The following is a 55,831-nucleotide window of genomic DNA, read 5'->3' as shown; positions in this document are numbered from 1 at the left end:
CACGGCGCGAGGTTCCGCACCGCCCGCACGACGTCCGACCACGTCGGCCCGGCGATCCTGCTGGCGAAGTCGAGCCCGCCGTGGTGGTCGTAACCGAGCGGGGCGAGGGAACCGTTGTTGCCCTCGTTGGAGACCCCCACCGAGATCGCGTAGTGCGATTCGACACCGGTGACCCACGCCGACAACTCGGTGTCGGGCGCCGCGGCCATCGCGCCGGTGGAGGAGTCGTCTTTGCGCAGGGCGTCGATGCCGGTCCCCGTGGGGCCGGCCAGGGCCGCGTGCAGGACGTCGGTGACCTGTTTCGAGCTGTTCGCCGTCGTGACCCGGGTGGCCATCGCGGGCGGGGTCCACACCACCTTGCCGTCGGGCCCGAGCAACTGCCCGACCATCAGGGGATCCCGGTGGAGGCCGCCGCCGGTGAGCGTCGCGTAGACGCTCGCCATGACCAGCGGCGTCTGCTTCGTCTCTCCCAATACCAGCGGGGGTATCGGCATGAGATCCGGCTCTTTCGCCATGCCCGCGCGCATCGCGAAACCGACGAACGAATGCACGTCCATGCCGGAGGCCAGTTCCAGCTGGGCGAACGGCTCGTTGGCGCCCATCTGCGCGGCCTGCGTCAGAGTGACGTCGACGTCGGGGATCAGCGTGTTGGACGGTTCCGGCGGCCAGTTCCTGGTCTGGTTCCCGGAGAGCGCGTACGTCATGGGCTGCTTCGACCCTGGAGGGAAGTACAGCGGGTGCGTCTGGGCGTCGAGCGGTTCCTTCGACTCGGGCGTGTAGTGGCCGCCTTCAAAGGCCTGGGCCAGCAGGACGGGCTTCATCAGGTCGGCGATCGGCAGCGGCCGGTTCCAGGTTCCGGCCAGCGCCACCACCGCGCCGTCGCGGTCGTCGACGACCGCGACGCCGGCGTCGCCGGCCTCGATCTTCGCGGTGGCGGCGTTCTGGACGGCCTGATCGAACGTGGTCACCACGGTGAGCCCGGACAGGTCTCCCGGGTGGGCGGCGCGGAGCCAGGTCAGCGCGGCGTCCCGCAGCGGGCCGCTGGGGATCGGGGTGCGGCCGTCGGCGTAGAGGACGGCGGCGGGCAGGTGGGGATCGATCGTGCCCGGCTGGACAGCACCCTGATGACGGCTCGGGACCGTCGTCCACACGCCGATCCCGACGACGGCCATCGCGAACGCCACGCCGACGCTGCCGATGCGCATCCGGCGCTTGCGGCGCGCCGCGGTGATGCGGCGGCGTACCGCGGCGTAGGGCGCGGTGGTCATGGGTACCGTTTCCGAGCGTTCGGCGAACATCGCGCGGAACTCGTGTTCCAGGGCGTCGCCGTGGGGGGCGCGGTTGCTTTCCGGGTCGCGGGCTTTCATCGCGTTCTCCCCTCGGCTTGGTTGGTTCGATCGGCTTGGTTGGTTCGATCCGGTTGGTCGGCTTGAAGGTCGCCACGGAGTCTCGTCAGGCCGCGCGCGATCTGGCTCTTCACCGTGCCGACCGCGCAGCCCATCACCGAGGCGACCTCGGCTTCGGTCAGGTCCTCGAAGTAGCGCAGGACGAAGACCGAGCGCATGCGCGGCGACATCGCGCAGACGGCGCGCCACAGCTCGTCGCGCAGGGCGTACGTGTCCTGATGGTCGCCCGAGCCGCCCGAGCCGCCGGCCGGCGGCTCGGGCGGCTCGGCCATGACGTGGACGACCGCCTTGCGGCGGCGCCACGCCGAGATGTTGGCGTTGACCATGACCCGGCGGACGTAGGACTCGGGGGCCTCGTAGGCCACGATCCGGTTCCAGTGCCGGTAGGTGCGCATCAGCGCGGTCTGGACCAGGTCCTCGGCCGCGCCGTGGTCGCCGGTCAGCAGGTATGCCGTGCGGAGGAGGCGGTGCCAGGAGCCCTCCACGAACTCGCGGAACGAGTCCTCGTGCGGCGGGCTCGCCGCCGATCCCCCGCCTCGTGCCCGCAACCGCCTTTCGGCGATCGTCCCTTCCATGCCCGCCCCTCGTCGGTCGGTGGCCAGTACATCACTGGACACACCGGCCGACGGGGCTGCGGGTTACATGGCTGCCGCATCTTCACATGGTGGTGAAGCCGCCGACCCCTCAGGCCCCGTACACCGCCCCCGGCGTCGGCGCCTGCTCGATCAGTCCCGCGACCACCGCGTCCAGCTCCGCCGGGTCCCAGCGGGCGCCCTTGTCGGCGGTCGGGCCGTGCTGCCAGCCGTCGGCGACACCGATCTTGCCGCCCTCGACTTCGAAGACGCGGCCGCTGACGGCGCGGGAGCGGTCGGAGCCGAGCCAGACGACCAGCGGGGAGACGTTCTCCGGGGCCATGGCGTCGAAGCCGGTTTCGGGGGCGGCCATCATCGTGCTGAAGGGGCCCTCGGTCATGCGGGTGCGGGCGGCGGGGGCGATGGCGTTGACGGTCACGCCGTAGCGGCCCAGTTCGGCGGCGGCCTGGATGGTCAGGGCGGCGATGCCGGCCTTGGCGGCGGCGTAGTTGCCCTGGCCGACCGAGCCCAGCAGGCCCGCGCCGGAGCTGGTGTTGATGACGCGGGCGTCGTTGAGGTTGCCCATCTTGTACTGGTCGCGCCAGTGCGCGCCGGCGTGGCGGAGGGTCAGGAAGTGGCCCTTCAGGTGGACGCGGACGACGTCGTCCCAGTCCTGCTCCGAGAGGTTGACCAGCATCCGGTCGCGCAGGAAGCCGGCGTTGTTGACCAGGACGTCGAGCTGGCCGAACGCGTCCAGCGCGGTCTGCACCAGCGCGGCGGCGCCGTCCCAGGTGGCGATGTCGTGGTGGTCGGCGACCGCCTCGCCGCCGGCCTTCTGGATCTCGGCGACCACTTCCTGCGCCGGGGCCTCGCTCCCGTCCCGGCCGTCGGCGCTTACGCCGAGGTCGTTGACCACGACTTTGGCGCCCTGCCTGGCGAACTCCAGCGCGTGCGCACGCCCCAGGCCGCGACCGGCTCCGGTGACGACGGCGACGCGGCCTTCGCAGATCCCTGCCATGACTGCTCCTCACAAATGTTCGGCGTTGGCGGCGTCGAGGAACGCCGGACGCGTGCCACCGCCGTCCAGAAGTATCGCCGTGCCGTTGAGGTAGGAAGCGAACGGCGACGCCAGCAGGACACACAGATCACCGACATCGTCCGGCTCGGCCAGCCGCCCCAGGGCGATGGTGCGCGCCACGGCCGCGACGCCGTCCTCGTCGCCGTAGTGCAGATGCGCCTGCTCGGTGCGGACCGGCCCGACGGTGATCGCGTTGACCCGCACCCGCGGTGCCCACTCGACCGCGAGCGTACGCGTCAGGTTCTCCAGCCCGGCCTTGGCGGCGCCATACGCCGCCGTGCCGGGGCTGGCGCGGCGGGCACTCTCGCTGGAGATGTTGATGATGTGGCCGCCGCCGTCCTGGCGCTGCATGACGTGGTTCGCCTCCTGCGCCACGGTCAGCGGGGCCAGCAGGTTGAGGCCGACGATCGCGGCCGAGAACCGCGGGCTCGCCTCGGCGGCCAGCGCGTAGGGCGCGCCGCCGGCGTTGTTGACGACCAGGTCCAGGCGCCCGTGGTCGGCGACGACGCCCTCGACCAGGTCCCGCACCTGCTCGGCGACGCGCACGTCGGCGGTGCGGTGCTCCGCGCCGGCCGGCAGCGGCCTGTCGGGGACGGTCCGGCCGCAGCTCACGACGGTCGCGCCGGCGGCGAGCAGGCGCCGCGTGACGCCGCGCCCGACGCCCCGGCCGCCGCCGGTGACCAGGGCGACGCGGCCGGTCAGGTCGAGGGTCAGGGGCACGGTCGGAGCCTACCAAGCAAGTGTTAGGTTGGGAAGGATTCGCCGTCCCGCCCCAAGAACCGCCTGCGTGCCAGACTGGACCAGTGCCGCTGACCGTATCGATCCTGGGCCCCCTCGAGATCCGCCTCGACGGCGCGCCGGTGGCCCTCGGCGGCGCGCGTCTGCGCACCCTGATGTCCCGGCTCGCGCTGGACGCGGGGCGCGCGGTCACCGTCTCGGCGCTCATCGACGCGCTGTGGGCCGACGAGCCGCCCGAAGGCGCCGCGAACGCGCTGCAGTCGCTGATCTCGCGCGTCCGCAAGGTCCTCGGCGATCCCGCGCTGCTCGCCGCCGCGCCCGGCGGCTATCGGCTCGCGATCGCGCCCGAGTCCGTGGACGCCGTGCGCTTCGAAAACCTCTCGCGCTCGGGACGCGAGGCCCTGCGTGCCGACGATCCCTCCGCCGCCCGCGCGACGCTGCGCGAAGCCCTCGCGCTCTGGCGCGGCCCGGCCCTGGCCGACGTGGCCGACGCCGCCTTCGCCGTGGCGCCGGCCGCGCGCCTGGACGAGCTGCGCCTCGCCGCGCTCACCGACCGCCTGGACGCCGAGCTGCGCCTGGGCCAGGCCGCCGAGGCGCTGGCCGAGCTCGAGGCCCTCAGCGCCGAACACCCGCTGCGCGAGAACATCGCCGCGCTGCATGTCAGGGCCCTGTACGCGGTGGGCCGGCAGGCCGACGCGCTGGCCGTGTACGAGCACGTGCGGCGGGCGCTGGCCGATCAGCTCGGCATCGATCCGTCCAAGGAACTCGCAGAAGTCCATCTCGCGGTCCTGCGCAGCGATCCCGCCCTGGCGCCGCCCACGCTGGAGCACGCACCGCGCACGAATCTGAAGGCTCGCCTGACCAGCTTCGTCGGGCGCGACGAGGAAGTGGCCCGGATCGGCAAGATGCTGGACGCCTCGCGCCTGGTGACGCTGGTCGGCCCGGGCGGCGCCGGCAAGACCCGGCTGGCCGGCGAGTCGGCGCAGCGCGTCCTGGAACGCTTCCCCGACGGTGCCTGGCTCGCCGAGCTCGCACCGGTCACCGATCCCGGCGAGGTGCCGCAGGCGGTGCTCTCGGCGCTGGGACCGCGCGAGAGCCGGATGATGAGCAACAACGGCTCCCCCGCCGCGGCCGCCGCCCTGCTGCGCAGCGCCGAGGACCACCTGATCGAGTCGCTGGCCGAGAAGCGGATCCTGCTCATCCTCGACAACTGCGAGCACCTGGTCGGCGCCGCCGCCGACCTCGCCGAGACGCTGCTGGGCCACGCGCCGGGGCTGCGCGTGCTGGCCACCAGCCGCGAGCCGCTGACCATCGACGGCGAGAGCCTGTTCCCGGTGCCGCCGCTGGCGCTGCCGGACGCGGACGGCCTCGACGAGTTCTGTCTCCGGATCCGCGATTCGGAGATCGGAATCGGAAGCGGAAGCGGAGCCGGTAGCACGGGCAGCGGCACAGGCGGAATCGGAGGCGCAAGCGGAGGCGGAACCACAGCCGCAGAACCCCTCACCATCGCCGACGCCGTCCTCGCCTACCCCGCCGTCCGCCTCTTCGCCGACCGCGCCGCGGCCGTCGTCCCCGACTTCGCCGTGGACGCCGACACCCTCCCGGACGTCGTCCGCATCTGCCGCAGCCTGGACGGCCTCCCCCTGGCCATCGAACTGGCGGCCGCCCGCCTGCGCACCCTCCCCCTGCACCAGATCGCCGGCCGCCTCGGCGACCGCTTCCGGCTCCTCACCGGCGGCAGCCGGACGGCCATGCCGCGGCACCAGACGCTGCGCGCCGTCGTGGAGTGGAGCTGGGAGCTGCTGTCCGAGGACGAGCGCGACCTCGCCGAGCGTCTGGCCGTCTTCCCCGGCGGGGTCACCGCCGAGGCCGCCGCCGCGGTGACCCCCGGCCTGGACCCCGACCTCGCCTTCGACCAGCTCTGCGCGCTCGTTGACAAGTCGCTGCTGCAGGCGGTGCCGACCGAGCCCGGGCAGGACCCGCGCTTCCGCATGCTGGAGACGCTGCGCGAGTACGGCGCGGACCGGCTCAGCGGCGCCGGCCGACTGGCCGACACCCGGCGCGCGCACGCCGCGTTCTTCCTGGACCTGGCCGAGACCGCCGAACCGCAGCTGCGGCGCGGCTCGCAGATGGTGTGGCTCAAGCGCCTCAACGCCGAGCGGGACAACATCCTGGCCGCGCTGCGGTTCGCCGCCGCCGACGAGGACGCCGACACCGCCGTGCGCATCGCCGCAGCGATGACCTGGTACTGGACGCTCGGCGACCAGAACCGGGAAGGGCGCTCGTGGATGCGGGTGGCGCTGGACGTGCCGGGGCCCTCGCCGGTCGAGGCGCACGCGATCGTCACCGTGATGGAGCGGATCACGGCCGTGTTCGAGGACTACCTGTGGCAGGAGATCCCGCAGCTCACCCGGGACATCGCCGACACGATCGCCTCGCTGGACACCGTCGAGCATCCGCTGCTGGCCCTGGCCGCGGTCGTCGCGCCGATGCTCGCCGACGACCGGGAGCGGCTGGAAGCCGCGGTCGAGAAGTACATCGACCACCCGGACCCGTGGGTCGCCGCCATGCTCCACCTGATGCGCGGCATGGCCGCGGAGAACGCCGGCGTCCGCGAGCCCATGCAGGCCGATTTCGAGCGCGCCCGCGCGCTCTTCGAGGAGATCGGCGAGCGCTGGGGACTGTCGGCCTGCCTGAACGGCATGGCCTCGATGGCGATCACCGCGGGCGACGACGCCCAGGCCCTGGAGTTGCAGACCCAGGCGCTGGACCTGATCCGCGAGATCAACGCCTACAGCAGCGCCGCGCAGATCCAGATCGGCCAGGCCCAGCTGCTCAGCCGGCTCGGGCGGCCCGACGACGCGCGCGAACTGCTCGAACAGGTCCTGGAAGCGGCGCGGAACTCGGGATCGCAGATGAGCTGCTTCGTGGCCCTGATCGGCCTGGCCGAGCACAGCCGGCAGACCGGCGACCGCGACCTGGCCTGGCACTACCTGCGGATGGCCGAGTCCGAGTACGTCGAGAACTGGAACGGGCCGCCCCAGCTGCTGGCGTTCCGGGAGTCCGGCGCCGCGATGCTGTACCTGGACGCCGACGAGCCCGAGCCGGCGCGGCCGGCGCTGGCCCGGGCCTTCCAGTACGGCCTGATCGCCCGCGACGTGCCGATCCAGGGCCGGATGGCAGTCGGCGCCGCACGCTACGCCGACGCCGTCGGCCAGACCGAACTCGCGATGCGGCTGCTCGGCGCGTCCGAGGGCATGGTCGGCGCCCAGGACCACAGCGACAGCGAACGCGTGGCGCTGGTGAAGAGACTCAAAGAGCATCCCGACTACGAATCCTGCTACGCCGTCGGCAAGAACGCGGCGCGCGACGAGAACCAGGTTCTCATCGCGCGCACGCTGGGCCTGCCCGAGGACGTCGTGACCGATCCCAAGGCCGGGCTTCACACCTTGCGGCCGTAGGCGCGCAGCGCCAGCGGCATGAACACCGCGGTCAGGCCGACGATCCAGCCGAACGTCCAGAGCATGTGGTTGGCCACCGGGCCGCCCAGGAACAGCGAGCGCGAGACGCCGGCCAGGTGGGTGATCGGGTTGACGTTCACGAAGCCCTGCATCCAGCCGGGCAGCGTGTTGGTCTTCACGAAGGTGGTGCTGCCGAAGCTCAGCGGCAGGACCACCAGGATCATGATCCCCTGCACCGAGCCCGGAGTGCGGGCCACCATCCCGATGAACACCGACACCCAGCTCATCGCCAGTGCGAAGGCGACGGCCACGAGCAGTGCGGCCCCGGCCTCCAGCGGGTTGGTCTGGATCCGGAAGCCCATGGCGTAGCCGACGGTCAGGGTGATGACGGCGACCAGCGCGTAGCGGACGAAGTCCGCGAGCACGGCGCCGACCAGTGGCGCCGACCTGGCGATCGGCAGTGATCGGAAGCGGTCGAAGACGCCCTTGGAGATGTCGGTGTTCATGTTCACGCCGATCGCCGTGGCGCTCATGGCGATGGTCTGCGCCAGGATGCCGGGCAGCAGGTACTGCAAGTAAACCTTCTGCGAGCCGGCGATAGCGCCGCCGAAGACATAGGTGAAGAGCAGCAGGAAGATCACCGGCTGGAGCGTCACGTCCAGCAGGGCTTCCGGGGTACGCATGGTCTTGATCAGGCTGCGCTTGGCGAGTGCGGCGCTGTGCCGGATGGTCTTGAACGGCCTGGTGCTGCCGGTCGCGGCGCCCACGGGCACGACGGTGGCGGTGGTCATGGTGAGTCCCCTCGGAGAAGTATGTATGGGTTCTGATGCGATGGTGTGGCGGTGTTGTCGGGTGGTGGTCAGACCCCGACCGGCGCGGACGACTCGGCCTCCTCGCGCGCGCCGCGCGCCGGAGCCACCGGACGGTCGTCGCCGACCCGCCGCCCGACCAGCGAGAAGAACACCTCGTCCAGGCTCGGCAGGTGCAGCGACAGCTCGGTCACGCCGATCCCGGCCACCGACAGCCGGGCCACCACCTCGGTCAGCGCGGCGTCGTCCAGTACCGGGACCGACACCACGCCGGTGCGCGGCGACTCGGCCTTGTTCCCGGACACCTGCTGGAGCAGCGCCGCGGCCTCGGCCAGGCGCGCCGGGTCCAGCGGCTGCACGGTCAGGGTCTGGCCGCCGACGACGCGCTTGAGGCCCAGCGGGGTGTCGTGCGCGATCACCTGGCCCCGGTCGATCACCGTCACCTCGTCGGCCAGCGCGTCGGCCTCCTCCAGGTACTGCGTGGTGAGCAGCACCGTGGAGCCCTCGCCGACGAGCCGGCGCACCACGTCCCACATGTCCTCGCGCTTGGCGGGGTCCAGGCCGGTGGTGGGCTCGTCCAGGAAGATCACCGAGGGCCGGCCGACCAGCGAGGCGGCCAGGTCCAGGCGCCGCCGCATGCCGCCGGAATAGGTCTTCGCCGGGCGCTTGGCGGCCTCGGTGAGGTCGAACCACTCCAGCAGTTCGGCCGCGCGGGCCCGGGCGTCGCGCTTGGACAGGTCCAGCAGGCGGCCGATCAGCTCCATGTTCTCCAGGCCCGTCAGGTCCTCGTCGACCGAGGCGTACTGGCCGGTCAGGCCGATCGTGGCGCGGACCTTCTCGGCCTGCTTGGCGACGTCGTAGCCGCCGATGCGCGCGGTGCCGGCGTCGGCCTTGATCAGCGTGGCCAGGATCCGGACGCTGGTGGTCTTGCCGGCGCCGTTCGGGCCCAGGACCGCGTGCACCGTGCCGGGCTTGGCGTACAGGTCGACGCCCTTGAGCGCCTTCGTCTCGCCGAAGGACTTCTGCAGACCCTCGGCCTCGATCGCGTAGGTGGTCATCGACCTGTTCCCCTCGTGTCGTCATCGTTATCGTCATCGTTACGACTACGAGCATCGAGGAGGCCGCTGATAGCTCACGCACACGGCACTGACAGCACCTGACAGCCGCTGACGGGAGTCCGTCAGCGGCTGTCGAGGGAACGCGAACGCGCAGCTCAGAGCGCGAGGTGTCAGGTCGCGGACATGATCCGCGCGGACAGCGCGTCCAGTTGCTTGTCGCCCTGCGCGATGTTGTCGAAGGCCGCGGACTGGGCGTCCGGGTTGCCGCTGACGCCGCGCAGGGACTCGGTGGCGGCGGTGGCGAACGCGGTCGCCGCCGACGACCACGCCTGGGAGCCGGCGGCGTCCGGCATCGGCGGCACGGCGGCGATGCCCGGGTACGCCAGGCACAACGTGTTCGCCGCGCTCGCGACCGCGTCGGTGTGCCCGAGGTTGAGGGCGTTCTGCAGCGCGGCGGCGTCGGCGCGCAGCTTCGTCGCGCTCGCGGTCGCCTGCGCCGACCAGGTCCCGATCGCGGCGGCGGTGCCGGTCTGGGTGGTCACCGGCAGCGTGATGGCCGTCGCGGTCCGGCACGAGGCGATCGCCGCGGTGTACACCCCGGAGGTGGTGGCGCCGGTGGTGCCGGTGCTGAGGTCGGCCTGCACCGGGATCTCGTGCGGCGCGCCGTTGCCCTGCGCGCTGATCCCGTTGACCACCGCACCGTCCTTCTCCACGGCCGCGGTCCACGGCGCCGAACCGTCGCCGTTGTTGGACCGGTTGGCGAGGATGCGGGCGCCGTAGCTGACGAAGGCGGCGATCAGCAGCGCGCCGACCAGCGTGCCGACGAGGACGCGCTTCCCGGAGTAGTCGATGGCCGGATCGCGCTGGTAGCCGGGGTTCGGCTCGGCGCTCCAGGACTGCTCGGAGCCGGAACGCGGCGCTTCGCCCGGAGTGGCGGCGTAGCGGGGCGCGCCTTCGCCGGGGTCGTGGAACTCGCGGCGGGGGGTACTTACGGTGGCGGCGCGAGCCGACGCAGTAGCGGTGGTGGCCGCAGCAGCACCAGCCGGAGCAGCAGCATCGGCACCGGAACCAGCACCAGCACCAGCACCAGCACCAGCCGGAGCATCATCGTCGGCGCCGGCAGCCTCGGCCGCAAATGCACCACTCGCAGCAGCAGTGCCGGCCGCCGGTTCGCCGGCCCGAGCACCAGCGGCAGTAGTGTTGCCAGCCGATCCGCTGATCCCGCCGGCCGCGGTACCGCCTCCGGCGCTCTGGCCCGAGCCCGCGTCCCGGGCGGCGGCCGCGTCCCCCGGCTCCTGGTTCTGCTCGTCGCGGTTCGGCTGGTCGCGCTGGTCGTCCTGGGACATCGTGAGCGCTCCGATCGGTCGCGGTCCTGTTCCCTACAAGGGCCACTGTCGGTCACGTCCGTGTTTCCCGCCGCTCTGGTCACCCCTCCGAGCGACCGCTAGGATCCCAAGCAAATGCTAGGTTGCTCCACCGCACCCTCGGACCCGGGAGGCCGCCTTGGCCATCACCTGCACCAGCGAGCCCGGCGCGGCGCACCGCGGCGTCGTCACCGTCACGGTCGACCAGCCGCCGGTCAACGCGCTGCCGGTGGCCGGCTGGTTCGCGCTCGCCGAGGCGGTGCGCGCCGCCGGTCAGGACCCTGAGACCCGAGTAGTCATCCTGCGCGCCGAGGGCCGCGGTTTCAATGCCGGCGTGGACATCAAGGAGATGCAGAACACGCCCGGCTTCGACGCGCTGCTCGGCGCCAACGCCGGCTGCGCGGCCGCGTTCGCCGCCGTCTACGACTGCCCGGTGCCGGTGATCGCCGAGGTCGCGGGGTTCTGCGTCGGCGGCGGGATCGGTCTGGTGGGCAACGCGGACAGCATCGTGGCCAGCGACGACGCGTACTTCGGACTCCCGGAGGTGGACCGGGGCGCGCTCGGCGCGGCCACGCATCTGGGGCGGCTCGTGCCGCAGCACTACTTGCGGACCATGTATTACACGGCGCGCACCGTCTCCGCGCAGCGACTGCTGGAGTTCGGCTCGGTCTGGGACGTGGTGCCGCGCGAGAAGCTGCACGAGACCGCCCTGGAGCTGGCCGCCGAGATCGCCGCCAAGCACCCGGCGGTGATCCGGGCCGCCAAGGCCGCGCTGAACGGCATCGACCCGGTCGACGTCAAGCGCTCCTACCGCTTCGAGCAGGGCTTCACCTTCGAGATCAACCTGGCCGGGGTGGCCGACGAGGAACGCGACAAGTTCGGGGCCGAGAAGGAAGGCAAGGCGTGAGCATGCGCGACAAGCGGATGACCGTCGACGACGTGGTCGCCGAGCTGCGCGACGGCATGACGGTCGGCATCGGCGGCTGGGGCTCGCGGCGCAAACCGATGGCCCTGGTGACCGCGATCGCCAAGTCCAGCCTGAAGGACCTGACCGTCGTGTCCTACGGCGGCCCGGACGTCGGGATGCTCTGCGCGACCGGCAAGGTGCGCAAAGCGGTCTACGGCTTCGTGTCCCTGGACTCCATCGCCCTGGACCCCTACTTCCGCAAGGCCCGCCAGGAAGGCGGGATCGAGGTGTCGGAGTTCGACGAGGGTGCGCTCCAGTGGGGCCTGTACGCCGCCGCGCTCCGCCTGCCGTTCCTGCCGACCCGCGCCGGCCTCGGCACCGACGTCATGCGCAACAACCGCGACCTGCGGACCGTCGACTCGCCCTACGACGACGGCGAAAAACTCCTCGCGATGCCCGCGATCCACCTGGACGCCGCCCTGGTCCACCTGAACCGCGCCGACATGTACGGCAACACCCAGTATCTGGGTCCTGACATCTACTTCGACGACCTCTACTGTCTGGCGGCCAAGAAACGCTACGTCTCCTGCGAGCGCATCGTCGACACCGCCGAGCTGCTGGCCGCCGGGCCGCCGCAGTCGTTGAAGATCAACCGGATGATGGTGGACGGAGTGGTCGAGGCCCCCGGCGGTGCGGGCTTCACCAGCTGCGTCCCGGACTACGGCCGCGACGAGGCGGCGCAGAAGGCGTACGCGGGCGGCGACGTCTTCGTGGAGGCGAGCCGATGAGCGACGTGACACGCGCCGAGGTCAGTACCCACACAAAGATCTGCACCCGCGCCGAGATCTGCGTGGCGGCCTGCGCCGAAGCCTGGCGCGGCGACGGCGAGATCATCGCCTCCCCGATGGGCCTGATCCCGGCCCTCGGCGCCCGGCTGGCCAAGCTGACCTTCGCCCCCGGCCTGCTGCTCTCCGACGGCGACGCGAACTTCCTGACCGACCCCACGGGCACTGATTCGCACGTCGAGGCGCACATCCCCTACCGCCAGCTGTTCGACTTCGTCTGGCACGGCTCGCGCCACGTGATGATGGGCGCCAGCCAGCTGGATAAGTTCGGCAACCAGAACATCTCCGCCATCGGCACCGACTTCGCCCGGCCCAAGGCGCAGCTGATCGGCGTGCGCGGCGCGCCGGGCAACACCGTGAACCACCCGACGAGCTACTGGATCGCCAACCACTCCCCCAAGGTGTTCGTGGAGAAGGTGGACGTCGTCTCAGGGCTCGGATACGACCGGGCGCGCGGCGTGGGGCACCCGGCGCGGTTCCACGAGCTGCGCCGGGTGGTGACCAACCTGGCGGTCTTCGACTTCCAGACCCCGGACCACCGGATGCGCGTCCGCTCGATCCATCCCGGCGTCACGATCGACGAGGTGGTCGACGCGACCGGTTTCGTCCTGATCGGGACCGACAGGGGGCGGATAGAGCCCACCCCGCAGCCGGACGCCGAGGCGCTGCGGCTGATCCGCGAGGTCCTGGATCCGGAGGACACCCGCGAGCGCGAAGTCCCTTCCACGAGAACCGGAAGGCGCTGACCGCGCATGCTGGAGCAGCGGATCCGTACCCGGTGGACGGAGCTCGTGGGCGTCCGGCACCCGATCGTGCAGACCGGCATGGGCTGGGTCGCCGGTCCGCACCTGGTGACCGCGACGGCGAAGGCCGGGGCGCTGGGGATCCTGGCCTCGGCGACGATGTCCTACGACGAGCTGGCCGCGGCGATCCGCGAGGTGAAGGAGCGTACTGATGCTCCTTTCGGGGTGAATCTGAGGGCTGACGCCGCCGACGCCGGCGAGCGCGTGGATCTGCTGATCAAGGAGGGCGTACGGGTCGCGTCCTTCGCGCTGGCGCCGAAGCGGGAGCTGATCGCGAAGCTGAAGGACGCCGGGACCGTCGTGGTGCCGTCGATCGGGGCGAGGCGGCACGCCGAGAAGGTCGCGGCGTGGGGCGCGGACGCGGTGGTGGTGCAGGGCGGCGAGGGCGGCGGGCACACCGGCGGCGTCGCGACCAGTCTGCTGCTCCCGCAGATCACGGCGGCGGTGGACATCCCGGTGCTGGCGGCCGGCGGGTTCTTCGACGGCCGCGGGCTGGCGGCGGCGCTGGCGTACGGGGCCGAGGGCGTGGCGATGGGGACGCGGTTCCTGCTGACGTCGGACTCGCGGGTCCCGGAGGCGGTGAAGGCGCTGTATCTGGCGGCGGACGTGAACGGGACCGTCGCGACGCCGAAGATCGACGGCGTGCCGCACCGGGTGCTGCGCACCGGGCTGGTCGAGCAGATCGAGCGCTCGGGCCGGGTCGGCGCGCTCGTGCGGTCGGCGCGCAACGGCCTGGCGTTCAAGAAGATGACCGGCATGTCCCTGCGCGCGATGGCCAAGGACGGCCTGGCCATGCGCAGGCACCACGGCCTGCGCCTGGGGCAGGTCGTAATGGCCGCGAACACCCCGATGCTGCTGAAGGCCGGGCTGGTGCGCGGCGATCCGGCGGCCGGGGTGCTGTCCTCGGGACAGGTCGTCGGGCTGATCGAGGACCTGCCGAGCTGCGAGGAACTCATCGACCGGATCGTCGCCGAGGCGGTGGCGGCGCTGGTCGGCGCGTCGGCCTCGGTAGTGGGCTAACTTGGCGGTTATGACTTACGACACCCCCGCGAGCACGGTCCGCCTGCGTCCTTTCACTCTCGACGACTGCACGGTCATCGAGGCCAACCCGCCGACGCCGGACGACCGGTTCAGCTTCTACGGGTTCAACGTGCCCGGCCGGCTGCGGCGGCTCGTGGAATCCGGCGAAGCGCACCCGAAGTGGGGCGACCTGAGCGGCCGGCTCGCGGTCGAGGCGGAGGGTGAGTTCATCGGGGACGTGAGCTGGCACCCGGAGAGCTACGGTCCGATCCCGGCGCCGGCGGTCAACTTCGGGATCGGGCTGATCCCGTCGGCCCGGGGCAAGGGCTACGGCGCCGAGGCGCAGCGACTGCTCGTCGCATACTTGTTCGACTTCACGACGGTGAACCGGGTCGAGGCATCGACCGACGTGGAGAACATCGCCGAGCAGCGGTCCCTGGAGAAGGCCGGGCTGCTGCGCGAGGGAATCATCCGCGGCTGCCACTTCCGCGAGGGCAAGTACAACGACATGGTCTCCTACGCGATCGTCCGAGCGGAGTTCGAGGAGGCGCGCGCGGGTGCCCGCGGGACCCGGGTGACCACCGGGTTCACCGCGTAGCGCGAATCTGTCGGCGGCCGGACGGATAATCCAGCCATGCGCGCGTCTCGACTCGTCTCCCTGCTCCTGCTGCTGCAGACCCGGGGACGGATGACGGCCCAGCAACTCGCCGACGAGCTGGAGGTCTCGGTCCGCACCATCTACCGGGACGTCGAGTCGCTGCACGAGGCCGGCATCCCGCTCTACGGCGACGCCGGCCCGGCCGGCGGCTACCAGCTGCTGGCCGGCTACCGCACCCGGCTGACCGGCCTGTCGGCGGACGAGGCGCAGGCCATGTTCCTGGCCGCGCTGCCGGGGCCGGCGGCCGAGCTCGGGCTGGGCTCGGTGATGGCTGCCGCGCAGCTGAAGGTGAAGGCCGCGCTGCCGCCGGAGCTGGCCGACCGCAGCGGCCGCATCCAGGAGCGCTTCCTGCTCGACGCGCCCGGCTGGTACGACGACGGGGACACCAGCCCGTTCCTGCCGGCGGTCGCCGAGGCGGTGTGGAACCAGCGGCGGATCAGGGTCCTGTACCGGCGCTGGACCGAGCCGCCGGAGGTCGAGCGGACGCTGGCGCCGTACGGCATCGTGCTGAAGACCGGGAAGTGGTACACGGTCGCGGAGTCGGCGGGGCGGGTCAACACGTACCGGGTGAATCAGATCCTTGAGCTGACCACGCTGGAGGACGAGGACTCGCACTTCGAGCGCCCGGCCGACTTCGACCTCGGCGCCTTCTGGTCCCGGCAGGTCGCGGAGTTCCGGACCAGGCTGATCCAGGGCGAGGCGATGATCCGGCTCTCGCCGGACGGCCGGCAGCGGCTGGAGGAGGTCATGGCGGCGGACGTGGTGAACGCGGTCAACGCCAGCGCCGAGGACGACTGCGAGCGCGCGGGGTGGGTGAAGGCCACGGTGCCGATCGAGTCGCTGACGCACGCGCACGGGCAGTTCCTGGCGCTGGGGGCCGGGGTCGAGGTGCTGGCACCGACGGACCTGCGGGAGCGGATCGCGGAGACCGCCGCGGGGTTGGCTCGGATGTACGGCGGCGAGAAGTAGGGCGAGCGCGCCGCGACTGCCGTGCCGGTCTACGGCGCGCTGTCAGTACTGGTCTCAGTGTTGCCGTCGGTGCTGGTCTCAGTCCTGGTCTCAGCGCTCTGAGAATCCCAGGCGGTGGAGAAAGGTTCGGCCGGGCCGAGGGCTCCGTCGTCGAACCACCACTCGTTGTCGTCCCCGGTGTTCGGCACCGGACACGCCGGGGTGGTGACCACGGGCGCCGAGACCTGGTACGAGTCCGCGACCCGCGCCGCGACCACCGCCGCGGCCGCCCCCACCGGCGCCGCCACCACAGCCATGGCGGAGACGAGCAGGACACCCAGGGTGAAGCGGCGTCGGACTGACTTCGGGACACGCAAAAGAGACCACCCCTGGCTTCGAAAAGCTTGAGCGTTGGCATCCCTGCGCCAGCCATACCAACACGCTGCGGCGAGACGGTCAAGCGGTGGTGGTCAGGCAGCGGTGGTCAAGCGGCGGCGGTCAGCTACAAGCGGACTCGCCGACCATCTCCCGGACGAACGCCCGCACCACCGCTCCGGCCTCCGGCGCGAACTTCCGGTTCGCGTCCGGGTAGTCCACGGCCGGATCGGGGACACCCTTCACGATCTTGAACAGGTGGTCGGCGTTCGGGATGCTCACGTCCCAGGCGTCCTCGTCGTCGCGCAAGGCGTCGGCGACGCGCGCGACCTCCGCACCGGTGACCTGGACGTCCTTCGTGCCCCGCACCACCAGAACCGGGAAGTCGTCGCCGAGCGAGCGCGCCAGCTGCGCCGGGTCGTACTTGTCGGCCTGGGAGAGGAAGGTGGCGTTGACCGGGCTCAGCAGCGCCTTCAACGAGGGGTCGTCCAGGCCGGCCGGGACGCCGTGGCCGGCCCGGATCGAGGCGAAGGCGTCGCGCATCTGCTGGATGTAGTGCGCCGCCGCGGCGGCCGTGATCGCACCCGAGGCGGCAGCCTTCTGATACGCCTCGGTCAGCTGCGTCGCGAGCAGGTCCAGGTAGCGCTCGCTCAGCGGGGCCGCGAGGATGACGGCGCGCGGCGCCAGCGCCGTCCCCTTCAGCTCGTTCGCCAGCAGCAGCGCGAACAGACCGCCCTCGCTGTGTCCGACGATGACCAGGCGGTGCGGGTCGACGCCGGGCTGCGAGGCCATGGTGCGGTAGGCGTCGAGCGCTTCCTGCGCGAAGAGGGTGAAGTCGATGCCCGCACCGCCGGGGTGGTGGCCGGGTCCGCCGAGGCCGGCCGTGCCGGACCCGAGCTTGTCGTAGCGCAGCGAGGAGACGCCGGCGGACGCCAAAGCCTTGGCGAAGTTCAGATTCGTGTCCAGGTGCGGGTATTGCGGATCGTCGCCGTTGCGGTCCGTCGGGCCGCTTCCCGAGATGATCAGGGCTGCTGCGCCGTCGCGGTCGGCCGCGGGCAAGAAGGTCGCCGGGAGCGTGTCGCCGGCGCTGGTGAAGGTCAGGTCGTAGGACGCGGACGGCCGGCAGTCGGCCGCCGCCGAAGCCGAGGCGCCAGGCGCCGATGCGGCGACAAGAGCGATGGCCGCCGTGGCCGCGGCAGCACCGCGAACTCCACGAACTCCACGAACTCCACGCATGAGAGCACTCCCAACAGGTCGGGCCCGAATCAGGCTCCATAGTTCCCATTGATATAGAACTACTAGAACAATGAGCCCGTCAATCGAACCCCGGCGACCTGCGCACACGAAGAAGCCCGGGACCGGTCGGAAACCGGTCCCGGGCTCAGAAACCCCAAGCGCTGCCTCAGCCGCGCGCCGCGGCCTCGTACTTGGCCCGCAGCTTCGGCGTCAGGTTCGCCCGCAGCGCGTCGCCGTCGTAGTGGTCCAGCACCCGCTGGTCCATCACCCGGCGCCACACCGGCGGGAACAACGCCACCACGATCATCGTCGCGTACCCGCCGGGCAGCTGCGGCGCCTCGTCGAACGACCGCAGCACCTGGTACCGCCGGTTCGGGTACGCGTGGTGGTCGCTGTGCCGCTGGAGCTGGTACAGGAACACGTTCGTCGACAGCCGGTCGCTGTTCCAGCTGTGCACCGGCTCGACCTTCTCGTACCGGCCGCTCTCAGTACGCTGACGCAGCAGACCGTAGTGCTCCAGGTAGTTCACGATCTCCAGCAGCGAGAAGCCGAACACCATCTGCAGTACCAGGAACGGCAGCACCCCGACTCCGAGCCACACCGTCAGCGCCGCGAACAGCAGCACGGTCATCAGCCACGCGTTCAGCACGTCGTTCCGCAGCGTCCACGGCGACCGCTTGCGCAGCCGGTGCTTCTTCGTCTCCAACGACCACGCGGACTTCAGCGAGCCCCACACGGTCCGCGGCCAGAACCGGTAGAACGACTCCCCCAGCCGCGCCGAGGCCGGGTCCTCGGGCGTCGCGACCCGCACGTGGTGCCCGCGGTTGTGCTCGACGTAGAAGTGCCCGTAGCCGGACGGCGCCAGCGCGATCTTCGACAGCCAGCGCTCCACTTCCTCGCGCTTGTGCCCGAGTTCGTGCGCGGTGTTGATGGCGATGCCGGTCACGATGCCGACGGTGATGACGATGCCGACCTTCGACGCCGGGTTCACATGAGGCTGGCTCCAGGCCCACGCGCCGAGCACCAGCGACCCGAATTGCAGGGGCAGGTACAGGAACGTGAGCACCCGGTAGTACCAGGCCGACTGCAGCTGCGCCTCGCGCTCGACCGGCGGGTTGCCGGCGTCCTCGCCGATCAGCCAGTCGCCGACCGGCACCACGACGTACACCAGGAACGGCGTCAGGTACCAGGCCAGCGCGTTGTCGAAGCGGTGCCACAGGCCGAAGCCGACGTACGGGAGGATCGGCACCACCAGGGCCAGCGGCCACAGGTACCGTTTGCCGTCCTGCCAGGCCTGCGTCTCCGGTCGCAGGCCGGTGGAACCGAGGGTCGACGCCGACATAGCCACAGCCTCCCGCTGCTCAGCACGCTTTCGGGGGAATCCGCTATTGGATCCCTTGCACAATGAGAGTGGCACGCATCACACTGCAGAGCAAGGGTCCACCTTGACAGGAGAGCCATGAATGACAAGCCCTCGCCTCCGTGGTTCGGCGGAGTGATCCTCGGTTGCCTCGCTCTGGCCACCGTATGGATCCTCACATACACCCTCTCCCCGCTTCCCGGACAACACGCGCTCGGCGGCTGGAACTACGCGATCGTGGGCGTTTTCATCACCGGCTTCATCGGCCTGTCGATGCTGTGGCACGGCGACCCCCTGGAGAAGAAGCGGCAAGAGGTACGGGCCGCGCGGGCCCGGAAATCAGGGCTCGAACACTGACGGGCCTCCGCGCCCGATGGACGCGAAGACCCGTGTGCTGCGGCTAAGCCGAATCCGCGATCGAGGACGATGTCCGGCTTGCTATGCGGTTACCACCAAACCGGCTGACCGTCGTCGTAACCGCCGATGCAGATGCCGTATCCGGGCGCGATCTCCTGGACCTGACCGCCGGAGCTGATGCAGCCGTAAATGGAGACCCGGGGATGGACTTGGGCGACCGGGGAGCCTGCGGTGGGAGTGGCGGCCGCGCTGGCAGCGGTGGCCGGGACGAGAACGACGCCGGCCGCGAACGCGGTGCCGACAGCGAGCATGGCGAACTTCCTCATGCGAGTACTCCTTCGAATGATCGACCAGGCACAAAGGGTGCCCTAAGAAGGCTCGCACGGACGCCCGGGGGTCGGCGCACTCCGATACCTCCGCGTGGGTGATCACCCGCGACCAAAAGCCAGGTCAGACCGGATACGCCAGGTCGGACCCCGGCTACGTCACGGCAGAACCGGGCGGCTCGGACCGGACCGGACCGGATGCGATCAGCTCAGGAGTTGTCGCACTGCGACTGGCTGATGTCCTTGCTGCTGCCGAACTGCTGCTGCTCCTGGATGGAGGTCCCCAGCACCGCCGCGACCCCCTGCAACTGGTACGCGATGCGGAAGCTGCCGGCCTTGCACGGCTGCGTGATGTTGATGTCCGTGTAGTCCGGTCCGGGGATGCCGGTGAACGCGCGGGCGTCGCCGTCGTTCGTCCACGGGCTGCTGCCGTCCTTGCGGTACTGGAGCTGCAGGACCAGCGAGGTCTGCTTCGGCGGCGTGGCGCACTTGATGGCGACCGTCGACAACACTTCCTTGTTCAACGGCCGCGGGTCGTCCGCGATTTTGACGTTGCAGTCGTACTCGGTGGCGGTCACCTTGAAGTGATGCCCCGAGCTGGTCGTCGGCCGCACGATGAGAAACAGCAGCAGTACCACTGCGGCGACGGCGGCACCGGCTTTCATGTTCGTGCTCATCGCTATTCAGCGTACTGCCGGGAATCAGTGCGGTCACGAGATTCAGGAACTGATAAGCATCACAGATCGCACACGTTTCAGCGAACGTTTCCCGACCGGTACAACGGTGCAGTTCAGAGCCTTTCGATGATGGTGACGTTCGCCTGCCCGCCGCCCTCGCACATCGTCTGCAGGCCGTAGCGGCCGCCGGTGCGCTCCAGTTCGTGGAGCAGCGTGGTCATCAGACGCGCGCCGGTGGCGCCGAGCGGATGCCCCAAGGCGATCGCGCCGCCGTTGACGTTCACCTTGGAGAGGTCGGCGGCCGCCTCGTGCGCCCAGGCCAGGACCACCGGCGCGAAGGCCTCGTTGATCTCGATGAGATCGATGTCGTCCAGCTTCATACCGGCCTTGCGCAAAGCATGTTCCGTGGCCGGGATCGGCGCGGTGAGCATGAAGATCGGGTCTGCGCCACGGACGGAAAGGTGGTGGATCCGAGCGCGTGGCGTGAGGCCGTGCGTCCGCACCGCGTCCTCGGAGGCGATGAGCAGTGCGGCGGACGCATCAGAGATCTGCGACGAGACCGCGGCGGTCAGGCGGCCGCCCTCGACGAGCGTCCGCAGGCCGGCCATCGCCTCCTTGGACGTGTCCCGCCGCGGGCCCTCGTCGACCGCGAACCCTTCGTACGGCACGATCTCGCGCTCGAACCGTCCCTCGTCGATCGCCGCTAGGGCGCGCCGATGGGACTCAAGAGCGAAGTCCTCCATCGCGTCCCGGGAGATGTCCCACTTCTCGGCGATCAGCTCGGCGGCGTGGAACTGCGACACCGGTTGGTCGCCGTACCGCGCTTTCCAGCCCTTCGATCCGGAGAACGGGTCCGTGATGCCGAACTGCGTCGCGACCGTCATCGCGGCGGCGATCGGGATCTGCGACATGTTCTGCACGCCGCCGGCCACCACGAGATCGGCCGTGCCGCTCATCACCGCCTGGGCCGCGAAGTGCACGGCCTGCTGCGAGGATCCGCACTGCCGGTCCACGGTCACGCCGGGCACCTCCTCGGGCAGTCCGGCGGCCAGCCACGCGGTGCGCGCGATGTCCCCGGCCTGCGTCCCGATGGTGTCGACGCAGCCGAACACGACGTCGTCCACGGCCGCCGGGTCCACGCCGGCGGCGTCCACGACGGCCTTGATGACGTGCGCTCCCAGGTCGGCCGGATGCGCCGCGGACAACGCACCCTTCTTGCGCCCGACCGCGGTTCGCCGTGCCTCGACTATGTAGGCCTCAGCCATGCGTGCGTCACTCTCCCTGCCGGCTACTGCTGGTCCCTGCTCTGGAACCCTTCGAGGATCATCGAGAGGTACTGCGCCGAGACCGCCTCGGCGGTGAGCTTGCCGCCGGGCACGTACCAACGGACCGCGACCCACACCGTGTCGCGCACGAAGCGGTAGGCCATCGTGGCGTCCAGATCGGAGCGGAACGCGCCGGAGGCGATCCCCTTCTCCAGCGTGCCGAGCCAGATCTCGCGGAACTCGCGGTCGGTGTCGTCCAGGTAGGCGAAGCGCGGCGACTGGCGCAGCTGCTTGGCCTCGTTCTGGTAGAGCGCGATCGCCGCGTGGCTGCGGTCGATGGCCTGGAAGGAGGCGTCGACCAGTTGCTCGAAGGCGCGGCGCGGATCGCTCTCGCGCTCGATGATCGCGCGGTAGTCGCGGAACAGCTCGTCCAGGAAGGTCCGGAGGATCTCGTCCGCCATCGTCTCCTTGGAATCGAAGTGGTGGTAGAGGCTCCCGGACAGGATCCCGGCGGCGTCGGCGATGTCGCGCACCGTCGTGTTCTTGTAGCCGCGCTCGGCGAACAGGCCGGCGGCCAGGGTCAGCAGCTCGGCTCGGCGGTCGGAGGTGGTGGGTTTAGGCATGTTGGCTCGAAACGGAGAGGACTTCACCGGTCAGGTAGGAGGCATAGTCGCTTGCCAGGAACACCATGGCATTCGCGACCTCCCACGGCTCGGCGGCGCGCCCGAACGCCTCGCGGGCGGTCAGCTCGGCGAGCAGTTCGTCGGTCGTGACCTTGGCCAGGAAGGGGTGCATGGCCAGCGAGGGCGCGACGGCGTTCACCCGGACACCGTAGACGGCGGCGTCCAGGGCCGAGCAGCGGGTCAGAGCCATGACCCCGGCTTTCGCGGCGGCGTAGTGCGCCTGGCCCTCCTGGGCGCGCCAGCCGATGACCGAGGCGTTGTTCACGACGGCGCCGCCGGAGCCCTGGTCGCGCATGCGGCGCAGGGCCGCGCGGGTGCAGCGGAAGGTGCCGTTCAGGGTGACGTCCAGGACGCGCAGCCACTGCTCGTCGGTCATGTCCAGGACGGAGGCGGTGCCGCCGAGGCCCGCGTTGTTGATCAGGACGTCCAGGCGGCCGAAGCGGTCGGCGGTTCCGTCGATCAGGGCTTGGACATGCTCCTCGCGGGTGACGTCGCAGACGATGGCGTGCACCGAGTCCTCGTCGAAGTCCTTGGCCAGCGCCGCGCGGGTCTCCTCCAGGCGGCGTTCGTGGTGGTCGCTGACGACGACGCGGGCGCCCTCCTCGAGGCAGCGGCGCGCGGCGGCGGCGCCGATGCCGGTCCCGGCGGCGGCGGTGACGGCGACGTTCTTTCCGGCGAGGAGGTTGTGGCCCTCCACGTACAAAGGCACGGTCACGCGCGCGGCTCCTTCGGCAGGCCGAGGACGCGCTCGGCGATGACAGTGCGCTGGATCTCGTCGGATCCGCCGTAAATGGTGTCGGCGCGGCTGAACAGCCACAGCCGCTGCCATTCGTCGAGGTCGTAGTCCGGGCCGGTGACGGTGCCCGCCGCGCCGAGCACGTCCATCGCCAGCTCGCCGAGGTCGCGGTGCCACCGCGCCCAGACCAGCTTGGCGATCGAGGCCTCGGGGCCGGGCGTGCCGTCGGCGAGGCCGGTCATGGATCGCAGGGCATTGAGGCGCATCACGTCCAGACCGATGGCGGCGCGGGCGAGGCGGTCCTGGATGAGCGGGTCGTCGATCGCTCCGGTGCGCTTCGCGGACGCGATGACGCCGTCCAGCTCGCGCCGGAAGCCGATCTGCTGGCCGAGTGTCGACACGCCGCGCTCGAAGCCGAGCGTGGCCATCGCGACCCGCCAGCCGTCGTCGACGCCGCCGACGACGTTCGCGACGTCGGTACGGGCATCGGTGAAGTAGACCTCGTTGAACTCGGAGGTCCTGGTCAGCTGGAGGATCGGGCGGACCTCGACGCCGGGCTGCTTCATCGGGACCAGGAGGTATGACAGGCCTCGATGTTTCGGCTTGGCGGGGTCGGTGCGGGCCACCACGAAGCACCAGTCGGCCAGGTGCGCCAGCGACGTCCAGACCTTCTGGCCGTTGAGGATCCACTCGGTGCCGTCGTCGGAGAGCACGGCCGTGGTCTTGACGTTCGCCAGATCCGAGCCCGCGTCGGGTTCGGAGTAGCCCTGGCACCAGAGCTCTGTCACGCTGCGGATACCCGGCAGGAAGCGCTGTTTCTGCTCTTCGGTGCCGTGCGCGATGAGAGTGGGGCCGAGGAGTTGCTCGCCGATGTGGCTGACGCGGATCGGGGCGTCGGCGCGGGCGTACTCCTCGTGGAAGATCACCTGCTGGGCGACGCCGGCGGCCCGGCCTCCGTACTCCTCGGGCCAGTCCAGGCAGGTCCAGCCGTGCTCGGCGAGATGCCGGTCCCAGGCCAGGCGGACGTCGAAGGCCTCGTGTTCGCGCCCCGGGCCGCCCAGGCCCCTGGCGTCGGCGAACTCGCCGGTGAGGTGGTCGTGGAGCCAGTCCCGCAGCTCGGTCCGGAAAATCTCCGCACGGAACGCCTCGTCCTCGGCGCTGTCGGTGGGGTCCACACACTCTACCCTACCAATCGTTTGCTTGGTACGGTAGGCCGCGTGGACCTGAGCTTCAGCGCGGCCGAGGAGGCGTTCCGGGCGACGGCGCGCACCTGGCTGGCCGCGCACCTGCCGGCCGAGCCGCTGCCGTCGATGGACACCGCCGAGGGCTTCGAAGCGCACCGGCGCTGGGAGCGGGAGCTGTACGACGAGCGGTACTCCGTGGTCTCGTGGCCGGCCGAGTACGGCGGACGCGGCGCCTCGATCACCGAGTGGCTGGTCTTCGAGGAGGAGTACTGGGCCGCGGGCGCGCCGGGACGGGTGTCGCAGAACGGGATCAACCTGCTGGCGCCGTCGATCCTGGACCACGGGAGCGCCGCGCAGAAGGCGCGGTTCCTGCCCGCGATGGCCTCCGGCGAGCAGATCTGGGCGCAGGTCTGGTCCGAGCCGGAGGCCGGTTCAGACCTGGCCGCGCTGCGTTCGACAGCGGTGCGCGCGCCGTCGGACGACGGCTGGCTGCTGTCGGGACAGAAGACGTGGTCCTCGCGCGCGACGTTCGCGGACTGGGGCTTCGGACTGTTCCGCAGCGACCCGGCCGCCGAACGTCATCGAGGGCTGACGTACTTCCTGTTCCCGCTGACCGCGCCGGGGATCACGGTCCGACCGATCCCGCAGTTCGACGGCGAACCGGGCTTCGCAGAGCTGTTCTTCGACGCGGTGTACGTGCCGGACGCGGATGTTTTGGGCGCGGTCGGCGAGGGCTGGAAAGTCACGATGGCCACCGCGGGCAAGGAGCGCGGGCTGTATCTGCGCTCGCCGGGGCGTTTCATGGCCACGGCCGCGCGGTTGGTCGCGCTGTGGCGTGCGGCGGGGCGGCCGGCGGAGTTCCGGGACCGCGTCGCCGACGCCTGGATCGGGGCGCGGGCGTACCGGCTGGCGACGTTCGAGACGGCGGCGCGGATCGCGGACGGCGGCACGCTCGGGGCCGAGACGAGCGTGAACAAGCTGTTCTGGTCGGAGCTGGACCTGGCGATGCACGAGACGGCACTGGACCTGCTGGGGCCGGACGCGGAGCGACTGGACTCGGCGTGGATGGACGGGTACCTGTTCGCGCTGGCCGGGCCGATCTACGCCGGGACGAACGAAGTGCAGCGGAACGTGGTGGCCGAGCGGGTGCTCGGGTTGCCGAGGGGGGCGCGGTGAGAGCGGCTTCGGGCGGCGGGCACGCTGGCGGTCGGGCGCGAGCGCGGGGCAGTCAGCGCGGCGCGGCGAGCTCAGGTTCGAGCGGCAGGCGCGACGGTGGTCGGGCGCGAGCGCAGGGCAGTCGGCGCGGCACGGTGAGCTCAGGTTCAGGCGACCGGCGCGACGGCGGTCGGGCGCGGACCGAGGAGGCGGCATGGTGAGGTTCGCTCTGACCGAGGAGCAGCGCGACTTCCGCGATGCGGTCGACTCTTTGTTGCGCGATGCGAACGGCGTCGCGGCGGCACGCGCCTGGGCCGCCGGCGACACCAAGCCCGGCCTCGATATCTGGCGCGGGCTGGCCGCGATCGGCATGCACTCCCTCGCCGGCGAGTACCCCGTCGAGTTGTGCGCGGCGCTCGAGCGCGTCGGCTACCACGCGGCGCCCGGTCCGTATCCGGAATCGCTCGCGGTCGCGGCCGCGCATCCTCCAGCGCGGGAACAACTCGCCGCCGGCCTGATCGCCACCACCGCCGTTCCGCCGATCGCGCCCTACGCACCGAACGCCGATATCGCAGACAACTGTTTTCCTCCCGGCGATCCGCGACCCGTCGCCTCGCTCGACCCGACCCGCTCGCTCTTCCCGGTCACCGGCCTGCCCCCGCACGCCGACCTCGTCTTCGACACCGCCGCGCTCCTCACCGCCGCGCAGCTGCTGGGGCTCGGGCGTGCCGCGCTCGACATGACCGTCGCCTACGCCAAGCAGCGCGTGCAGTACGGCCACGCGATCGGCGAGTACCAAGCCGTCAAGCACCGCCTCGCCGACGCGCACACCGGACTGGAGTTCGCGCGTCCCCTCGTCTTCGCCGCCGCGCTCAGCGCCGACCCCGGCGACGTCTCGGCCGCGAAGGCCGCCGCGAGCGACGCCGCCTACCGCTCTGCCCGCGCCGCGCTCCAGCTCCACGGCGCCATCGGCTACACCGACGAGTACGACCTGTCCGTCTACTTCAAGAAGATCAGGGTCCTGTATTCGGCGTGGGGAAGCCCCTCCTTCCATCGCGATCGGCTGCTCCGCCATATCGGAGACCTCTGATATTCACCCCTTAGTGGTGCACTGAGGACATGTCCCTCACATTGCGAGCAAGTCTGGCCGCGGCGGCCCTGGTGGCGGCCGCCGTCGTGCCGGTCGGCGCGTCAACGGCCTCGGCGGCCGCGAGCCCCGGCCACTACGACCACGTCTTCGTCATCGTCGAGGAGAACCACGGCTTCACCGACGTGATCGGCAACCCGGCCGCCCCGAACCTGAACGCCCTGGCGCAGCAGTACGGCCTGGCCACCGACTACACCGGCGTCTCGCACCCGAGCGAGCCGAACTACGTCGGGCTGCTCGGCGGCGACACCTTCGGCGTCACCAGCGACAACGCCTACTACACCCAGAAGGTCGCCCAGCCGAGCCTGATCTCGCAGCTCGACGCGAAGAACCTGCCCTGGAAGGCGTACCTGCAAAGCCTCCCCCACGCCGGGTATCAGGGCATCTGCTTCCCCGCCGACTGCAACGGCGCGCCGGACAAGGACCCGCTCTACGTCTCCAAGCACGACGGCATCCAGAACTTCACCACCTCCGACAACCCGCGCGACTGGAACAACCAGGTCCCCGTCGACCAGCTGGACCGGGACCTGGCCTCCGACGACGTCCCGGCGTTCGGCTGGGTGATCCCGGACGAGTGCCACGACCAGCACGGCGACCCGCCGTACTGCCTGGACTCCGGCACCGTCGACGGCGGCGACCTCGCGACCGCGGACCCGCAGGACCAGCGCCTGGTCGCGACCGGCGACGCGTACCTCGGCGAGCTGGTGCAGAAGATCACCTCGGCTTCGTTCTGGGCCAAGGGCAACAACGCCGTCGCCATCACCTACGACGAGGGCGACGACAACGCCGGGGGCGGCGGTCAGGTCGCGACGGTGCTGGTGACCAGCCACGGCCCGCGCGCCGTGCGGGACGCCACGCCGTACGACCACTACTCGCTGCTGGACACCGTCGAGCAGAACTTCGCTCTGGGCTGCCTGGCGCACGCGTGCGACGCGGCGACCCGTCCGCTCACGCCGCTGCTGACGCCGACCGGCAGCGCGGCGCAGGCCTACCGCGCACTCCCGGTGCCGAGCTACGCGACGCCGACCCCGATCCCGACCGAGCCGGTCACGACCGTCGACACCCCGATCAGCCAGAACGGCTGGGCCGTCCAGCCCGCGCCGTACATCGGCACCGGGGACAACACGTTCGGTGCGGTCGCGGCCGTGTCGAAGAGCGACGTGTGGGCCGTCGGCAACTACCTGCCGGACGCCGCGACCGCGAACCAGGACGCCACGCTGACCATGGCCGCGCACTTCGACGGCACGAAGTGGACGTCCACCCCGACCCCGAACCCCGGCCCGAACTTCGGCACGCTGTTCGGCGTCGCGGCGGTGCCGGGCCAGGCGTGGGCGGTCGGCGTCGCGCTCGGCGCGGACTTCCTGCCGCACAGCGTCATCGAGGCCTGGAACGGCAGCGCGTGGCACGTGGTGCCCGCACCGAAGCTGAACGCGCAGCGCGACATCCTCTACTCGGCGACCGCGGTCAGCGACCACGACGTGTGGGCCGCCGGGATCCGGCAGAACCGCGCCGGCACGTTCGGCACGCTGATCGAGCACTTCGACGGGAGCGCGTGGTCGGTGGTGCCGTCGCCGAACCCGGGCGCCTTCGGCAACCAGCTGTACGGCATCAGCGCCGACGGCCCGGACTCGGTCTACGCGGTCGGGCAACGCGACGACGCGCACTCCGACACGCCGCTGGTCCTGCACTGGGACGGCCGGTGCTGGAGCGAGGCGCACGTCCCAGGCCTCGACGCGGCGCTGCTGCAGAGCGTGAGCGTGCGGGACGGCGAGGTGTGGGCCGTGGGCCAGACGGACGACAGCACGCACCAGGCGGTGCCGTTCGTGGAGCACTTCGCGCGTGGTGTGTGGAGCGCACAGACGGCGGCGGAGCTCGGCGCGCGCTTCAGCGACGTGACCGCGGTGACGGCGACCGGCAAGGACAGCGCCTGGCTGGCCGGCACGTACTACTCGGACGCCGCCGGCAAGCAGGTCCCCGTCCTGGCGCGCCACGACGCGACCGGCTGGCACGCGGTCGCGGCGCCGGACCCGGGCAGCGGCGACACCGTGCTCGGCGGCCTCGGCGCGGCCGGCGGGCAGGTGTGGGCGGTCGGGTTCGCGAAGACGGCGGCGGGGCGGAGTCCGCTGATTGAGCTGCATCAGGGCTGAGATCGGCTAGCTTGAGCTGGGCAGGCTTAAGCTCGGCCCGCTTGAGCTGGACTGGCTTGAGCTGGGATGTCGGCCGGGTGGGCAGCCGGAGGTTTCGGCTTCCTGCCCGGCTGCCGCCAGCCGCCCCGCCGCCGCGAACCGCCGCCCCAAGATCACCGCAGGTAGTCTTAGCCCCTGCCAAGAGTGGGGCTACCCCCATCGCCCGGACCCCCGTCCCCGAGCCACCATTTCCTCATGAGCTTCGATGCCACCCCGCCCCGCGCCCCGATCGGCGCCCTGCGGATCAGCACCATCGCGATGGCCGGCGTGATCGTGGCCGTGAGCGTGCCGGCCGTCGCCGCGGCGTTCGCGATGTCCTCGCGGGTGACCGACCAGCAGGCGCGGGTCGCCGTCGCGGCCGCCGGGCCGATCACGCGGGTCGTGGTCGCCGATTCCGAGAGTGATGTGCAGATCACCGGCAACTCCGCCGCCACCGGGGTGCAGGGGCAGGCCGTGCTGCAGTGGAAGGGCAAGGGCGGCAAGCGGCCGGTGCTGCGGCAGAGTGTCGCGGACGGCGTACTGACGCTCACCAAGGACTGCTCCGGCGGCGGCTGCGGGCCCGTCGACATCACGCTGACGGTGCCGCGCAACGTCTCGGTGCAGGCCGCCACCTCCCAGGGGCACATCGAGGTCAGCGGGGTGACCGGCGCGGTCGACCTGACCTCCGGCAACGGCAGCATCGACGCCGAGGACCTGGGTTCGGGGAACGCCTCCTTCCAGACCACGAACGGCAGCGTGAACGCCTCCTTCCGCGGCGCGCCGACCCGGATCACGGCGAGCACCACCAACGGCGGCGTGACCATCGCCACCGACGGGCAGACCGCCTACTACGACTCGGTCAGCACCACCAACGGCCTCCGGTACCTGACGAACGTGCAGGACCGCATGGCCGCCGCCGAGATCGACGTGACCACCACCAACGCCGACGTGACGATCAGTTAGAGGCCTGACATGAGCACTGAACCCACTCCGACCCGCCGCCCGATCGCGGGCATCCGGGTCAGCACGGTCGCGCTGCTCGGCGTCGTCGCCGCGATCGCCATCCCGTGCGGCGCCGCGGCCCTGGTCGTGTCCGGGTCCGTGGACGGCAAGCAGACGCAGCAGAACCTCAACCTGGCGGGCCCGGTCGCCCGGGTCGTGGTCCAGGACAGCAACAGCACCGTCCGGATCACCGGTAACGCCGCGGTGTCCGGGGTGACCGGCAAGGCCACTCTCACCTGGCACGCGTTCAGCGGCACCGAAAACCCGAAGGTGACCGAGCAGTACGCCGACGGCGTGCTGACGCTGAGCAAGGACTGCGGCGGCGGCGACTGCGGCGCGGACATCGACATCCAGGTGCCCCCGACGGTCTCCGTGCAGGTGACGACCAGCAACGCCGGCGTGTTCGTCAGCAACGTCTCCGGCCCGGTGAACCTGCACAGCACGAACGCGGGCATCGAGGCCGACCAGCTCGGCTCGGGCGACGCCGTCATGAACACCACCAACGCCGGCATCAAGGCCACGTTCGTCGGCGCCCCCACGACCATCACGGCGGCCACCACCAACGCGGGCGTCACCATCGTCACCGACGGCCGCACGGTGTACTACGACAATGTCTCGACCACGAACGCCGAGCCGAACCTGCAGAACAAGCAGGACCGGCGCGCCAACAACGTCATCGACGTGACCACCACCAACGCCGGGGTCACGATCAAGTAGCGCCGGAGACGTCGGAGCCGAGAGCGGCCCGCACCGCGGCGAACACCGCGGCGCGGGTCGCCGCGGCGGTCGGATGCGGCATGTTCAGGAAGCCGTGGAACATCCCCTCGACCGGGAAGTGGTCCACGGCGACCCCGGCCGCGGCGAGCTTTCCGGCGTAGGCGTCCCCCTCGTCCCGCAGCGGATCGTGCTCGGCGGTCACGACGACGGCGTGCGGCAGACCGCTGTGGTCCGGCGCTTTGATCGGCGACATATAGGGATCCGTGACGTCGGAGCCCTGGACGTACTGCTCGTGGAACCAGGCCATGTGCTGAGCCGTGAGGAAGAAGCCGGTCGCGTTCTCCTCGCGCGAGGGATAGCCGGAGTCGGCGCCGGCCAGATCGACCGACGGGTAGACGAGCAGCTGCACGGCGATCTTCGGGCTCTGATGTCCGAGCACCGCACGGTCCCGCGCCATCAGCGACACCACCGCGGCGAAGTTGCCGCCCCCGCTGTCGCCGGCGACGGCCAGCCGTGCGGGATCCACGCGCAGTTCGGCGGCGTGCTCGGCGACCCACGCGGTTGCGGCGTAGGCGTCGTCGAGGCCGCCGGGATACGGCGTCTCGGGGGCGAGGCGGTATTCCACGGAGACCACGGTCGCGCCGACGGAGCGCGCGATATCGCGGCAGAAGTTGTCGTAGATGGCGATGTTGCAGATGCTGAAGCCGCCGCCGTGGAAGAACACGACGACAGGCGTCACAGTGTCCTGATCCGCCACCGGGCGGTAGATCCGCACCGGGATCTCGGGGGCACCGTCGAGCCCGGGGATCGTCCGGTCCGCCACCGACGGCAACGGCACCAGGACCGGCAGTTCCGGTGCCAGGGCAAGGATTTCGCGGGCCTGAGCCGCGTCGGTGACGGTGCCGCCGAGGTCGGGGAAGATCACGGCGAGCGTGTCGACGATGGCGCGGGCCTGCGGGTCGAGCGTCATCGGGTCTCGTCCTTCGTCTGGAAGTGCGGGATCACGTGGGCGCCCCATTGGCGGATGGTCTCCATCGCGGCGTCATGCGGAACGGTACCCATCTGGATCAGACAGATCACCTCGTCGACGCCGATGTCCGCGAGTTGTTCGACGTATTCGACGGCGCGGGCGGCGGTGCCGTAAGCGTGGTTCACGTTGTAGGTGCCGGTGGAGCTCGGGCGGACCGGGATGTTCGCCTCGTGCAGTTTGGCGACGACGGCTTCCTTCTCCAGCCGGAGCACGGCGGCGTTGTCGTCGTCTTCGGTGTCCTCGGACGGCTCGGGGCCGCCGCCGTACCAGTGCAGGATCGACTCGGCGAAGAAACGCTGGCCCCGCGCCCCGATGCGGAACGCGGCGTCGCCGTCGTCGGCGACGATCGTCGGGCACAGCGCGGCGAAGTGGTCGTTGCGGACCGGGGAGACGAACTTCTCGCCGGTGCGCTCGGCGATCGCCTCGTCGTAGATCTTGCGCATCGCGGCGATGTCGTCCGCACCGGCGAAGCCGAGGACGAGCGCGCCGATGCCGTAGTCGGCGGCGGTGCGGAGCGTCGCAGCCTTCGAACACGCCATGAACAGCGGCGGATGCGGCGTCTGGACCGGCCGGGGCAGGACCTGGCCGGGACCGATGTCGAGGAGTCCGTGCCACTCGAAGCGGTCGGTGGTCCAGCAGTTTCCGAGGATCCGCAAGGCTTCTTCGACCTGTTCGTAGGTCGAGGCGGGGTCCACGCCGCACATCGCCATCTCCTGGCCGGTGGCGCCGCGTCCGGCGCCGAGGTCGAGGCGGCCGCCGGACAGGACGTCGAGCATCGCGGCGCGTTCGGCGACGCGGATCGGGTGGCCGTAGCCGAAGGGCAGGCAGACCACGCCGTGGCCGAGGCGGATGCGCGTGGTCCGGGCCGCGACGTGGGCCAGGAAGACGTCGGGTGCGGACATGTGGGCGTAGCGGAGCAGGGAGTGGTGCTCGACGGCCCAGACCCGGTCGAAGCCGGCGGCCTCGGCGGCGACGGCCTGGGCGACGCAGTCGGCGAGGGTCGCGCGCTCGCGGTCGGGGGTGGGGTCGGCGAGCTGGGCCTCGAAGATCACGGAGAACTGCACGGGCACCTCCCACGGCGGTATTTCTATTAGAAACACACTGCGTGGCGCATGAAATCTCAGCCTTCGCGAGGAGTCAAGGCTTGTCGCGAACCACTACCCTTACTGACGTGGCCCCTCAATCACAGGACGAACCGGCGGAAACCGAAGCCGGCGCCGACGATCCGCGTCTGCCCGCGACGGGTTGGGCGGTGCTCGGGATGCTGTCGTTCGAGCAGGAGCTGTCCGGCTACGACATCAAGAAGTGGGCCGACTGGTCGCTGAAGTTGTTCTACTGGTCGCCGTCGTTCAGCCAGATCTACGGCGAGCTCAAGCGGCTGGAGAAGCACGGATACGTGACGTCGCGGACCGTGATGCAGGACGACGTGCGCGGCAAGCGCGTGTACGCGATCACGGACGCCGGACGCGAGGCGGTGCGGACCTGGGCGCGGACGGCGCCGGTCGAGGTACCGGTGCTGAAGCACGGGGTGCTACTACGGGTTTGGTTGGGGCACCTGACCGAGCCGGAGCGGCTGCGCGAGATCGTGGCGGAGCACCGCGACAACTCGGAGCGGCGCCGGGCCGAAGCGGCGGTGGACGCGGGAGCCGCGCACGAGGAGACGGCCTGGGCGTACCCGGAGATCGCACTGAAGTGGGCCGAGCGGTACCACGCGGCGGAGCGGGACCTGGCCGAGCAGATGCTGCGGGATCTGGACGAGCTGACGGCTTCGGGGCGGGCCACGGAGCCGGTACCGTTGCCGGCCGATTCGCCGTCACTGGCGCCGCGACTGCCGGGCACACCTTCGGGGCCTAATGACAAGGACTGAATAAACGTCCGCGATCCGGAATGTCGTTGCCCAGAATGCGGGCACGGTGGACACTCGAAGCATGGCTACCGTGCACGAGGTCATCGACGCCAAGCTCCGCACGTTCATCGAGGCGCAGCCCCTGTTCTTCGTGGCGACCGCACCACTGGCCGCCGACGGACACGTCAACCTCTCGCCGAAGGGCACGCTGGGCTCGCTGGCGGTCCTCGGCCCGGACCGCCTGGCGTACCTGGACCTCACCGGCAGCGGCGCCGAAAGCCTGGCCCACCTGCGCGAGAACGGCCGCATCACGGTGATGTGGGTGGCGTTCGAGGGGCCGCCGAACATCGTGCGCGTCCACGGCACCGGCGAAGTGCTGTGGCACGACGACCCCCGCTGGGACGAGTACATCGGCCTGTTCCCAGCCGCCGCCGACCCGGGAGCGCGCGCGATCGTGTTGGTCCAGGCCACGCGCATCAGCGACTCCTGCGGCTACGCGGTGCCCTTCATGGAGTACAAGGGCGACCGGCGACTGCTGGCCGAGTACTTCGGCCGGCGCGACGAGGAGTTCCACGTCGACTACGTGGCGCGCAAGAACGCGACGAGCATCGACGGGCTGCCGGCGGTGCCGGTGGAGACGCTGCGGGGGCAGGTGAAGTCGGAGCGGTTGTAGGCGCGGCGGCGGCGAGCGCGCCGCCAGCTTGAGCAGAAAGGCTGCGCCGGCGCGGTGCGCGAGGCGGGGCCCTGCCGGTACTCGAGCTCGGGCTCGGGGCGGAGATCGCTCTGGCGGGTTGCGGCGAAGGCCGCTACGGTCCGCCGCATGCGCTTCGACCCCGAACAGGAAGAACTCCGGCGGACGGTGCGGACGCTGCTGGAGCGGGCCGCCGGCGGCGACGTGTGGCGGCTGCTCGCCGAGCAGGTCGGAGCGCTCGGGCTTGCGATCCCCGAGGAGTACGGCGGCGCGGGCTTCTCGGTGCTGGAGACGCATGTGGTGCTCGAAGAGCTCGGCGCGGCGTTGGCGGTGCCCGGCTACTTGAGCACGACGCTGGCGGCGCAGGCGATTCTGGCCGGGGATTCGGCGGAGGCGAAGGCGGAGTTGTTGCCGGGGGTCGCAGCAGGTGAGACGCATGCTGCGGTCGCGTGGGAAGCCTCGGGAGTTACTGCAACTGAGGAAGCCAGCGGCTGGCGGCTGACCGGGACCACGGACCATATGCTCGACGGCAGCACAGCCAACCTGCTCATAGTCCCCGCACAGATACAAGACCACGCCAAGCCAGCCCTCGAACCAGATAGGTCGGCTCAGGCGTCGCATGCGGGCAGCCTGCGCATCGGTTTGTTTGTTGTTGCTGCTGGCGATGCGGTGGTCAGCGCTGTCGAAACCGTTGATCCCGGTCGCCCGCAAGCCCACGTCGAGTTCCGAGCAGCACCGGCGCTCTCGCTGGGCGCGGACCCGGACCGCGTCCTCGATCTCGCGTGCGTCGCCATCTCCGCCGAGCAGGTCGGCGCCGCACAACGCGCCTTCGACCTGACCCTCGCCTACGCCAAGCAGCGCGTCCAGTTCGGCCGACCGATCGGCTCGTTCCAAGCCGTGAAGCACCGCCTCGCCGACCTCTACACGCTCCTGGAGTCCGCGCGCTCCGCCTCGTACGCCGCCGCCTTCGCCGCCGCGTCAGGGCACGAACTCACCGTCGCCGCCTCGCGCGCCAAGGCTTACTGTTCCGAGGCGTTCAGCACCATCGCCGGGGAGGCGATCCAACTCCACGGTGGCATCGGCATCACGTGGGAGCACCCGATCCACCTCTACTTCAAGCGTGCGCACGCCACCTCGCAGCTGTTCGGCAGCCCGGCGTGGCACCGGCGGCGCTATGCCCGCGCGATCGGCCTCGCCGCCTGAGCCAGGCGTACCGCGGAAGTGCAGAAGCCCCGAGACCGCAAGGCCTCGGGGCTTCGTACGTACCTCCAGAGCTAGAACCGCGCCAGCTCTACAACTCCGCCAGCGCCGGCTCGGCCTCGATGAGGTCCGGCAGGTCCGCGTCGCCCTCGTCGGCCGTGTAGTCCCCGGCCTGCGTCTCGTCGACGCCGTCGGCGACCTTCACCGCGCGGAACACCAGCGTCAGTACCACCGACACCAGCAGGTTCAGGACCAGGGCTGTGATCGCGATGTAGGAGTACAGGTGCGTGCCCGGGACCTTCGCGATCTGGTTGCCGAAGTGCTGCTGCAGCACGGTCTTGCCGTCGGCCGCGAACTTCTTCTGCTGCCAGGCGACCACGATGCCGTAGATCACGCCGGTCCACAGTCCGGCCACCAGGGCCCAGCGGTGGAACCAGCGGTTGAACAGGCCGATCACGATCGCCGGGAAGGTCTGCAGGATCAGGACGCCGCCGAGGAGCTGGAAGTTGATCGCGCTGGTCGCGTCCAGGCCCAGGACGAAGGCCAGGGCGCCGAACTTCACCAGGAGCGACACCGTCTTGGACACCTGCGCCTGCTGGTGCGGGGTGGCGTCGGGCTTGATGAAGTCCACGAAGATGTTGCGGGTGAACAGGTTCGCCGCCGCGATCGACATGATGGCCGCCGGCACCAGGGCGCCGATCGCCACCGCCGCGAACGCCACGCCAGCGAACCAGGACGGGAACACCGCGTCGAACAGCGCCGGGACCGCGCGCTGTGCGTTGCCGCCGAGGTGGCCCTTGGCGGTGCCGTTGAAGCCGACGGCCAGCGCCATGTAGCCGAGCAGGGCGATGAAGCCCAGCACCAGCGAGTACATCGACAGGCCCGCGAGGTTCTTGCGGACCGTGTTGCGGGACTTTGTGGACAGCACGCCGATCTGCGCGTGCGGGTACATGAACAGCGCCATCGCCGAGCCGAGCGCGAGGGTCGCGTACGGGAAGGCGTTGGTCTTGCCGTTGGCCCCGTTCAGCGACAGGAAGCCGGGCTTGGTCTTGCCGCCGCTGGTGGAGGCCAGGTGGAAGATGCCGTGCCAGCCGCCGACGACGCGGGTCGGGATGTAGATGACCGCGACGATGATGACCAGGTAGATCAGGAAGTCCTTGACGAACGCGATCACCGCCGGGGCGCGCAGCCCCGAGGTGTACGTGAACGCCGCCAGCACCGCGAAGGCGATGAACAGCGGCAGGTCCTTGGCGAACGTCGAGGAGCCCTTGCCGCCGATGCCGATCACGTCCAGGCAGGCCTGGATGCCGACGAGCTGCAGCGCGATGTACGGCATCGTCGCCACCACGCCGACGATGGCGACGCCCAGACCCAGTGACTTCGAGCCGTACCGACCTCGGGCGAAGTCGGCGGGCGTGACGTAGCCGCGCTTGCGCGAGACCGACCACAGCCGCGGCAGGAACAGGAAGACCAGCGGCCACACGATGATCGTGTACGGCACCGCGAAGAACCCGAACGCGCCCGCGGTCAGCGCCGCCGGGACCGCGACGAACGTGTACGCGGTGTACAGGTCGCCGCCGAGCAGGAACCAGGTGATCCAGCCGCCGAAGCTGCGGCCGCCCAGGCCCCACTCCTCCAGGTGGTTCGCCTCGCGGGCCTTGCGCCAGCGCGCAGCCAGGAAGCCGAGCACCGAGACCAGCAGGAAGAAGAAGATGACGACGGTCAGTTCGGTCTTGTTGATGCCGTGTGTGCCGACGTCCGGGGTCGGGACCGTCGAGGCGGTCAGGTGGGGTCTCATTCCGAATCCCCTTCCTCAGGCTCTTCCTCGGACTTCGCCGCGGACTCTTCCGCGGGCGCCTCGGCGACGGTCTCCCCGGCCGGCGCGGCCGGCGCGGCCGACACAGCCGGCGCGACAACCGCCGCCTTGCGCGCCAACTCCTCGCGCCGCACCACGAAGTACGCCAGCCCCATGAGCGCCGCCGTCACCGCGACCCACAGAAGCTGCCACCAGAAGAAGAACGGGAAGCCCGCGACCTCTGGCTTGTCCTTGTCGAAGATCGGCACCCACAGCACCGCGACGAAGGGCACGATGACGCAGACCGCCGCGATGAGGCGGGCCGGCGTCACCACCGGCCCTCTAGTACTCAGCCCGTGCTCTGACATGAGACGAGAACCCTCCCGTTTACGTAGGGAAACTGCGCCGAAATCTAGTCGCCCCGCGCGGCTCCGATCACCGGCTCGTTGACAACGACTCGGTAACGGATGGTATTGGCCTCATCCGTTGATCTGCATGAATTGCTCAAGCGCGTGTCGGAAGGCCGTCGGCGCGATGGCCAGCGGCTCGGAGTAGGGGTGAGACAACCCGATGACAATGAGGATTCCCAAACCGACCATCGCGCCGAGACCCGACAACACCACCACATTGCGGCCGTTGGCCGTCAGCCCCACCAGCGGCGGATAGGCGACCAGCAGCAGCGCGGCGACCACGAGCGCGAAGTAGAGCAGCGATGGCATGGAGTAGTTGACGTCCGCGGCCCTGATCAGCCGCTTGGAGTAGATGTCGTCGAGCGCGGCGGCGACGTCGGCCCGGCTCTTCTCGTCGGCGGCGGCGGCCGGATGGATCGCGCCGACCGCGACGCGCAGGCCGTCCAGCGTCGCCGCGGCCGCCTCAGAGGTCTGATGGCGGCCCATGGCCGGCCAGTCGTCGGCGACGACCTGGCTGGCGTACATGGTCAGCCCGGCGCGCACCCGGTCCCGGTCGGCCGGCTGGAGCTTGCCGGCCAGCCAGTACGTGGTGGTCACGGAACGGGCCTCGTCGTACGTGTGCTGACGGTCGGTGTTGTAGGTCGACCAGGTGCTGGCGATCAGGAACGCGGTCATCAGGATGAACGAGGAAAGCAGAGCACTGCCTACCACCGACAGCGCCTGCGGGTTGTGCGATCCGGAGACCGCCCGCTCGGAGCGGCCGAGCAGCCGGGCCAGGCCGACCGCCATGATCACGCCGACGACGAGGGCGACGATCGCCCAGAACACCATCACGGTTTGCCTCCTGAGGCCGGTCCGGTTGGTCCGCCCGCGGCCCCGCCGGCCGCGGCGGCCGCCGCGATGGTCGCCGGGACCATCAGGGCGACGAGCGTGGTCAGGCCCCAGTCGGGACCCGGGTCCGGCCGGTCCGGCGGCGGCGCCGCCTCGACCGGGGGGATCTCAGGCTTCTTCGTCGGCCGGGGCACCGGCGGCGGCACGACACGGTGCACCACCGGAGGCGGCGGCACCGGCCGAGGCGCCGGCGGCCGGGGACGCGGCGTGGGCCGCGGGGGCGGCGGCACCGGGCGCGGCGTCGGTCGCGGCGGTGGCGGTGCGGGCGGTGGAGGCGGCGTCGGCCGGGGCGGCGGTGGGGGTGGCGGCGTCGAGGGCGGCGGCGCCGGAGGGCTCGGCAGCGGCAGATGCTGGTGGAACGAGGAGCCGAACGGCAACCCGGGTTCGACCGGGAGCGGATCGGTGGGGAGCGGCGTCGGCTGCCCGCCGATCGGGGTCGGGGGCGGCGGCGTCGGGAGCGGATCGCCCGGATCGCCCGCATCGCCGGCCACACCGGAGTTCGCCACCGCCGCGTGCCCCTCGGCAGCGAGGGCCAAGCACGCGCCTGCCCCGACGCCGAGCACGGCGACCTGCACGCACACCGCGACGCCGAATCCGAATCTGCTGCGCACCACGGCTGTGCCGCCTCCGTTCCCCCGCCAGGGTCCTGATACCGAAACCTGTCCCGAAGCCTGATCCCGAAGCTCTCCCGAAGGGGCCCGCCGAGGGACGCCGCGGCCGGACCACCGGCCGCCTCACTCCCCCGTCACGCCCGGTCACACCCCGTCACACCCCCACGAGCACGGACCGCCCACCGCATCGGCGCCATCCGGGCTTCTCCCTCGGCTTCGGCGTCGTGGCCCGCGCCCCTGCGCGCGGCCCACGACGCCGTCCCCACCTGCTCGGACGACTGCGGCTGCCGACCCTCAGTGTCTGTGATAGCCGAATTGGGCAGCTAGTACCGAAAAGTCCCTCTATCGAGTGGCGCAATGCCGTCCGACCTCGCGAAAGCCGTCAAAAGCGGCGGGGCACTTAGACTCTCGGGCATGCCGCGCGCCAAAACCCCGCAGGAATTCCCCGCCGACGACCCCGACGGCCCGGACCTCCTCCGCGATCTGGACCGCCGCAACGCCTACCAGCTGATGATCGGCGGGACCCCGCAGTCGCACGTCGACCTCGACGACCCGACGTACCTGGAGTACGAGTACGTCCGGCAGATCGCGCACCTGGTGGACCTCACCGCCGAGGAACGCGCGCCGCTGCGCGTGCTGCACCTCGGCGGCGGCGGGCTGACGTTGCCGCGCTACATCGCGGTCACCCGCCCCGGTTCCGGGCAGCAGGTGGTGGAGATCGACGGCAAGCTCCTGGACTTCGTCCGCAAGGAGTTGCCGTTGCCGCGCAACGCGCGCGTGCGGTTGCGCACCGGCGACGCGCGCGACGTGCTGGGCCGCGTCCCGGAGGGCGCTTTCGACGTGACGGTCACCGACGTCTTCGCCGAGGCGCGGATCCCGAAGCACTTCACGTCGACCGAGTACGTCGCGCTGTCCAAGCGCGCCCTGCGCCCGACCGGGGTGCACGTGGTGAACCTCGCCGACGGCACGGCCGGCGCCGGCCTGACGTTCACGCGCCGCCAGGTCGCCACCGCCAAGGCGCACTTCGAGCACGTGCTGCTGCTCGCCGACCCCGGCATCCTGCGCGGCCGCAAGTTCGGCAACCTGGTGCTGATGGCCTCGGACGCGCCGCTGCCGGTGGCCGGGCTGATCCGGCGCGCCGCCTCGGATCCGTTCCCGAGCCGGGTGGTGCGCGGGAAGGATCTGGACGACTTCCAGGGCGGGGCGAAGCCGGTGACGGACGCCGACGCCGAGGCCTCGCCGGAACCGCCGGCCGACGCGTTCTGAAGGCCGCGGAGCAACACGCTCTGACAGCCGCCCCGCGACACCGGCCGAAACCGGACCGGCCCATGGCCTTTTCCCTTACCCGCCGGTAACTTGGCGCCATGCGCCGCACCGTCTACACCGAGGACCACGAAGCCTTCCGCGCCATGCTGCGCGACTTCATCGCCAAGGAGGTCGTGCCGGTCTACCCCGAGTGGGAGCAGGCCGGGCACCCGCCGCGCGAGTTCTACCACCGGCTCGGCGAGCTCGGGGTGTTCGGGATCGAGGTGCCGGAGGAGTACGGCGGCGCCGGGCTGAGCACCTTCAAGTACCAGGCGATCGTCATCGAGGAGACCACGCGCGCCGGCGTGACGTTCGGCACCACGACGGTGCACGTCGGCCTGATCCTGCCGTACCTGCTTGCCTACGCCACCGAGGAGCAGAAGGCACGCTGGCTGCCGAAGTTCCTGTCCGGCGAGATGATGACGGCGATCGCGATGACCGAGCCCGGTACCGGCTCGGACCTGGCCGGGATCCAGACCACCGCGAAGCTGACCGAGGACGGCCGGCACTACGTGCTCAACGGCGCGAAGACCTTCATCACCGGCGGCGTGCTGGCGGACCTGGTGCTGGTGGTCGCGCGCACCGCACCGGCGACGCCGGAGGACCGGCGCGGCGGGCTGTCGATCCTGTGCGTGGACACCAAGGCGGCGGGCTACTCGGTCGGGCGCAAGCTGGACAAGATCGGGTTGAAGACCTCTGACACCGCCGAGCTGGCGTTCACCGACGTGCTGGTCCCGGTGGAGGACCTGCTCGGCGAGCCTGGCAAGGGCTTCGGCTACCTGACCCACAACCTGCCGCAGGAACGGCTGGCGATCGCGGTCGGCGGCTACGCCTCGGCGTCCGCGGCGTTGCAGTTCGCGCTGGACTATGTCCGCGAGCGCACGGTGTTCGGCACTTCGGTGGCCTCGTTCCAGAACACCAAGTTCGTGCTCGCCGAGTGCGCGACGGAGGTCGAAGCGGCGCAGTGCATGGTGGACCGCGCGCTGGAGCTGCACGAGGCCGGCGAGCTGACGGTCGCCGACGCGGCGAAGGTGAAGCTGTTCTGCACCGAGGTGGCGGGCCGCGTCATCGACAAGTGTCTGCAACTGCACGGCGGCTACGGCTACATCACCGAGTTCCCGATCGCGCGGCTGTACGCGGACACCCGCGTGTCCCGCATCTACGGCGGGACCAGCGAGGTCATGAAGACCATCATCGCGAAGTCGCTGGGCCTGTGAGCCCAGCGACTTCGCGCGGCGTCACGTAACGTCGGTGCGCGTCGGGTCGATCTGCTCGTAGGACTTCGTCTCCACGATCCGGCGCATGGCGTCGAACGCGTCCCAGACGTCCACGAACCGGGTCGTGGCCGGGGCCATCCCCAGCCGCACCCGGTCCGGCGTGCGGAAGTCGGGGATGACGTCCTGCTCGATCAGCGCGCGGCAGATCCGGTACGCCTCGGGGTGCCGCACGGAGACATGGTTGCCGCGCACGGCGGAGTCGCGCGGGCTGCCGAGGGTGAAGCCGAGCGGGGCCAGCCACGCGTCGAACAGCTCGATCGCGAACTCCGTGAGCGCCACGCCCTTGTCCCGCAACGGCTTGATGCCGACCTCGGCGAGGACCTGCGCGCCGGCCTCGACCAGCGAGACGCCGACCACCTGCGGGGTGCCGACCAGGAACCGCGTCGCCGAGGGCACCGGGTCGTAGCCCTGGCCCATCGCGAACTGGTCGTTCTGCCCGTACCAGCCCCAGATCGGCTGCCGGACCCCGCCGATGAGCGAGGCGTTGGCGTAGAGGAACGCCGGGGATCCGGGGCCACCGTTCAGGTACTTGTAGGTGCAGCCGACGGCGAAGTCGGTGCCGCTGGCGTCCAGTTCGATCGGGACCGAGCCCGCCGAGTGGCACAGGTCCCACAGCACGAGCGCGCCAGCGTCGTGCACGACCTGGTTCACGGCGGTGAGGTCGGCCAGGGCTGCGGAGCGGTAGTCCACCTGCGACAGCGAGACCAGCGCGGTGCGCTCGGCCAGGCCGTCGGCGTCCAGGACCGCGCGGAGCTGGTCGGCGGTCGGGCCGAGGAGCTCGTCGAACTCGACCAGCTTCAGCTCCAGGCCGCGCGCGGCGGCCAGGCCTTCCAGGATGTACCGGTCGGTCGGGAAGTTGTGGAAATCGCTGACGATCACGTCCCGGCCGGGACGCGCGTCGAGAGCGGCGGAGGCCAGCTTGAAGAGGTTCACCGACGTGGAGTCGGAGACGACGACCTGTCCGGGCGCGGCACCCAGGAAGTGCTGTCCGAGGTAGTCGCCGACGGTCTGCGGCAGCGTCTGCCAGCGCTCGTTCCACGACCGGATCAGCCGGTCGCCCCATTCGCCGGCCACGACGTCCTGGACCCGGTCCAGGGAGGCCTTGGAGAGCCGGCCGAGGGAGTTGCCGTCGAGGTAGATGAGTTTTTCGTCGGGGATCACGAAACGGCTGCGCAGGGACGCCAACGGGTCGGTCGCGTCACGGTGTTCCGCGTCATTGCGGGGGTGAGCTGTGGTGTCGGGCACGTGATCAGACTAGGCGAGGGTGGGCGCGCGCGGAACGGGGGCTCGCGCGCGCCCCGGGGAGAGTCATCGCGCTACCGCTTCGAGAACTCCTCCGTCGCCTGGTTCAGCGCCTGTGCCATCGCCTCGCTGCCGGTGTGGCCGGAGTCCTCGATGACGATCAGTTTCGCGTCCGGCCACTCCTGCGCGATCTCCCACGCGGTGTACACCGGGCTGCCCAGGTCGTGACGGCCGTGGACGAGGACCGCCGGGATGCCGTGCAGCTTGTGCATGTCGCGCAGGACCTGGCCGGGCTCCAGCCAGGCGTCGTGGCCGAAGTAGTGCGCGCAGATACGGACGAAGGCCAGCCGGTCGTCGTCGACCCGCTTGCTGTACGCACCGGGACTTCCGTTGCTCTCCTGCGAGATCAGCGCGTCCTCCCACCTGACCCACTCGGCCGCCGCCGCTTCGCGCACCGCACGGTCCGGGTTCTCCATCAGCCGGCCGTACGCCTGGACCAGGTTCCCGTCACGCTCGCCCTCGGGCACGTGGGTGCGGAAACGGTCCCAGGCCTCGGGGAACAGCCGGCGCGCCCCGTGGTAGAGCCAGTCGGTCTCCTCCGGACGGGTCGAGGTGACGGCCGGGATGATCATCTCGGTGACCCGCTCCGGGTGCGTCTGCGCGTAGACCAGGGCCAGGCTGGCGCCCCAGGAGGCACCCTTCACCAGCCACTTCTCAATACCCAGATGCTCGCGCAGGAGCTCGATGTCGCGCACCAGATGCCACGTGGTGTTGACGGACATGTCGGTCGCCGGGTCGGACGCGTGCGGCGTGCTGCGCCCGCAGCCGCGCTGGTCGAAGCGGATGACGCGCCACTTCTCGGGATCCCAGGCCTTGGTCGGGCCCACCATCGAGCCGGCGCCGGGACCGCCGTGCAGGTTGACCGCGGGTTTGCCGTCCGGATTGCCGAGCTCTTCGTAGTAGATCTGATTCCCGTCGCCGACGTCGAGGAATCCGGTGGCGTAAGGACCCATGGGAGGGTAGACAATAGACATGGACGCGATCGTAGACCCCGGCGACGAGACCAGGCCCGGATTAAGGGACTGGAAGGCGTGGTTCGCGGAATACGACAATCCGGGCTCGTCACTGGCGCAGCGGCTGGCCGTGGTCCAGCGGGGTATTCAGCGCGCGCTCGACGAAGCCCCGGCCGGGAGCATCAAGATCCTGAGTCTGTGCGCCGGCCAAGGCAGGGACCTGATCCCGGTGCTCGCCGAGCATCCGCGGCGCGCTGACGTCCGCGCCCGGCTGATCGAGTTCGATCCGGCGATCGCGCGGGTGGCCCGGGACGCCGCGGCCGCGACCGGCCTGGACGGCGTCGTCGACGTCGTGACCGGCGACGCGGCCGATCCGGCGCTCTTCGGCGACTACGCTCCGGCGGATCTGCTCCTGCTGTGCGGCATCTTCGGCAACATCACCGAAGCCGACATCCAGAACACCGCGACGCGCGCCGCGAATCTGACCGCGCGCGGCGGCACCGCGATCTGGACGCGGCACCGCTTCGATCCGGCCGTGATCCCGCGGATCCACGGGTGGTTCACCGCTGCGGGATTCTCCGACTTGTGGGAATCGGACTCGGAATTGCCGACCGCGGTTTATGTCGCCGGGAATCGGCACGAGCGGAATCCCGCTCCGCTGCCCGACGACACAAAGCTTTTCACCTTCGTTAAGTAGAAAGTCTCATGGGGATATATAAAAGCCTCGCTCTCGAGAACGAGAGCATCATCGCCGCCGGGTACTACGTGAATCCGCGTGGTGCTCGTGTGGATCTGGCCGCGGATGTGGCTGCCGCTTGTCAGGGCACGCGTTCGTACAGCCCGGACCAGACGCAGTGGCTCTTGAACGACCAGGCTGCCAACGCCGCCGATGCGGCTCGCCACGAGACGGCGTTCGAGGTCACCGGCGAGACCAGCACGGCGGCCGGCCAGCGGCTGGTCCTCGCCGAAGGCGCGAGCGACGTCGCGATCCTGAACTTCGCCTCGGCCCGCAACCCCGGCGGCGGCTACCTCGGCGGCGCGCGGGCCCAGGAGGAGGACATCTGCCGCAGCTCGGCGCTGTACACGACGCTGCTGGAGGCGCGTGACTACTACGACGCGCACCGTGCGAACCGGGACACCCGGTACAGCCACCGCGTGATCTTCTCGCCCTCGGTGCCCGTCTATCGGGACAGTGCTACTCGACTGCTGGACACGCCGTATCAGGTCTCTTATCTGACGTCGCCGGCCCCGAACGCCGGGGCGCTGGCCAAGCACGACCCCGCGGCCCTGGACGAGATCGAGGGGCTGCTGACCGAGCGCGCCGGCCGCGTGCTGGCCGTGGCGGCGCGGCACGGCGTGCGGACGCTGGTGCTCGGCGCGTGGGGCTGCGGCGTGTTCCGCAACGATCCGACGACTGTGGCTCGGGTCTTCCGCGGGCACCTCGCGGACGAGGGTGCCTTCGAGGGCAGATTCGCACGGGTGGTGTTCGCCGTGTACGACACATCTTCGGCGAAGACGACGTTCGCGGCGTTCCGGGAGGCGTTCGGGGATTTGGGACGGGAACCTTCGCTGGTCTGACCCCGGGCTGTGCCAGGCTGGCGCCATGGACTTCAAGCTCGAACTGATCCCGCTCCCGGTGACGGACGTGGACCGGGCCAAGGACTTCTATGAGCGCCTGGCCGGGTTCCACGTCGATCACGACGTGGCGTTCGGGGACGAATTCCGGGTGGTGCAGCTGACGCCGCCGGGGTCGGCGTGCTCCATCGCGTTCGGCAAGGGGGTGGTCGGCAGCGCGCCTGGATCCGTGCAGATGCTGCACCTGGTCGTGGACGACATCCACGCCGCGCGGGAGGAGTTGGCCGGGCGCGGCGTGGAGATCGCGGAGGTCGAGACGATGTCCGCTGAGGGCAAGCCCGACGTCGCCTACGCGCGGTTCGCCGACCCCGACGGGAACACGTGGACGCTACAGATGGTCTCGGCGCGTTAGCGGCCGTCTCGGCTCGCCTTAGCGCGGCTTAGTACGACAGCTCCGCGAGCCGGTCGCGCAGCCAGTAGTACGAGTCCTTCGGGGTCCGCGCCTGCGTCTGGTGGTCCACGTGCACCAGCCCGAAGCGCTGGTGGAAGCCCTCGGCCCACTCGAAGTTGTCCAGCAGGGTCCAGGTCAGGTAGCCGCGGACGTCGACGCCGGCGTCCATGGCCTGCGCCAGGGCCCTGATGTGGCCGTCGAGGAAGGCGATGCGGTCGGCGTCCGCAACGCGGCCGGCGACCACCTTGTCGTCGACCGAGGTGCCGTTCTCGGTGATGTAGATCGGCGGGAGGGCTTCGCCGTAGCGGGCGGCGAGGCCCACGAGAAGTTCGCGCAGGCCGTCCGGGACGACCGGCCAGTCGAACGCCGAGCGCGGGACGCCCTCGATCGGGACGTCCTGGAACGGCAGGCCGTGTTCGGGGCCGGGGGCGGCGACGCGGGTCGGGTTGTAGTAGTTGACGCCGAGGCCGTCCAGGGGCGCGGCGATGGTCTGGAGGTCGCCGTCGCGGACCACGCCGTGCAGGTCGGGGCCGGTGCCGTAGGCCGAGAGGTCCGGGTAGCGGCCGAGCAGGATCGGGTCGTTGAACAGGAGGTTGTGGAGGGTGTCGTAGGCCTCTGCGGCCGCTTTGTCGTCCGCGGCGTCGCTCGCGGGCCAGACCGGAGTGCAGTTGTTGGCGATCATCACCTTCCGGGCGCCCGCGGAGCGCAGGGCCTGGACCGCCAGGCCGTGGGCCAGGAGTTGGTGGTGCGCGACCGGGATGGCGTCGGTCATCAGCGCGCGGCCCGGGGCGTGGACGCCGAAGGCGTAGCCGAACGCGAGGTGGATGAAGGGCTCGTTGAGCGTGATCCAGTGCTCGACGCGGTCGGCGAGGCGGTCGGCCAGGAGCGCGGCGTACTCGGCGAAGCGGTGGGCAGTGTCGCGGGCGAGCCAGCCGTCGCGGTCCTCCAGGGCCTGCGGGAGGTCCCAGTGGAACAGGGTGGGGAACGGCGTGATCCCCTTCTCCAGCAAGGAGTCCACGAGGCGTTCGTAGAACGCCAGGCCGGCCGGGTTCGCCGGGCCGGAGCCGTCGGGCTGGATCCGGGTCCAGGCCACCGAGAAGCGGTAGGCGTTCACGCCGAGGTCCGTCATCAGGGCTATGTCTTCGGCGCTGCGGTGGTAGTGGTCGCAGGCCACGTCGCCGGTCTGACCGTCGCGCACGGCGCCGGGCCGGCGGACGAAGGTGTCCCAGATCGACACGCCCTTGCCGTCCTCGGCCGGCGCGCCCTCGATCTGGTAGGCGGAGGTGGACGTCCCCCAGTGGAAGGCCGCGGGGAACGGCGGGAGCGGGGCATGGGTTGTCACTGCGGGCCACCTCCGGGACGGACTAACATGAGTCATCCTCAGGTTAGCGGGCGGAGGAGAATAGGGGAATGGAATCCACGACCGAGAGCGCGGGACTGCGCCGGCGGCCGATGCAGCGGCGCAGCGCGGAGCGCTACGAGCGGATCCTCAACGTGTGCGCCGAGCTGCTGGACGAGGTCGGGTTCGCCGGCCTCACCACCACCGAGGTGGCCAAGCGTGCCGAGGTGCCGATCGGGACCGTGTACCAGTTCTTCGCCGACAAGAGCGCGCTCGTGCACGCCCTGGCCGCGCGGAACCTCGAGAACTACATGGGGCGGCTGGAGCGGCACTACGGCGAGGCGGTGCCACGATCGGTGGAGGAGGTCGTGGACGTCGCCATCGACGAGTTCGTGGACATGCGCCGGACGCTGCCCGGGTTCGGAGTGCTGGACTTCGGCGCGGGGAGCGAGTGGTCGGACGCGGACCCGCGGGACCTGTACCTGCTGGACGAGAACGTCGAGAACAACACGGCGGTGGCGCGGCGGCTGCGGATGCTGACGCCGTTCCTGGACTCCTCGCGCGCCGGGAGCGCGGAGATCGAGCTGGCGCTGCGGGTGACGATGGAGGCCGCGGACGCGGTGCTGCAGCTGGCGTTCCGGAGCGATCCGGAGGGGGACGCGGCGCTGATCGCGGAGTGCAAGAAGCTGTTGGTGGCTTATCTGGGGCCTTACTACGTGGGCTGAGCCTAAGTAGGCCGAGACAGCTTCTTTGTCTGTTTCACCCGATATTGTGGCGGAATGGATGACGAGCGGCACCGCTTCGACTGGAGCCTCCTGGGGTGCGCGTTCAGTGGCCACGTGCTCTACGCGCCGACCGAGCCGGCGCTGCGTGCGCGGCTGACGGCCGAGACCGCGGGCGGCGCGACGTGGCGGTGCTTGCGGTGCGCGGACTTCGTACCCTCGGCCACGATGCCGCCGTCGGGGCCCGCCGAGGACGCCCCGCTGGTGAAGCGCGGCGCGGAGATGCGCGACGCGGTGCTGCTGCGGTTCTTCGCGGTGGAGCGGTGGGTCCGGGCGCTGCTGTTGGGGGCGGCGGCGTACGTGGTGCACCGGTTCGCCGGGCGCCAGAACGAATTGCGGCAGGCGTTCGACCAGGCGGCGCCGGTGGTGAAGCAGGTGTTCGGACGCGCGGGCTTCGACCTGCAGAACTCGAAGACACTGGAGCTGCTGCAGAAGGCGGTCGACGCACGGCCGACGACGCTGACGTGGATCGTGATCGCGCTGGCGGCGTACGCGGCTGTGGAGGTGGTGGAGGGCGTCGGCCTGTGGCTGTTGCAGCGCTGGGGCGAATACTTCGCGTTTGTGGCGACGGGCATGTTCCTGCCGCTGGAGGTGTACGAGCTGGCGCACAGGGTGAGCCCGCTGAAGCTGGTGACCTTCGCGCTGAACCTGGCGCTGGTGCTGTACCTGGTGTGGACGAAGCGCCTGTTCGGGGTGCGCGGCGGGAAGCGGGCTTATGAGGCGGAGCGGCATGCGGCTTCGCTGGTGGAGGTGGAGCGGGCGGCGGGGTAGGGCGTGCGGCTGCGGGCAGGCGGCCGCGGTCGCGTAGCCGGCGGTCAAGCTGGGGCAAAGCGATTGGCGGGGCGGCACAGGCAGAGCGGACGCGAGTCACGCAGGCGGCGAACCGAGCGCTAGTGCCGGTGCGTATTGTCCGGCTGCCCCGGATCGCCGGGGCGCTCGAAGCCAAGGACGTGCGCGACGAGAGCGCGGCGGCGGCGGTCGAGCACTAGTGCCGATGCGTATTGTCCGGCTGGCCGGGATCGCCGGGGTGCTCGAAGCCGGGCGCGTGCGCGACGAGGTCACGGCGACGGTGGTCGAGCCAGCGGTTGAAGGCGGTCAGGCGCGCCGGGTCGGTGGGGTCGGTGGGCTGGCCGGGTTGGGTGGGGCGTTGCTCGGTGGCTGTAACGGTGGCGAAGTGCCAGCCGAGGCTGGTGCGGATCGGGCCGACCCGGGTTCCTGCGGCGCGGGTGCGCAGTTCGGCGGCGAGGGGGGCTGGGAGGTCGTCGAGGGTGGTCCAGCCGAGGGGCGTTGGGGCGGTGGTCGCCGCGTCGAGGGCGGTGGCGGCGCCGGCGTGGGTGACTCGGTACCAGGTGCGCGTGTCGGTATTCGGCGTCGTGGGCGACGAGGGCTCCGTGACGAGGTCGTAGAGCGCTGACATCGCCGGAGTCGACGTCCAGACCGCCGCGTTGATCGAGCCCAGGTGGAGAGATGCCGCTTGGGTCAGCGGCCGAGGCGCCGCTATCGCCGCAGAATCCGAAGCAGATTCAGAGCTGCGCCGCAGCCGCGCCAGCTCGACCCGGCAAAGCTCCTCCGTCAGCAGCACCTGCGCCGTCCACCGCAGAAACTGCCGGTCCTCCTTGCTCCCGACCACCGGCAGCCGCGCCGCGAGCCGCCCCGCGCGCAGCTCCCCAACCCGAAGGTCCAAGCGCTCGCGCGGGATCGCGACGCCGTCGACCCAGCCGATCACCGTCGCCTCGCGCTGCGCTTGCGCAGCCGCCGCGGCGTCGCTGTGGTGCGAGTGCAGGTCGTGCGAGTGCGTCACCGCACCACCACGGGCACCGCCGCCGTGTACTGCGAACGCCCGAACCACATCAGCTTCACCAGAGCCCACCAGTGCCCGGGTTCGGCCGTGGCGGGGATCGCCACCTCGAACTCGACCGAAGCCTCGGCTCCCGCCTCGACGCTGAACGCCGCAGCGTACGGCCCGATGAAGTCCCACGTCCCCCACGGGCTGACCGGCATGGCCTCGCCGTCGATGCGTCCGCGGGTCGTGTTCCGCAAGCCGACGCGCAGCGTGGCGCGCTCGCCGGGCGACAGAGAGAGGCCGGCGGCCGGCGTGAGGGAAGTGATCTCCAACCCCGTCGGGCGCGCCGTCTCGCTCTTCGTCCCCTGGGTCTGCACCCCGAGCTCGATCTCGGTCTCGGGCGACGTCGCCGGCGGCGCGTACTCCGGCGCGTCGATCAGGACGCTGATCACGTCCTCGACCACCGACTCCCCCGCCGAACCCCCCACCGCCAACTGCACCCGCACGAAATACATGCCCGGCGCCGCCGCAGCCGCCTCCGAAGGCGCCACCGTCAGCGGAAACACCGTGTGCCCGCCGGGCTCCAGCGCCATCGGACGCGACTCCGGCTCGACACGCCAACCCTCCGGCGCGACGACCGTCAGCATCCCCTCGAACGTCGTGTCCGTGTACTGACTCGCGACCGCGACGGACACTTCGCCAGCCCCGCGCAGCACCGTCGGCGTGGCAGCCACCGACACCGGCAGGAACCCCATCGGCGCCGGCCCCCGGTTGTGCAGCCAGTACCGCGAGTACACCGGCTGCGCCGGCTCCGCCGCGCGCCCCAGTACCGGCGCCGAGGCCGACGAGCCCGAGCCCTGCGGCGGCACCAGGATCGCGGTCGAGATCTGCGACCCGGCCAGCTCCACCGAGCCCGCCGCCCGCACCTCGCAGCGCAGTCCGCACTCCTCCAGCAGGTCGGCGCGGTCGCTGGAGAGTACCCCGAGGGGGCTGCGCACCGCGACGGTCTCGCCGGTGCCGTTCGCCTCCACCAGGCGCACCATGAAGCCCAGCTCCGGCGACGCTTCCAGCCCCGAGCCCACCGACTCCGGGTTCCCGGCCGGCTTCACCGCCGTGACCTGCGCCGCGCCCTCCGGCGTGACCGTCAGCAGCGAGTGCCGCCCCGGCAGCGGTCCGCGGTGCGCCGCCTCCTGGTGCGTCAGCATCGGCGCCGAGAACGCCGCCCCGGACGCCACCAGCCCCACCGAGCGCCAGTCCCCCGCGCCGCTCACCAGCGCGTAGTCGAAGTCGTGCGTCCAGTGCTGCAGCTGGAACGCCGAGCCGTCCGGCGCGCGCCGCAGCGGCGGGTCCAGCCACACACCCGACGGCCAGCCGGTGCACGACCGCATCAGCGACAGGTGCAGCGCGCCCGACGGGTCGACGGCGAAGCCGGGCAGGCCGTTGTTGATCAGGCCGACGGTGTGGTCGTCGAGCAGCGTCGTGTCGGCCGGGTCGGCGGTGACGGCCGCGAGTGTCGTGTCTGCCGCGAACGCAGCGGCCGCCTCGTGCACGCCTCGCGCGGTGTCCTCCGGCCGCTCCCCCGCGATGATCAGCACCGGCAGGGCCCGCACGTCGCGCAGGTCGGCGTTCGGCACCCACGCCTTCTCGACCGGGGTCCGCGCCGGGATGAAGAAGCGGACGCACCCTTCGTTCTTCAGCAGCCCTTCAAACTCTTGCCGCAGCGTGGGATCGCAGTGTTCGAAGATGTCGGCGGTCAGCGGGTTGCTGTCCGGGCCGCCGATCACGACGCGGATGTCGGGGAGGTTGGAGTCGACGTGCAGCCAGCCGTACCGCGCGCCCTCGGCGGTCGTGGTGGTCGCGGTGACGCCGATCCGCGCCAGCGCCACCACCAGCTCGCGCACCGCCTCGGCGTGCCGGTCCAGATCGTCGGCGACGACCTCGGCGACCGAGATCGCGACGCGCCCGAGGTCGGCCGCTTCGTGGTCGGCCGCGTCGAGGCCGGCCGCGTCGAGGTCGCGCAGGCTCAGCGTCGCGGTGCTGCCGAGGGCGAAGAAGGTGTTCGCCGGGTTGTCCAGGGTCCAGGGCGCGACCGCGACGTCCGAGTCCGGCAGCGCGAAGCCGCGGCCGATCACGGCGCCGGCCACCTCGGACACCGGGCGCGCGCCGGGCACGTCGCACGGGAACTTCACGCGCAGCAGCCGGTCGGCACCGGTGAAGTCCAGGACCCGGGTGCGGAAGTCGACGCGGTCCAGGCCGTGCCAGAGCGTGACACGCTGCTCGTAGTCGACGTCGCCGACGGTGCCGGTGACGACGTAGCGCCGGCCCAGCGGCGACTCCTCGACCCGCACCGACGTGGCGGCCGCGGCGGCCGAGCCGGTGACGGCGCCGTTCGGAACCAGGTGCCAGGGGCCCTCGCCGAACTCGGGGTGCTGCGGGTACTCCTCGCTGACGCGCAGTTCGTTGCCGATCTCGCCGGGCTTGAGCAGCTGCCGTCCGGTGGCCAGCTCGACGATGCTCGCCAGGCCGCCGCCGCGCGCCGGATCGGCCGAGATCTCGAAGTACTCGTTGGCGATCGACGCCGCGGGCTCGGCGGTCTCCTGCCAGGTCGGGGTGCCGGCCGCGGACCCGAACTCGACGTGCCAGCTGCGCCAGCCCATCCCCGGCACCCCGGCGGCGACGAAGGCGATGTCGACGCGCGACCCGTCGTGCGCCTCGACGACGAACGGCACCGCGTCTCCGGCGTCGTCGATCAGCCGCAGCCCGCCGCCGTCGATGCCCTCCGGCAGCCGCACGGCCGCGCGGACCACGTCGGTCCGCTCGAACGCCAGCGTGTTGAACACCCCGACGGTCCCGTTCCCGGCGCCGCCGTACGTCTCGACGTTCCGGAAGATCGCCTCCAGCGCCGCGTCCCGGGCCTCGGCGGCCAGGTCGTGCGCCTCGCGCCAGCCGGTCACCAGGTCGATGTAGACCTGGTCGGACTCCGAGCCGGTGATCGCGTCGTGGTGCGCGCCGTACGCCAGCTGCCGCCACACCTTGTCCAGCGCGGCGCTCGGGTACCGGCCGTAGCCCAGCAGCGAGGCGAACGTGGCCAGCTTCTCGGCGTCGGCGGCCGCCGTCTCGGCCGCGCGCTGCGCCTGCTTGGTGTCGATGTACGACACGTCCTTGCCGGTGTAGACCGGGTTCATGTCGCGGGTCTGCGGGCTCGGCCGGACGCCGCGCTCGGCGAGTTCGGCGTGGACCGCCGCGAAGAAGTCCCGGGGCAGGCCGGTGACGAAGCGCGGCCAGACGTAGCGCTCGTTCCAGTCGCGGTGGATCGCGGTGACCCACTTGTTCGGCGGGGTGTAGTCGGTGCCGACCGGGAGCAGCGTGTTGCGCGTGGCGGCGGCCTGCTTGAGCCCGAGGAAGAGGTCGTACACCTTCTCCTCGGCCTCCTGGAGCGTCGCCGAGGAGTCCATCCACCAGCCGGCCGAGTAGTGGTTCGGCATGTAGTGGGTGATCACGCCCTGGCCGGACGGCGAGATCCACTCGAACTCGGCGGGGAACTGCATGTTCTTGACGTCGCCCTGGACCCCGTCGAACTTCGTCAGCATCGGGCCCCACTGGTGGTAGGGCCCGCGGGCCCACGACGTGGAGCTCAGGCCGGCGTCGGCGACCAGGCCGGGGAACTGCGGGTCGTGGCCGAAGACGTCCAGCTGCCAGGCGGTCTGCGGGTCGGCGCCCATGATGTCGCGCTGGTAGCCGATGCCGTAGACCAGGTTCCGGATCGTGGTCTCCAGGCCGGTGAGGTTGGTGTTGGGCTCGTTGTAGGTACCGCCCATCACTTCCACCCGGCCGGTGGATATCAGCTCCCGGAGAAGCGCGCGATACTGCGGGTACACGTCCCAGAACGGCTTCAGGTAGTCGACCTCGGCCAGCACGAAGCTGTAGTCGGGGTCGGCGGCGGCGAGATCCAGGTGGGCTTTGACGAGATGGAACGCGTTGTTCTCCCAGACCGGGCGCGTGGTGCCGTCGTTGCCCTGCAGTTCCCAGGTCTGGGTGTAGCCGGCCTGCGTGTTCCACCAGACGGGGTCGTAGTGGAAGTGGGAGACCAGGTACATGGTCCAGCCGGGCTCGGCCACCGTGATGCTGACCGGCTGCTCAGCGCGGGTCTCGCCGTCCGCGCCGAGCAGCCGGAGCTCTGCGGCGAGGGTCTCGCCGGGGGCCACATCGGCGTCGATCTCCATCGGCAGCTCGACGGTGATTTCCCCGTCTCCCGGCGCGAGTTCGCAGGTTGCTCGCACCTTCAGAGCGAGAAGCGATACAGTCACCGCACCGTCGGTGACGGTCCGCTGGATCACGACCCGTAGGACTTGACGAGGTTCCGCACCGGTTCCGAGGAAAAGCTCCGTCGAGTCCACGGACTTGATCTGGACGGTCACGGCCCCTCCTTGAAATCCCACCCGAACGAGCCACTAAAGCGCTAAAGCAGCTGGGAGTCATTAATGCCCACCTCTGGCAGCGGTGTCAACAAGCCTGGTGCCGCCGGCGCCGCCGCGGGTAATGGACGGGCCGCGGTCGTCGGGAAGAACAAGAACCGGCTCACCATCGCCGACATCGCCCGCGAGGTCGGGGTGTCGCCGAGCGCGGTCTCCTTCGCGCTCAACGGACGCCCCGGTGTCAGTGAGGCTACCCGCACGCGGATTCTTCAAGCCGCCGAACGGATGAACTGGCACCCGCACAGCGCCGCCCGGGCCCTGGGCGGGGCCCCGGCCGGCGCGGTGGGGCTGGTGCTGGCGCGGCCGACCCGGACGCTCGGCGCCGAGCCGTTCTACGCGCAGCTCATCTACGGCATGCAGTCGGTACTGTCCGCGCGCTCGGTCGCGCTGCTGCTCCAGGTCGTCGACGACACCGACGCCGAGCTCGCGATCTACCGGCGCTGGGCCGGCGAGCAGCGGGTGGACGGCCTGCTGATCGTGGACCCGCAGACCAAGGACCCGCGGATCGCCGTCGTGGAGGGGCTCGGCGTGCCGGCGATAGTGCTCGGCGGCCACGGCAAGCACGGCGACCTGCCGACGGTCTGGGCCGACGACCGCGAGGCCATGCTGGAGACGGTGCGCTACCTGGCCGCGCTCGGGCACACGCGGATCGCGCACGTCGCGGGCACCCCGGCGTTCCAGCACACCCAGCGGCGCATCAGGGCCCTGAAGGACGCGGCCGCGCAGCTGGGGCTGGCCGACACCCAGTCGGTGCCGACGGACTTCAGCGACGGCGAGGGCGCGGCGGTGACCCGGCGGCTGCTGTCCCAGCCGGACGCGCCGACCGCGATCGTGTACGACAGCGACCTGATGGCGGTCGCCGGGCTCGGGGTGGCGACCGAGATGGGCGTCCGGGTGCCGGCGGAGCTGTCGATCGTGTCCTTCGACGACTCGGTGCTGACCCGGGTCGTGCATCCGGCGATCACGGCGCTGTCGCGCGACACGCACGCGCTGGGCGTGCAGGTCGCCGAGGCGCTGATGCGGATCGTGGAGGAGCCGGGGACGGTCGGCGACATCAAGGCGGCGACGCCGCGGCTGACGGTGCGGGAGAGCACGGCGAAGCCGGGGCGGTAGGCGCTGCCGCCGGCCGTGATAGAGAGGTCGGCATGAGTGATCCCGACATCGCGTCGCTGCAACGACGGCTGGTGGAGTTCGCCAAGTCGCGCCAGTGGGGCCCGTATCACACCCCGAAGAACCTCGCGATGGCACTGACGGTCGAGGCGTCCGAGCTCGCGGAGATCTTCCAGTGGCTCACGCCGGAGGAGTCGGCGGAGGTGATGTCGGACCCTGACAAGGCTTTCCGGGTGCGGGACGAGGTCGCCGACGTGTTGGCGTACCTGTTGCAGCTGGCGAGTGCGTGCGGGGTCGACGTGCTCCGGGCGTTGTCCGAGAAGATCGACCGAAACGAGGTACGTTTCCCGGCCCCGCCCAGCTAGAGGGCCGGAAACGGGCACTCTGGACACTCGCCGCGTAGGGTGGTTCGCATGAGCACTGTGGATCTGACCAAGGACACATTCGAGCAGGCGGTCACCGCCGACGGGATCGTGCTGGTCGACTTCTGGGCGGAATGGTGCGGGCCGTGCAAGCAGTTCGCACCGATCTACGGGAGGGTGTCGGAGGCCAACCCGGACATCACCTTCGGCAAGGTCGACACCGAGGAGCAGCCGGAGCTCGCGGGCGCGTTCGACATCCGCTCGATCCCGACGCTGATGATCTTCCGCGACGGCGTGATGGTGTACAGCCAGCCCGGCGCGCTGCCGGAGGCGCCGTTGGTGGACCTGATCAAGCAGGCGCGGGCGCTGGACATGGACGAGGTTCGCAAGCAGATCGCCGCGCATGAGAACGGCGGGCATGAGGGCGCTGACGCTCAGGCGTAGGCAGCACTGCCGGTAGGAGGAGCGGTAGCGCTACCGGTAGGAGGACGGCCGCCGGACGGAGGGCGGCCGCCGGAACCGCGGGGGCGGCGCGCCTCAGGGCCGGCCCCGCATCGCGGCCCGCGCCCGCCTCGCGCCCGGCCCGCGCCC

At 70.9% G+C, this 55,831-nt stretch carries 53 protein-coding genes (1 of these 53 cut by a window edge); 26 read left to right on the top strand and 27 right to left on the bottom strand.

The window, feature by feature from the left end:
- The 4 genes from ABH920_RS47810 to ABH920_RS47795 all read right to left on the bottom strand — a co-directional run.
- On the bottom strand, positions 1-1,367 hold the 5' portion of the coding sequence (locus tag ABH920_RS47810; protein WP_370356107.1) for a hypothetical protein. Its footprint begins 1 nt before the window's first position; the window shows 1,367 of its 1,368 coding nt (coding positions 1-1,367); the start codon lies at positions 1,365-1,367; the stop codon is cut by the window's left edge — 2 of its three bases fall inside, at positions 1-2.
- Positions 1,364-1,981 (bottom strand): SigE family RNA polymerase sigma factor, encoded by a 618-nt coding sequence (locus ABH920_RS47805; RefSeq protein ID WP_370356105.1) that lies wholly within the window; start codon positions 1,979-1,981, stop codon positions 1,364-1,366. Before ABH920_RS47805 ends, ABH920_RS47810 begins: the two co-directional genes overlap by 4 nt.
- A 109-nt stretch (positions 1,982-2,090) precedes the next feature.
- Positions 2,091-2,996 carry an SDR family oxidoreductase gene (locus tag ABH920_RS47800; protein WP_370356103.1) on the bottom strand — a complete coding sequence of 302 codons (906 nt, stop codon included), beginning with the start codon at positions 2,994-2,996 and terminating at the stop codon, positions 2,091-2,093.
- Between the two features lie 9 nt (positions 2,997-3,005).
- Positions 3,006-3,776: an SDR family oxidoreductase gene (locus ABH920_RS47795; RefSeq protein WP_370356101.1), complete on the bottom strand. Its 771-nt coding sequence runs from the start codon at positions 3,774-3,776 to the stop codon at positions 3,006-3,008.
- A gap of 83 nt (positions 3,777-3,859) precedes the next feature.
- On the opposite strand from ABH920_RS47795, the gene ABH920_RS47790 reads away from it, so the two are divergent.
- Positions 3,860-7,255 carry a BTAD domain-containing putative transcriptional regulator gene (locus ABH920_RS47790; RefSeq protein ID WP_370356099.1) on the top strand — a complete coding sequence of 1,132 codons (3,396 nt, stop codon included), beginning with the start codon at positions 3,860-3,862 and terminating at the stop codon, positions 7,253-7,255.
- Here ABH920_RS47790 and ABH920_RS47785 read toward each other — a convergent pair.
- The 3 genes from ABH920_RS47785 to ABH920_RS47775 form a co-directional block, all read right to left on the bottom strand.
- Positions 7,237-8,046 carry an ABC transporter permease gene (locus tag ABH920_RS47785; RefSeq protein WP_370356097.1) on the bottom strand — a complete coding sequence of 270 codons (810 nt, stop codon included), beginning with the start codon at positions 8,044-8,046 and terminating at the stop codon, positions 7,237-7,239. The two genes, ABH920_RS47790 and ABH920_RS47785, sit on opposite strands and share 19 nt — an antisense overlap.
- A gap of 68 nt (positions 8,047-8,114) precedes the next feature.
- Positions 8,115-9,122, bottom strand: a complete 1,008-nt coding sequence (locus tag ABH920_RS47780; RefSeq protein WP_370356095.1) for an ATP-binding cassette domain-containing protein — start codon at positions 9,120-9,122, stop codon at positions 8,115-8,117.
- A 170-nt stretch (positions 9,123-9,292) separates the two neighbouring features.
- Positions 9,293-10,468, bottom strand: coding sequence for a hypothetical protein (locus tag ABH920_RS47775; RefSeq protein ID WP_370356093.1), 1,176 nt, complete (start codon positions 10,466-10,468; stop codon positions 9,293-9,295).
- Between the two features lie 157 nt (positions 10,469-10,625).
- On the opposite strand from ABH920_RS47775, the gene ABH920_RS47770 reads away from it, so the two are divergent.
- Genes ABH920_RS47770 through ABH920_RS47745 form a run of 6 tightly spaced genes read left to right on the top strand, consistent with a single transcriptional unit; the run spans position 10,626 to position 15,688 of the window.
- A complete protein-coding gene (locus ABH920_RS47770; RefSeq protein WP_370356091.1) occupies positions 10,626-11,393 on the top strand; it encodes an enoyl-CoA hydratase family protein in 768 nt (255 codons plus the stop codon).
- 2 nt (positions 11,394-11,395) lie between these two features.
- Positions 11,396-12,181 carry a CoA transferase subunit A gene (locus ABH920_RS47765; RefSeq protein WP_370356151.1) on the top strand — a complete coding sequence of 262 codons (786 nt, stop codon included), beginning with the start codon at positions 11,396-11,398 and terminating at the stop codon, positions 12,179-12,181.
- On the top strand, positions 12,178-12,984 hold the full coding sequence (locus ABH920_RS47760; RefSeq protein ID WP_370356089.1) for a CoA-transferase subunit beta: 807 nt from the start codon (positions 12,178-12,180) through the stop codon (positions 12,982-12,984). Before ABH920_RS47765 ends, ABH920_RS47760 begins: the two co-directional genes overlap by 4 nt.
- Before the next feature lie 6 nt (positions 12,985-12,990).
- Positions 12,991-14,061 carry an NAD(P)H-dependent flavin oxidoreductase gene (locus tag ABH920_RS47755; protein WP_370356087.1) on the top strand — a complete coding sequence of 357 codons (1,071 nt, stop codon included), beginning with the start codon at positions 12,991-12,993 and terminating at the stop codon, positions 14,059-14,061.
- Between the two features lie 10 nt (positions 14,062-14,071).
- Positions 14,072-14,659, top strand: coding sequence for a GNAT family N-acetyltransferase (locus ABH920_RS47750; protein ID WP_370356085.1), 588 nt, complete (start codon positions 14,072-14,074; stop codon positions 14,657-14,659).
- Positions 14,660-14,695: 36 nt separating this feature from the next.
- Entirely contained in the window at positions 14,696-15,688 is a 993-nt protein-coding gene (locus tag ABH920_RS47745) for a helix-turn-helix transcriptional regulator (RefSeq protein ID WP_370356083.1), read from the top strand.
- 29 nt (positions 15,689-15,717) lie between these two features.
- On the opposite strand, the gene ABH920_RS47740 is transcribed toward ABH920_RS47745, so the two are convergent.
- The 3 genes from ABH920_RS47740 to ABH920_RS47730 all read right to left on the bottom strand — a co-directional run bounded on the left by ABH920_RS47740 (position 15,718) and on the right by ABH920_RS47730 (position 18,620).
- On the bottom strand, positions 15,718-15,984 hold the full coding sequence (locus ABH920_RS47740; protein WP_370356081.1) for a hypothetical protein: 267 nt from the start codon (positions 15,982-15,984) through the stop codon (positions 15,718-15,720).
- 181 nt (positions 15,985-16,165) lie between these two features.
- Positions 16,166-17,278: an alpha/beta hydrolase family protein gene (locus tag ABH920_RS47735; RefSeq protein WP_370356079.1), complete on the bottom strand. Its 1,113-nt coding sequence runs from the start codon at positions 17,276-17,278 to the stop codon at positions 16,166-16,168.
- Positions 17,279-17,444: 166 nt separating this feature from the next.
- Positions 17,445-18,620, bottom strand: coding sequence for an alkane 1-monooxygenase (locus ABH920_RS47730; RefSeq protein ID WP_370356077.1), 1,176 nt, complete (start codon positions 18,618-18,620; stop codon positions 17,445-17,447).
- A 117-nt stretch (positions 18,621-18,737) separates the two neighbouring features.
- On the opposite strand from ABH920_RS47730, the gene ABH920_RS47725 reads away from it, so the two are divergent.
- Positions 18,738-18,995: a cell division protein CrgA gene (locus ABH920_RS47725; RefSeq protein WP_370356075.1), complete on the top strand. Its 258-nt coding sequence runs from the start codon at positions 18,738-18,740 to the stop codon at positions 18,993-18,995.
- A gap of 89 nt (positions 18,996-19,084) precedes the next feature.
- Here ABH920_RS47725 and ABH920_RS47720 read toward each other — a convergent pair whose 3' ends face one another.
- From ABH920_RS47720 to ABH920_RS47695, 6 genes are all read right to left on the bottom strand, one after another.
- The gene (locus tag ABH920_RS47720) at positions 19,085-19,321 is read right to left on the bottom strand and encodes a hypothetical protein (protein ID WP_370356073.1); all 237 of its coding nucleotides are present in this window, start codon (positions 19,319-19,321) and stop codon (positions 19,085-19,087) included.
- A 209-nt stretch (positions 19,322-19,530) separates the two neighbouring features.
- Positions 19,531-19,998 carry a hypothetical protein gene (locus ABH920_RS47715; protein WP_370356071.1) on the bottom strand — a complete coding sequence of 156 codons (468 nt, stop codon included), beginning with the start codon at positions 19,996-19,998 and terminating at the stop codon, positions 19,531-19,533.
- A 113-nt stretch (positions 19,999-20,111) separates the two neighbouring features.
- Positions 20,112-21,263: an acetyl-CoA C-acetyltransferase gene (locus tag ABH920_RS47710; protein ID WP_370356069.1), complete on the bottom strand. Its 1,152-nt coding sequence runs from the start codon at positions 21,261-21,263 to the stop codon at positions 20,112-20,114.
- 23 nt (positions 21,264-21,286) lie between these two features.
- Positions 21,287-21,886 carry a TetR/AcrR family transcriptional regulator gene (locus ABH920_RS47705; protein ID WP_370356067.1) on the bottom strand — a complete coding sequence of 200 codons (600 nt, stop codon included), beginning with the start codon at positions 21,884-21,886 and terminating at the stop codon, positions 21,287-21,289.
- Positions 21,879-22,661, bottom strand: coding sequence for an SDR family oxidoreductase (locus ABH920_RS47700; protein WP_370356065.1), 783 nt, complete (start codon positions 22,659-22,661; stop codon positions 21,879-21,881). Before ABH920_RS47700 ends, ABH920_RS47705 begins: the two co-directional genes overlap by 8 nt.
- Positions 22,658-23,857 (bottom strand): acyl-CoA dehydrogenase family protein, encoded by a 1,200-nt coding sequence (locus ABH920_RS47695; protein WP_370356063.1) that lies wholly within the window; start codon positions 23,855-23,857, stop codon positions 22,658-22,660. The genes ABH920_RS47700 and ABH920_RS47695 overlap by 4 nt, the downstream gene beginning before the upstream one ends.
- 42 nt (positions 23,858-23,899) lie before the next feature.
- On the opposite strand from ABH920_RS47695, the gene ABH920_RS47690 reads away from it, so the two are divergent.
- The 5 genes from ABH920_RS47690 to ABH920_RS47670 all read left to right on the top strand — a co-directional run bounded on the left by ABH920_RS47690 (position 23,900) and on the right by ABH920_RS47670 (position 30,052).
- Complete coding sequence (locus ABH920_RS47690; protein WP_370356061.1) at positions 23,900-25,042, top strand: acyl-CoA dehydrogenase family protein; 1,143 nt, start codon at positions 23,900-23,902, stop codon at positions 25,040-25,042.
- A 196-nt stretch (positions 25,043-25,238) separates the two neighbouring features.
- The gene (locus ABH920_RS47685; RefSeq protein ID WP_370356149.1) at positions 25,239-26,111 is read left to right on the top strand and encodes an acyl-CoA dehydrogenase family protein; all 873 of its coding nucleotides are present in this window, start codon (positions 25,239-25,241) and stop codon (positions 26,109-26,111) included.
- A 29-nt stretch (positions 26,112-26,140) separates the two neighbouring features.
- Positions 26,141-28,315: an alkaline phosphatase family protein gene (locus ABH920_RS47680; RefSeq protein WP_370356059.1), complete on the top strand. Its 2,175-nt coding sequence runs from the start codon at positions 26,141-26,143 to the stop codon at positions 28,313-28,315.
- A 234-nt stretch (positions 28,316-28,549) separates the two neighbouring features.
- Positions 28,550-29,296, top strand: a complete 747-nt coding sequence (locus tag ABH920_RS47675) for a DUF4097 family beta strand repeat-containing protein (RefSeq protein WP_370356057.1) — start codon at positions 28,550-28,552, stop codon at positions 29,294-29,296.
- 9 nt (positions 29,297-29,305) lie between these two features.
- Positions 29,306-30,052 carry a hypothetical protein gene (locus ABH920_RS47670; protein WP_370356055.1) on the top strand — a complete coding sequence of 249 codons (747 nt, stop codon included), beginning with the start codon at positions 29,306-29,308 and terminating at the stop codon, positions 30,050-30,052.
- On the opposite strand, the gene ABH920_RS47665 is transcribed toward ABH920_RS47670, so the two are convergent.
- Together ABH920_RS47665 and ABH920_RS47660 are read right to left on the bottom strand one after the other, a co-directional pair.
- Positions 30,045-31,022: an alpha/beta hydrolase gene (locus tag ABH920_RS47665; RefSeq protein ID WP_370356053.1), complete on the bottom strand. Its 978-nt coding sequence runs from the start codon at positions 31,020-31,022 to the stop codon at positions 30,045-30,047. The genes ABH920_RS47670 and ABH920_RS47665 overlap by 8 nt on opposite strands.
- Positions 31,019-32,146 (bottom strand): LLM class flavin-dependent oxidoreductase, encoded by a 1,128-nt coding sequence (locus ABH920_RS47660; RefSeq protein ID WP_370356051.1) that lies wholly within the window; start codon positions 32,144-32,146, stop codon positions 31,019-31,021. Before ABH920_RS47660 ends, ABH920_RS47665 begins: the two co-directional genes overlap by 4 nt.
- A gap of 107 nt (positions 32,147-32,253) precedes the next feature.
- On the opposite strand from ABH920_RS47660, the gene ABH920_RS47655 reads away from it, so the two are divergent.
- The 3 genes from ABH920_RS47655 (at position 32,254) to ABH920_RS47645 (ending at position 34,822) form a co-directional block, all read left to right on the top strand.
- Positions 32,254-32,949 (top strand): PadR family transcriptional regulator, encoded by a 696-nt coding sequence (locus ABH920_RS47655; RefSeq protein ID WP_370356049.1) that lies wholly within the window; start codon positions 32,254-32,256, stop codon positions 32,947-32,949.
- Between the two features lie 61 nt (positions 32,950-33,010).
- Entirely contained in the window at positions 33,011-33,601 is a 591-nt protein-coding gene (locus ABH920_RS47650) for a pyridoxamine 5'-phosphate oxidase family protein (protein WP_370356047.1), read from the top strand.
- A 147-nt stretch (positions 33,602-33,748) separates the two neighbouring features.
- Complete coding sequence (locus tag ABH920_RS47645; protein ID WP_370356045.1) at positions 33,749-34,822, top strand: acyl-CoA dehydrogenase family protein; 1,074 nt, start codon at positions 33,749-33,751, stop codon at positions 34,820-34,822.
- A gap of 88 nt (positions 34,823-34,910) precedes the next feature.
- On the opposite strand, the gene mctP is transcribed toward ABH920_RS47645, so the two are convergent.
- The 4 genes from mctP to ABH920_RS47625 all read right to left on the bottom strand — a co-directional run bounded on the left by mctP (position 34,911) and on the right by ABH920_RS47625 (position 38,529).
- Positions 34,911-36,617, bottom strand: a complete 1,707-nt coding sequence (gene mctP / locus ABH920_RS47640; protein WP_370356043.1) for a monocarboxylate uptake permease MctP — start codon at positions 36,615-36,617, stop codon at positions 34,911-34,913.
- Positions 36,614-36,982, bottom strand: coding sequence for a DUF3311 domain-containing protein (locus tag ABH920_RS47635; protein WP_370356041.1), 369 nt, complete (start codon positions 36,980-36,982; stop codon positions 36,614-36,616). Before ABH920_RS47635 ends, mctP begins: the two co-directional genes overlap by 4 nt.
- A 111-nt stretch (positions 36,983-37,093) precedes the next feature.
- Positions 37,094-37,858: a hypothetical protein gene (locus ABH920_RS47630; protein WP_370356039.1), complete on the bottom strand. Its 765-nt coding sequence runs from the start codon at positions 37,856-37,858 to the stop codon at positions 37,094-37,096.
- A complete protein-coding gene (locus ABH920_RS47625) occupies positions 37,855-38,529 on the bottom strand; it encodes a hypothetical protein (RefSeq protein ID WP_370356037.1) in 675 nt (224 codons plus the stop codon). The genes ABH920_RS47630 and ABH920_RS47625 overlap by 4 nt, the downstream gene beginning before the upstream one ends.
- 411 nt (positions 38,530-38,940) lie before the next feature.
- On the opposite strand from ABH920_RS47625, the gene ABH920_RS47620 reads away from it, so the two are divergent.
- Together ABH920_RS47620 and ABH920_RS47615 are read left to right on the top strand one after the other, a co-directional pair.
- Positions 38,941-39,792, top strand: a complete 852-nt coding sequence (locus tag ABH920_RS47620; protein ID WP_370356035.1) for a spermidine synthase — start codon at positions 38,941-38,943, stop codon at positions 39,790-39,792.
- Between the two features lie 98 nt (positions 39,793-39,890).
- Positions 39,891-41,048: an acyl-CoA dehydrogenase family protein gene (locus ABH920_RS47615; RefSeq protein ID WP_370356033.1), complete on the top strand. Its 1,158-nt coding sequence runs from the start codon at positions 39,891-39,893 to the stop codon at positions 41,046-41,048.
- 21 nt (positions 41,049-41,069) lie between these two features.
- Here the strand turns inward: ABH920_RS47615 and kynU are convergent, their stop codons facing one another.
- Positions 41,070-42,353 (bottom strand): kynureninase, encoded by a 1,284-nt coding sequence (kynU, locus tag ABH920_RS47610; protein ID WP_370356031.1) that lies wholly within the window; start codon positions 42,351-42,353, stop codon positions 41,070-41,072.
- A gap of 71 nt (positions 42,354-42,424) precedes the next feature.
- Positions 42,425-43,384: a prolyl aminopeptidase gene (gene pip / locus ABH920_RS47605; protein WP_370356029.1), complete on the bottom strand. Its 960-nt coding sequence runs from the start codon at positions 43,382-43,384 to the stop codon at positions 42,425-42,427.
- Between pip and ABH920_RS47600 the strand changes: the two genes are divergently transcribed.
- From ABH920_RS47600 to ABH920_RS47590, 3 genes are read left to right on the top strand one after another with little or no spacing between them, the layout of a single operon-like run.
- Positions 43,383-44,060, top strand: coding sequence for a class I SAM-dependent methyltransferase family protein (locus ABH920_RS47600; protein ID WP_370356027.1), 678 nt, complete (start codon positions 43,383-43,385; stop codon positions 44,058-44,060). The two genes, pip and ABH920_RS47600, sit on opposite strands and share 2 nt — an antisense overlap.
- An 8-nt stretch (positions 44,061-44,068) precedes the next feature.
- Positions 44,069-44,941, top strand: a complete 873-nt coding sequence (locus ABH920_RS47595) for a TIGR02452 family protein (RefSeq protein WP_370356025.1) — start codon at positions 44,069-44,071, stop codon at positions 44,939-44,941.
- A 25-nt stretch (positions 44,942-44,966) separates the two neighbouring features.
- Positions 44,967-45,350 (top strand): VOC family protein, encoded by a 384-nt coding sequence (locus tag ABH920_RS47590; protein WP_370356022.1) that lies wholly within the window; start codon positions 44,967-44,969, stop codon positions 45,348-45,350.
- Positions 45,351-45,378: 28 nt separating this feature from the next.
- Here the strand turns inward: ABH920_RS47590 and ABH920_RS47585 are convergent, their stop codons facing one another.
- A complete protein-coding gene (locus tag ABH920_RS47585; RefSeq protein ID WP_370356020.1) occupies positions 45,379-46,731 on the bottom strand; it encodes a GH1 family beta-glucosidase in 1,353 nt (450 codons plus the stop codon).
- A gap of 68 nt (positions 46,732-46,799) precedes the next feature.
- Here ABH920_RS47585 and ABH920_RS47580 point away from each other — a divergent pair, with 68 nt between their 5' ends.
- The gene (locus tag ABH920_RS47580; RefSeq protein ID WP_370356018.1) at positions 46,800-47,453 is read left to right on the top strand and encodes a TetR family transcriptional regulator; all 654 of its coding nucleotides are present in this window, start codon (positions 46,800-46,802) and stop codon (positions 47,451-47,453) included.
- A gap of 54 nt (positions 47,454-47,507) precedes the next feature.
- Positions 47,508-48,281 (top strand): DUF2127 domain-containing protein, encoded by a 774-nt coding sequence (locus tag ABH920_RS47575; protein ID WP_370356016.1) that lies wholly within the window; start codon positions 47,508-47,510, stop codon positions 48,279-48,281.
- 214 nt (positions 48,282-48,495) lie between these two features.
- On the opposite strand, the gene ABH920_RS47570 is transcribed toward ABH920_RS47575, so the two are convergent.
- Together ABH920_RS47570 and ABH920_RS47565 are read right to left on the bottom strand one after the other, a co-directional pair.
- Entirely contained in the window at positions 48,496-49,311 is an 816-nt protein-coding gene (locus tag ABH920_RS47570; RefSeq protein ID WP_370356014.1) for a hypothetical protein, read from the bottom strand.
- Complete coding sequence (locus ABH920_RS47565) at positions 49,308-53,711, bottom strand: glycoside hydrolase family 38 C-terminal domain-containing protein (protein ID WP_370356012.1); 4,404 nt, start codon at positions 53,709-53,711, stop codon at positions 49,308-49,310. The genes ABH920_RS47570 and ABH920_RS47565 overlap by 4 nt, the downstream gene beginning before the upstream one ends.
- Positions 53,712-53,774: 63 nt before the next feature.
- On the opposite strand from ABH920_RS47565, the gene ABH920_RS47560 reads away from it, so the two are divergent.
- From ABH920_RS47560 to trxA, 3 genes are read left to right on the top strand one after another with little or no spacing between them, the layout of a single operon-like run.
- Complete coding sequence (locus tag ABH920_RS47560; RefSeq protein ID WP_370356010.1) at positions 53,775-54,881, top strand: LacI family DNA-binding transcriptional regulator; 1,107 nt, start codon at positions 53,775-53,777, stop codon at positions 54,879-54,881.
- Between the two features lie 32 nt (positions 54,882-54,913).
- A complete protein-coding gene (locus tag ABH920_RS47555) occupies positions 54,914-55,243 on the top strand; it encodes a nucleotide pyrophosphohydrolase (protein WP_370356008.1) in 330 nt (109 codons plus the stop codon).
- Positions 55,244-55,291: 48 nt separating this feature from the next.
- Entirely contained in the window at positions 55,292-55,684 is a 393-nt protein-coding gene (gene trxA, locus ABH920_RS47550) for a thioredoxin (RefSeq protein WP_370356006.1), read from the top strand.
- The last annotated feature ends 147 nt before the right edge of the window (positions 55,685-55,831 follow it).

It is taken from the genome of Catenulispora sp. EB89 (genome assembly GCF_041261445.1).
Lineage (GTDB): Bacteria > Actinomycetota > Actinomycetes > Streptomycetales > Catenulisporaceae > Catenulispora.
The sequence above is the reverse complement of the archived record's forward strand: the minus strand, read 5'-3'. Positions and strand labels throughout refer to the sequence as shown.

Excerpts from the sequence above, each read along its gene's own strand:
- ABH920_RS47745 (WP_370356083.1), top strand. The coding sequence starts at position 14,696 with ATGCGCGCGTCTCGACTCGTCTCCCTGCTCCTGCTGCTGCAGACCCGG.
- ABH920_RS47645 (WP_370356045.1), top strand. The coding sequence starts at position 33,749 with ATGCGCTTCGACCCCGAACAGGAAGAACTCCGGCGGACGGTGCGGACG.
- ABH920_RS47595 (WP_370356025.1), top strand. The coding sequence starts at position 44,069 with ATGGGGATATATAAAAGCCTCGCTCTCGAGAACGAGAGCATCATCGCC.
- ABH920_RS47730 (WP_370356077.1), bottom strand. The coding sequence starts at position 18,620 with ATGTCGGCGTCGACCCTCGGTTCCACCGGCCTGCGACCGGAGACGCAG.
- ABH920_RS47800 (WP_370356103.1), bottom strand. The coding sequence starts at position 2,996 with ATGGCAGGGATCTGCGAAGGCCGCGTCGCCGTCGTCACCGGAGCCGGT.
- ABH920_RS47760 (WP_370356089.1), top strand. The coding sequence starts at position 12,178 with ATGAGCGACGTGACACGCGCCGAGGTCAGTACCCACACAAAGATCTGC.
- ABH920_RS47650 (WP_370356047.1), top strand. The coding sequence starts at position 33,011 with ATGGCTACCGTGCACGAGGTCATCGACGCCAAGCTCCGCACGTTCATC.
- ABH920_RS47720 (WP_370356073.1), bottom strand. The coding sequence starts at position 19,321 with ATGAGGAAGTTCGCCATGCTCGCTGTCGGCACCGCGTTCGCGGCCGGC.
- ABH920_RS47725 (WP_370356075.1), top strand. The coding sequence starts at position 18,738 with ATGAATGACAAGCCCTCGCCTCCGTGGTTCGGCGGAGTGATCCTCGGT.
- ABH920_RS47780 (WP_370356095.1), bottom strand. The coding sequence starts at position 9,122 with ATGACCACCTACGCGATCGAGGCCGAGGGTCTGCAGAAGTCCTTCGGC.
- ABH920_RS47555 (WP_370356008.1), top strand. The coding sequence starts at position 54,914 with ATGAGTGATCCCGACATCGCGTCGCTGCAACGACGGCTGGTGGAGTTC.
- ABH920_RS47740 (WP_370356081.1), bottom strand. The coding sequence starts at position 15,984 with ATGGCTGTGGTGGCGGCGCCGGTGGGGGCGGCCGCGGCGGTGGTCGCG.
- ABH920_RS47620 (WP_370356035.1), top strand. The coding sequence starts at position 38,941 with ATGCCGCGCGCCAAAACCCCGCAGGAATTCCCCGCCGACGACCCCGAC.
- ABH920_RS47670 (WP_370356055.1), top strand. The coding sequence starts at position 29,306 with ATGAGCACTGAACCCACTCCGACCCGCCGCCCGATCGCGGGCATCCGG.
- ABH920_RS47710 (WP_370356069.1), bottom strand. The coding sequence starts at position 21,263 with ATGGCTGAGGCCTACATAGTCGAGGCACGGCGAACCGCGGTCGGGCGC.
- trxA (WP_370356006.1), top strand. The coding sequence starts at position 55,292 with ATGAGCACTGTGGATCTGACCAAGGACACATTCGAGCAGGCGGTCACC.
- ABH920_RS47615 (WP_370356033.1), top strand. The coding sequence starts at position 39,891 with ATGCGCCGCACCGTCTACACCGAGGACCACGAAGCCTTCCGCGCCATG.
- ABH920_RS47590 (WP_370356022.1), top strand. The coding sequence starts at position 44,967 with ATGGACTTCAAGCTCGAACTGATCCCGCTCCCGGTGACGGACGTGGAC.
- ABH920_RS47755 (WP_370356087.1), top strand. The coding sequence starts at position 12,991 with ATGCTGGAGCAGCGGATCCGTACCCGGTGGACGGAGCTCGTGGGCGTC.
- ABH920_RS47750 (WP_370356085.1), top strand. The coding sequence starts at position 14,072 with ATGACTTACGACACCCCCGCGAGCACGGTCCGCCTGCGTCCTTTCACT.
- ABH920_RS47765 (WP_370356151.1), top strand. The coding sequence starts at position 11,396 with ATGCGCGACAAGCGGATGACCGTCGACGACGTGGTCGCCGAGCTGCGC.
- ABH920_RS47715 (WP_370356071.1), bottom strand. The coding sequence starts at position 19,998 with ATGAGCACGAACATGAAAGCCGGTGCCGCCGTCGCCGCAGTGGTACTG.
- pip (WP_370356029.1), bottom strand. The coding sequence starts at position 43,384 with ATGTCTATTGTCTACCCTCCCATGGGTCCTTACGCCACCGGATTCCTC.
- ABH920_RS47775 (WP_370356093.1), bottom strand. The coding sequence starts at position 10,468 with ATGTCCCAGGACGACCAGCGCGACCAGCCGAACCGCGACGAGCAGAAC.
- mctP (WP_370356043.1), bottom strand. The coding sequence starts at position 36,617 with ATGAGACCCCACCTGACCGCCTCGACGGTCCCGACCCCGGACGTCGGC.
- ABH920_RS47665 (WP_370356053.1), bottom strand. The coding sequence starts at position 31,022 with ATGACGCTCGACCCGCAGGCCCGCGCCATCGTCGACACGCTCGCCGTG.
- ABH920_RS47785 (WP_370356097.1), bottom strand. The coding sequence starts at position 8,046 with ATGACCACCGCCACCGTCGTGCCCGTGGGCGCCGCGACCGGCAGCACC.
- ABH920_RS47805 (WP_370356105.1), bottom strand. The coding sequence starts at position 1,981 with ATGGAAGGGACGATCGCCGAAAGGCGGTTGCGGGCACGAGGCGGGGGA.
- ABH920_RS47575 (WP_370356016.1), top strand. The coding sequence starts at position 47,508 with ATGGATGACGAGCGGCACCGCTTCGACTGGAGCCTCCTGGGGTGCGCG.
- ABH920_RS47735 (WP_370356079.1), bottom strand. The coding sequence starts at position 17,278 with ATGCGTGGAGTTCGTGGAGTTCGTGGAGTTCGCGGTGCTGCCGCGGCC.
- ABH920_RS47600 (WP_370356027.1), top strand. The coding sequence starts at position 43,383 with ATGGACGCGATCGTAGACCCCGGCGACGAGACCAGGCCCGGATTAAGG.
- ABH920_RS47705 (WP_370356067.1), bottom strand. The coding sequence starts at position 21,886 with ATGCCTAAACCCACCACCTCCGACCGCCGAGCCGAGCTGCTGACCCTG.
- ABH920_RS47680 (WP_370356059.1), top strand. The coding sequence starts at position 26,141 with ATGTCCCTCACATTGCGAGCAAGTCTGGCCGCGGCGGCCCTGGTGGCG.
- ABH920_RS47580 (WP_370356018.1), top strand. The coding sequence starts at position 46,800 with ATGGAATCCACGACCGAGAGCGCGGGACTGCGCCGGCGGCCGATGCAG.
- ABH920_RS47675 (WP_370356057.1), top strand. The coding sequence starts at position 28,550 with ATGAGCTTCGATGCCACCCCGCCCCGCGCCCCGATCGGCGCCCTGCGG.
- ABH920_RS47560 (WP_370356010.1), top strand. The coding sequence starts at position 53,775 with ATGCCCACCTCTGGCAGCGGTGTCAACAAGCCTGGTGCCGCCGGCGCC.
- ABH920_RS47635 (WP_370356041.1), bottom strand. The coding sequence starts at position 36,982 with ATGTCAGAGCACGGGCTGAGTACTAGAGGGCCGGTGGTGACGCCGGCC.